Source organism: Corynebacterium sp. BF-R-2 (assembly GCF_024586525.1).
In the GTDB taxonomy this organism is placed as follows: Bacteria; Actinomycetota; Actinomycetes; order Mycobacteriales; family Mycobacteriaceae; genus Corynebacterium; species Corynebacterium singulare.
In genome coordinates this window covers 1-57,671 of record NZ_JAMFTP010000011.1, presented here as the reverse complement: position 1 = coordinate 57,671, position 57,671 = coordinate 1, and the positions used below count along the sequence as shown (strand labels likewise).

Genomic DNA, 57,671 nt, shown 5'->3' with positions numbered 1-57,671 from the left:
CGTAGACAACCTTGCGCTGCTCATTAAGAACCTCATCGTACTTGAGCACGTTCTTACGCATCTCAAAGTTCTGGTTCTCCACCTGCGCCTGGGCGCCCTTGATGGAGTTGGAGACCATCTTGGCCTCAATCGGAACATCGTCCGGCACATTGAGGCGGTTCATCATGTTTTCCATGGACTGACCCACAAAACGCACCATGAGCTCATCACGCATGGACAGGTAGAAGCGGGTTTCACCCGGGTCACCCTGACGGCCAGAACGACCACGCAGCTGGTTATCAATACGGCGCGACTCGTGACGCTCAGTACCCAGCACATAGAGACCACCGGCTTCGCGGACCTGGTCACCCAGCTTCTTAGAGTGCTCCTTCTCCGCGTCAATCTCGGCGTCCCAAGCCTCTTGGTACTTTTCTTCATCCTCGAAAGGATCGAGGCCACGTTCGCGCAGCTTCTCATCCAGGATGACTTCCGGGTTGCCACCCAGCACGATATCGGTACCACGGCCGGCCATGTTGGTGGCCACGGTGACGGCGCCAGGGCGACCAGCACGAGCAACGATCTGGCCTTCTTCCTCGTGGTGCTTTGCGTTCAGCACAGAGTGCTTGATGCCACGCTTGCTCAGAAGCTGCGACAAGTACTCCGAACGCTCCACCGAGGTGGTACCCACCAGGACCGGCTGACCAGACTCAACGTGCTCAGCAATGTCATCCACCACTGCGGCGAACTTAGCTTCCTGAGTCTTGTAAATGCGGTCAGCGCGGTCAGCACGCTGGTTCGGCTTGTTGGTCGGAATCGGCACAACATCCAGGCCGTAGATCGAGTGCAGCTCGGCTGCTTCGGTCTCGGCGGTACCGGTCATGCCGGAAATCTTGTTGTACAGACGGAAGTAGTTCTGGAGGGTAACGGTGGCCAGAGTCTGGTTCTCGTTCTTGATCTCCACCTGCTCCTTGGCCTCGATAGCCTGGTGCATTCCCTCGTTGTAGCGGCGGCCAGCCAGCACACGGCCAGTGAAGCCATCGACGATCATGACCTCGCCGTTGCGGACAATGTAGTCCTTATCGCGGGTGAAAAGTTCTTTAGCCTTGAGAGCATTATTGAGGTAGGACACCAACTGGGAGTGCTCCGGGGCATACAGGTTGTCGATGCCAAGCTGATCCTCGACGAACTCAACACCGTCCTCCAGCACACCAATGGTGCGCTTCTTGTGGTCCACCTCGTAGTGGATGCCTTCACGCATCTTCGGAGCGAGCTGGGAGAAGACGCTGTAGAACTGGGAAGAGCCATCAACCGGGCCGGAAATAATGAGCGGGGTACGGGCCTCATCGATCAGGATGGAGTCCACCTCATCGACGATGCAGTAGTTGTGGCCGCGCTGCACGGTGTCATCGAGCGAGCGGACCATGTTGTCGCGCAGGTAGTCAAAGCCCAGCTCGTTGTTGGTGCCGTAAGTGATATCGCAGTTGTAGGCTTCCTTACGCTCCGCTGGGCGCATCTCAGAAAGGATGACGCCAACGGAGAGACCGAGCCAGCGGTGCACACGACCCATCATTTCGGCGTCACGCTTAGCCAGGTAGTCGTTGACGGTCACGATGTGCACGCCCTTGCCCTCAAGCGCGTTGAGGTAAGCCGGCAGCAGCGAGGTGAGGGTCTTACCCTCACCGGTGCGCATCTCAGCAACGTTGCCGAAGTGCAGAGCAGCACCACCCATGATCTGAACCTTGTAGTGCTTCTGGTCCAGCACACGCCATGCAGCCTCACGCACGGTGGCGAAGGCCTCAAGCAGTATGTCGTTGAGCTTCTCGCCCTTATCCAGGCGCTCCTTAAACTCGTCAGTCTTCGCCTTCAGCTCATCATCCGTGAGCTTGCCAAAGTCCTCTTCGAGGGCAATAACATCATCAGCCATCTTGGCTAGGCGCTTCACGGTGCGTCCCTCACCGGCGCGGAGCAGCTTGGAAAGTCCAAACACGTCTAGATAGTCCTTCTTGTCGCGACAATATAGTTAACTCGTCGCCATTGTACTCACTAGCTTTTAAGCCTCGCTGCAGGGCTAGCCCAAAGTCTCTCTACACTGCCTCACTCCACCGCGAGTTCGACGTTCACTCAGTTCTCCCTGTTAACGATTCCGTGGAGGACAACGATTTCCTTAACAAAGGTGAACGATGTTCATCTTGCTCCTCTCGCTTCGTCCCGAGGAATGTCCACTCCACGCCCTACACGAAAAGGACTAAACCATGAAGCTTTCCAGGTTTGCCGTAGCCGCAGCCACCTCCACCGCCCTGGCGGTCAGCACGCTCACCGCCCCTGCCGCCTTTGCTGCCGAAAACGATGCCCCACAAGGCGGAAGCGCCATGTGGCTCTATAGCACCATTATGACCGGAGCATTAGAAATCGCTACAAGCTCTCACGCCCCTAACACGCATCCAACCGAAAACTTCGGCACGGATTTGCTCATCGTCGCCCCGCTAGCTATCGCGCTGATTCCACTCCAATTCGTGGCCGAGCAAGAAGTCCGCCTATCGAGCCAATTCTCCCTCTAGGAATCCGCCTATCAGTACAGAGTAAGAAGGCCCTCGCCGCACAGTCCACAGTGCAGCGAGGGCCTTTGGCTCTTCGGCGACCAGTATGCGCTTGACTTACGCAACTAGACGGGAAGGCACGAGAGCTTAGCTCTCTTCGTTCTCCTCAGTCAGGGAGATGAGGCCGTAGTCAAAGGCGTGGCGACGGTACACCACGGACGGCTTGTTGTTCTCCTCGTTAACGAAGAGGTAGAAGTCGTGTCCCACCAGCTCCATCTCGCTGAGGGCATCATCGACGGACATCGGGGTGGCCGGGTGCTCCTTGAAGCGCACGATCTGGCCTGGGCGAACATCCTCAACGGTCTCTGCGTAGGGATCGATGTAGCGATCTTCCTTGGCAGCCTTGGAGGCTTCAGCTTCCGCCACCATCTCGGCGGCGAGCTGGCCGGTGCTCTTCGGTGCGCGGTGGCCGGATTTCACGTTCTCACGGCGTACCTTCACCTTGCGCAGGGAGCGCTCCATCTTACCCAACGCCGTCTCGAGGGCGGCGTAGAAGGAATCTTCCTTGGCCTCAGCGCGGGCGATGTGACCCTTGCCGGTAGCGGTGATCTGTAGACGGTTAGCCTGAGATTCGCGGCGGGGGTTAGGCTCGTGCTGCAGCTCCACATGGAAGAACGTCAGAGTCGGATCAAGGCGCTCAATCTTGGCCAGCTTGTCCGCGACGCGCTCCTGGAAGTGTTCCGGAACTTCCACGTTGCGGCCCGTGATGGTGATTTGAGCGTTGGTCTGCTGGGACATGTAAATGCCTCCCTTTACTCGTGGGGACTGAATGACGCACATTCTGCGGACTATCCAAGGCCTGTGATGAAGGCTTCGTGCCCGCTTCCCTGTGACACCCCTCATGCTACCACTGGTCATAACCAACGGATCCACCGGCCCCCTCGGCACGTGCTTGTCGACGCCTCCCCTTACGCATCTGCCAGCACAATCGCGCCGACCACGTCACCCCCGACGGCCCTCACCCGCGCTGCACTCGCGCGTAGGGTGGCACCGGTGGTCACGACATCGTCGACAAGCAGCACCGCACGCCCTCGCAGCTGCTGCGCACAGGGACGCAACAGCACTGCCGATCGCATATTGTCGGCTCGCTCCCCTGCCGTAAGCTCCGACTGGTCTGCGCTTGATTCTGCTGTGGCCAGGGCGACCATCGTCCGCCAACCCGGCAGGCGTGCCTCAGCCGCCTCACACATCGCGGTAACGGGATCTCCCCCTCGCTGACGCGCCGAGGAAGCCCGAGTCGGCGCGGGCACCAACACGGCCGTCTCTGGAATATCGCCACGCGCACGCAGATACTCGATCCCCGCCGCCAGCACCGCACCGACGTGCCTGCGCACCGCCTGATTACCGCGTTCTTTCATCGCAATGATGACGCCACGGCGCGTATCCGAATAGGGCCCCAACGCCCACGCGGGAAAGCCCAGTGGAATCGGCCGTTCCACCCGGCGCGGAACGTGGCGCAGATGCTCCTGGCAAGCACCACAGAGCACCCCTCCCGCTTCAGTCGCTGCGCCGCAGCCGGCACAGGGACGCGGTAGGACGAGTTCCACGAGCGAGGCGGCCAGCTCCCCCATCCCCCAGTTCTTCGGCATAGCGCCTACAGTAGCCGTGACGACGCGACGTTGCTGTGGTGAGACTGCCGAAGCGAAGCTTAACGCGGAACAATCGGTGAGGACCGCACGCCGCGCAAACCATCGACCTCACGCCAGTAGGAGCTCTCCGAGCCACCTGCGGGCATCTGCAAAGTCGCGTGGGCGTCGGTGACATACAGCGTCGACGGCGACGCTGCCACCGCGACCACGGGAGCAGTGATGTTACCCGTCGGCAACGTGGTGGCAGCAGATCCATCCTGCTCCACGCGCCATACCGGCGAGCTCGAGGCTGACGTGCCTACCAGCAGTGAGCCATCAGCTTGCCATTCCAACGAGAGCGCCGAGCCAGTGAGCTCAGGGCCGACCTGGTGGACGTTGACAATGCGCCGCTCTCCCGAGGTCGCACGAGCAACGACGCCGGTGTAGATGCTGCCGTCGATAATCATGGCGATACGCGCCCCCGTAGTGGATAGGCGGATGACGGAGATCTCGCCATTAATGCTATCGAGAGCCGAGGTATCCACCTCAGACGTGCTCAGTTCACCAGTAGCCGGAGACCGCGTCACGCGAACGACATGTTCGCCGTCGATGACGGTCCATGCCACTTGACCGCCCATTTCGAACGTGGGGCGGGCAAGCGTTTTGCCCGTGACGGAATCACCAAGGTTGTGACCGAGCTCGCCCATGAATAGCTGTGACTCGTTCTCGGAACGCTTGCGTACGGCCGCCACTAATCCCTCATCTGAGATGTCGGCGGATTGAATATCGCTGATCTCGCCAGTTGGGCCAGCGAGCTCGGTGGGCCCGTCCGCGGTGATGTCAAGAAGTGAGCCATCATTGACCGCATAGAGCTTGGCCACGGATTGCGCCGCGACTTCCGGGTTAAACTCCGCGAAGTCATCGATGGTCATCTCCTCCATGCCATCAACCATGGGGCTGCCGTCGATGGTGGCTCGCACAGTGCTAGCCACTTCCGCATTGTTGAGCGTCCACACCAACTGAGCTGCGAACTTGAGGCGCTCCTCCTGCGACATTCCTGACATGCCACTGAATTCATACACCCCGTCGTTGATCCCCAGGAAGGTGGCGTCCTTAGGAACCAGCGTGGAAATGGCCGGCGAGATATCGGAGGATGCCCCCTGGAGCAGCAGCGTCACGAGCTCAGCGGCGATGGAATCCTTGCCTGTGTAGAGCCACCGCCTATCAGCGACGAGCACGCGCTGGGTAACGTCATAGAAATACAACGACTGAGGGCGATAACGGTTGCGCAACTCGGTGCGCTCGACAACCGCACCAGTGGGCAGATCCGTAATCCGCCACTGACCATCAAATTGGCTCAGGCGGACGGTGGCCTCAATGCGCGAGTTATCGGGAACATAGGCACCGCCATCGGCGAGGCGGCCGATGATGTTGCCGCGCACCGAATACTCCAACACACCATCGTCCATCTTGGAGGTCACCAGATCGATGGAATCCACGACAAGGACCGTACTCGTGGGATCCCATGTGTCAGCAATGTCGGAGGCCAGGAAGGTGCGTGCGGCGGCGTAGTTGCTAGTAGGGATCGCCGCCGCGGAATAGAAATCACGGATCAAAAGATCCGGGTCACTATCGGTACGCGGTTCGACGACGGCATCCTCGACCCGTTCGTGTGGTTCAAAGGTGCCTATGACCTGGGGGTCGGTGTCATGCGGCAGTGTAGAGCAGCCCACGAGAGTGCTCAGTGAGATACAGCTGAGAACAGCGAGAACACGGCGAGCGGGGGTCATCGCTGGGCCTCCTCGTCGAAATCGGCAACGCGCTCCTGGTTGAAGGGAGTCTCCGAGTCCATAGCGGCAGCAGCTCGGGACTCACGTTCCGAGGGCCACACGATGCCGGCGTCATCCCCGGTGGTCGTGCTCTGTGACGCAGTGGCGCCGCTGTCTCGGAATGCGGCGTCGACGGTAACAGTGCTTCCCACCATTCCCATGCCGTCTACTACGCTCGCTACGCCCACGCTTTCAGCGCTGAAACCGGAGGGCAAGGCAGCTTGCTCATCTGCGTGAATCTGGTCCGGGCTCGGTGCTCCCGGTACCACCAAATCAATAGGCTCGGACTCTATCTTGTGACCTGGAGTGCGCGGAAGGATGAGGCGGAAACGCGAACCCACGCCCAAGTATCCTGTCGCATCCAGAGTGCCGCCATGCAATACGGCATCCTCACGCGCAATAGCCAAGCCCAGGCCAGTACCGCCGGAGTGGCGCTTGCGTGAAGAATCCGCACGCCAAAAACGATTGAACACGAGCTCCTCTTGCCCCTCTTTCAGGCCCACTCCGGAGTCTGTCACGGCGATTCCGACGGCGTCATCAGTCGCGGCGACATCCACCGTGACAGGATTACCCTCAGAGTGGTCGATGGCGTTGGCCAAAAGGTTGCGCAAAATACGCTCAACGCGACGTGAATCGCATTCCACGGTCACAGCCTCTCCTGGGGCGTTGACGCGAACCTCGACTCCCAGTTCTTCCGCAAGGTGCTCAACCTGGCTCATAGCGGAATCGATGCAGGAGCGAATGTCAATGGATGCCGTCGACAAATCTGCAACGCCGGCATCATGGCGCGAGATCTCCAACAGATCCGCCAGGAGTTCCTCAAAACGGTCCAACTCTTTGATGAGAAGCTCGGCCGAGCGCTTGGTATAAGGATTGAAATCATCAGCGTCGGCAGCGATGACGTCCGCAGCCATGCGCACCGTCGTCAGCGGAGTACGCAGCTCGTGCGATACATCGGAAGTGAACTGGCGTTGCAAGTCGCCGTACTCCTCCAGCTGCGCAATCTGTTTAGACAGCTTGTCCGCCATGTCGTTAAAGGAGGAAGCAAGGCGGCCCATTTCATCATCAGAATTCACTACCATGCGCTCACGCAGATGCCCAGCGGCCAGACGCTGTGCAATGCGGGATGCCGACCGAATTGGGGTAATGACCTGCTGGGTAGCCAGCCACGCAATACCTACGAGCAGCACCACAACAACCACCCCGGCTGCGGAAAGCAAACCGCGCATCAGCGCCATTGTGGACTCCTCGGACTCCATCGAGAGCACAAGGTATACCTGCGTGTTGGGGATATCGCACTCGATAGGTGTTCCCACCATGAGCGCGTTATAGGTGGCGCCTGACTGCTGGTCCACGGTGGCGTATTGCTGCACAATCTGCCCGCGGCCGACGAGCTCGCGCATCCCCTCTGGAATGCGGTAGCCCTCTGGGGAGGTTGTGGCAGTCCCGTCGGAGTTGTCGACGACGACAACCGGCTCATAGACCGCCTGCGCATCATTTTGCTGCGCTGACATTTGCCCCAGTGCCGCACGCGCCGAGTTGATGCGAACCTGCGTTGAGTTCGCCGTACCAGTCGCATCAATCTGCTGTTCAACGGCCACGCGGGCACGCTCAAGCTCCTGCAGCGCAGTGTCTTCCTTCTGGCTCACCAGCTGCTGTGTCAGCACGGAGACCAGCGCATACGCCAAGAACAGCATGACCACTGCGGAGGCCACGAGAATCATGCCGATAACGCGGGTCTGCAGGGATGTGCGCCAGCGCTCGACGACGCCGTCCTTGACGCGTCTCAACCCAACAAAAATAACGGCTGTCCTTTACTCGCCGATTTTTCCGGTCTTGTATCCCACGCCGCGCACAGTGAGAACGATGCGTGGATCTTCCGGATCGTGCTCGATCTTGGCGCGCAGACGCTGCACGTGCACATTCACTAGGCGGGTATCAGAAGCATGGCGATAGCCCCACACGGACTCCAACAGTGCCTCACGGGTATGCACCTGTCCGGGCTTGCGAGCCATCTCCAACAGGAGGTCAAATTCCAGCGGCGTCAGGGAAATCTCCTCACCGCCCTTCCGAGTGACGGTGTGCTCGGGGACATCGATAAGCAAGTCCCCCACCTCAATCATTTCGCCGGATGAAGAATCTGTGCGGCGAAGACGCGCACGGATGCGAGCAATAAGCTCCTTGGGCTTGAAAGGCTTAGTGATGTAATCATCGGCACCTGATTCGAGGCCCAGGACAACATCAACGGTGTCCGTCTTCGCTGTGAGCATCACGATGGGTACCGAAGATTCCGTGCGGATGGCGCGGCAGATATCCACACCGTTCATGCCCGGCAGCATGAGGTCCAGCAAGATCAGATCAGGGTCGTGTGCGTGGAAGGCAGGAATGGCCTCATTGCCGTCATTGACAGCGATAGGCTCCAAGCCTTCGGCTTCGAGCACGATGGTAAGCATTTCGGCAATTGCCGGGTCATCATCCACGACCAAGATTTTCGGTGCCACGTTACTGTTCTCCTACAAGGTCCTTGACAGATTGAATAATCATATCGGCATCCGCGGTGGCGATCCACCGCCCTGCCCACTTCTGATCTGCCAATCGCCGGTAGGCAGCGGCCGTACGGGCTTGAAGCCCAGCATCGCGCTCATAGCGGTCACGGGACCGGGTTCCGTCCTCCGCCGCCCGGGTGACCGCGCGCTGACCGGCCACTGCCACGTCCGTATCGAGGAAAATCTGCAGCTGAGGGACAGGCAGGCCGAAACGTTCAAACTCTAGGTCATAAATCCACTGAACGACGGCCTCCTCACCCACTCGGGCAGCCGAATATGCCGCATTGGAGGCCACATAACGATCAAGAATGAGAAGGGACGAGGTGTCCTCAGCTGCGGCAATCAGCTGCTCCTTCGCCCCCAATCGATCCAAGGCAAAAAGCGTGGCCATGCCATAGGCAGAATCGGTGAGGTCTCCCATATTGCCGTACAGCGCCTGCTGCGCGAGCTGTGCATGGATGGAATCCTCATAGCGCGGGAAACTCAGGACCTCAACCGCGCAGTCAAGCTCTTCGCACAGACGCTGGGTAACGGTGTTCTTGCCGGCGCCGTCGATACCTTCAATACTGATCAGCATACTGGTAGAAAACCTCTAAAACTACGACAGCGCCTCGATGAAAGCCTCGAGGTCGTAGTCCTCTTCTACGCTTTCAAGCAACTCCACAGCATGCTCATTGAGGTTCTCGCTACCGGATCCCGCAAGCTCGCGGATGAAGGGATAGTCCTCCACCACGTCACCAGCACTAAACGGGGCGCCAGCCCAAATTGCAGCGATGGTGGCAGCCGCCAGAGCGTTGCGTTGTTCCTCGTCGGTCTGGTCCTCCCCAGAGACCGCAAGCGCACAGGCATCATCCACCGCAGCCACGATATCGTCGTCTTCGAGGTCCGACAGTTCGTCGAGGAAGTCGACGTTAGCCTCGTCAGTGAAGATGTCTTCGTCCCATGAGCTCATTGGTTTTCTCCTTAATACCTAGTGCTTGTTCATACTTGGTGCTTGATGCTGAAATCTGTAACTGTGGGGGTGGTGGGCGACAGCACTCCTCGCCTCGAGGGAGGTCTCTTACCCACGTTTTACCATTCTTTAGACCGTGTCACGCTAGTCTTCACCGTACCGTGTCTAGGGCCACGACACTGGGCCGTGTGGACGATGCCAAACGACCTTTTCCTGGCAAAATCCTGTGCACATGTGAGCGCCGAAAGGGGAACCACCAGCTGCGCGGGTTTTCATGCTATCGTTGTTACCGACTTGTGACCTTCTGCGCGGAAAGGAGACCCCAGCATGACCAGCACCCCACGCCGCGTCCTCGCTTTTGTGGCGGCGGGTCTCCTGTGCGCGGTGGCCATTGGCATTGCGGTCTGGCAGATGAGCGCTCCGGAGTCTGTTTTAACGGAGCCCTCGGCGGCGACCGCTGGGACCAGCGCCTCCGTCACTACGACGACATCCTCGTCCGCGGAGCATTCCTACACGACCACTGCCTCTGCCCCACAACCAAAGTCTTCGCAGGCGCAGATTGCCGCTCCCGCGGATGACCCGTACTTGGCACCCAATGCAGTTTTCAACCGCACGGAGCCGGCCCGCCCGACGGCGGTTTACCGCCCTGACAACGTGTCCGCACTGAACAATCAGCAACCGCAGGATCAGCAAACTGAAGGCAACCACCCGCTAACCCCGCTGCCCGCAGATCAATCCACAGCACCCTCGTCTGCCGCTCCTTCCCCAGAGTCCCCCCAGAAGGTCACCCCGGGTTCGGAGCCCACAGCCCAGCCAGCGCCGCACACCGCCTCCCAGCAGGACGCGCACGAGAATCACCAGGATGACTCCGACTCACGTGATAGCGGGCCGCAGGCCTCCCCTGCTCCGCAGCCGTCCCACGTGCCAGAGCACACTCAGGCGCCGAGCGATGCGGATGCCCCACACCGCGACAACCCAACCCCACAACCTGCAGGATGGACTCCAGAAGCACCAAAGCCCAGGGAAGAGCCACGCGACGGTGCAGGGTTTAACGAACCAACTGACGCGGAGAAGAAGGCACAAGAAGAGGCAGCTCGAAGGGAATCCGAGGAGCTGGCTCAGCTCGCCAACGCCCTCGAGCAGGAAGCTTCTCACACCAACGAGGCCCCGACTCCGGCAGCTCCTACCGACGACAGGCCCGCCGCCGAGGAGCCATCCGTCCAGACTGCCTCTCTTGGCCCATCCCCCAGCCCACGTGACACAACGCCCGAGGACTCCCCGGAGGGTACGACTCCTGTCGAGGAAGACTCTGCGGAAATCCCAGAGATGCCCTCCTCTCCAGCCGAGCTGTCTGGCAGCACCGCTGACGCTCCCTAAAGCACCCAGCACATAAACATGACCACCCAAGCTCCACGAGCTTGGGTGGTCATGTCATCGGCCTACACTCGCGCGACGAACACCTGCGCGCTCTTACCTTCCACAGCGCGGATTGTGGCGGCAGGGTCATGTGCCGGAAGCCACGCAGCATGACCGGCGGTCAGCTCAATGCTGTCGCCCTGCTCGTTGCTGAGAGCTGCCACACCGGATGTGCACAGCACAATAACGGGGCCGTCGAAATCCACGTCCACGGAGTCCTCACCGGAAAGCTCTACGCGGTCGAGGGCAAATTCCTCAATTGGTACCGGGTATGACCACGCCTGGGCGCCGTGAACGTTGTCTTGGCCCGACTTGTCTACCTGCGCCACGCGCGGGTCCTCCGCGGCGGAATAAGTCAGGACCTTCACCAATTCCGGAACATCCACGAACTTCGGGGTGAGGCCGCCTCGGAGCACATTGTCGGAGTTAGCCATAATTTCTACGCCCAAGCCGGAGACGTAGGCGTGCAGCTCACCGGCATTGAGGTAGATCGCTTCACCTGGCTGCAGTACCAAGTGATTGAGCAACAGTGCGCCCAGAACGCCGATATCACCCGGGTACTGCTCGTTGAGCTGAGCCACGGTGTCCATGACCGTGCGCATCCACTCGTCGCCAGCAGCGTGCTCACGAAGGCGCTCACCGGCAGCGACCACGGCGTTAATAAGTTCCTTGCGCTTGGCACCGGGAATGGTGATCCACGTTGTGAACAGGGCGCGGAGGTTATCACTTTCGGCCGCGGGATCGTCCGCCAGCATGCTCACGTAGTGGTCGAGCTCTGGGCAGTCCAGCGCCGCAAAGAGGCGACGAGTCTGTTCCAGTGGACGAAAGCCCGCCATGGCGTAGAACTCCGTGAGCGCCACGATGAGCTCTGGCTTGTGGTTGTCATCCTTGTAGTTGCGGTTGGAGGCGGTCAGGTCAATTCCGGCCTCGTTCTCTCGGGCAAAGCCTTCTTCGGCCTGGACCTTGGACGGGTGTGCCTGCAGTGACAGCGGTTCCGCTGCGGCGAGGATCTTCAGGAGGAAGGGGAGCTTCTCGCCGTAGTCAGCCGTCACTCGCGGGCCTACGTGGCTTTCTGGGTCGGCAGCGATAATGCCGTCGAGCCGTTCGCCATCAATCGTTGAGGGATCCGCGGGGTGTGCGCCGAACCACAGCTCAGCAACAGGGCTCTGAGTCTCTGGTTCGCCTAATAGGTTCGGTATCAGCGTGCGCGAACCCCAGGAGTAATTGCGGGCAGCGCTCTCAAGCAGCTTCATTGACATCCTCTATTTCACGTCATAGGCGGTCGCGGCATAACTCCGCGTAATCAACTGCAGCGCGCGAGCCACATCTCCACAGTCGGGGTCGGCGCTCGCTGCAGCGAAGGAATGGGGCAGGTTCGCCTCTTCCTGGCCCCATAAAACAATTTTCAAGGGTACCAAAGGCTCCTCGTCCTCAAACGGGTCGTAGAAGATATCTGTCGGCGCGTCCTTAAGAAGTGGCCCCACACCTTCCGCATCCACGACGGTGCCGCCGAGGCCATGAACTGACCAGAGTGCGCCTGCCATGCGGGCAACGAGCGCGCCGAGGTCCACGCGGGTGCGTTCGTCCGAGAAACCATAGGGGTCCACCCCGCTGCTGTGAACGACGCGCCCGCCCTCCGCGAACTCACGCAGGGCTCGCCCAGGGTTGGTGGTGGCATCGCGGTGCGGGGACAGCGCGTCAATCTCGCGGTCGATTGCGTCTGCAACGTCGTCGAGACGGCGTGCCACCAGCTCTGGGTCTTCGCTCAGTACTGCCTGCACCGCGTGGAGCGCGGTGATAGCTCGTACTGGGGAGACTCCTTCCGTTGTGGGCAGAGCATCGATCACGATGGTGTCTTCAGGTGGGTCCTCTAGGACGTCGACAAGCACGGTGGTTGCGCCGCGCCGCGCTGCATCATGGAGCGCGCGCTCTGCCCACAGGCTCTCCCCTGCTACAACGACAACATCCAGTGCGCCTGTAAAACGCGGCAAAGACTCACTGACCATGATGGGCACATCCGCTGGCTCGGCTAGGCCCACGGCTACGTGCGCGGCGGCGCGCGAAATCTGGTCTGCGGCAAGGATGACGAGGGACCGCGGGCGCATTCCGCCCAGGACTCGAGCGAGGTCGGGCACTGCGGAGGCCACGACGCGGGCTTGGGCTCCTTCGTGGGCAACGTCGAAGAAGCGCACGGTTTCGGGGTCATAGGAAGTCATGAGCCCGAGCATAGCTAGGATGAGTGGCCATGAGCATTCATCCGGTAGTCCTTGTCGGCGGCGGCCCGGGCGCGTGGGACCTCATCACCGTGCGCGGTATGCAGGCTCTGCAGGCCGCAGACGTTATTGTGGCGGATCATCTCGGCCCTACCGCACAGCTGGATCGGTTGTGTGACATTGACGCCAAGGAGCTTATCGACGTCTCCAAGATCCCCTACCGCAAGCAGGTGGCTCAGGAGCGCATCAACGAGATCCTCATTGAACAGGCTCGAGCAGGCCGCCGCGTGGTGCGCCTCAAGGGCGGGGATCCGTATGTCTTCGGACGCGGCTTTGAGGAGCTCACAGCACTCACGGACGCGGGTATTCCCGTGGAGGTTATCCCCGGCGTCACCTCGGCCGTGGCCGTCCCGGCGTTGGCCGGGACCCCGGTCACGCATCGCGGCATGGTCCATGCTCTCACCGTGGTTTCCGGCCACCTCCCGCCGGGCCATCCGAAGTCACTGGTGGATTGGGCCGCCTTGGCACAGTCGGGAGCAACCCTGTCCGTCATCATGGGGGTGAAGAATGCCGCAGCCATTGCCGCAGCGCTTATCGACGCCTCCCTCCCGCCCCACACCCCCGTGCGCATCATCCAAGAAGGCTCCCTCGCTGAGGAGCGCGTTTTTAGCTGCGAGCTCTCCGCTCTTGGAACCACAATGGAGGAGAATGCGGTGGCCCCGCCGGCCGTCATCGTCATTGGCGAGGTTGCTGGGCTTTAGTCTGCGTTGACACCCACCGGTGCCGTTGATTCGGCAGCTTCTGGCTCTGAAGAAACCACAACTCGGCTACCGCCGCGCGCCGGTGCGTGACGGCCGTCCTGATTCCCCTCACGCTCACGGCGGGTGCGGCGCCTGCTCGCCCACACGGAGAGGCCCACGCCCACGACGAGCGCCGCGATTTGAAGACCAAGGATGGCCGGATGCGGCAGCGCCCAGCCCAGAGCTCTCGGAACGTTGAGCGTGACGATGGCAGTGCCCACAAGCCCGCCCAGCACTATGGGGTTCACGCGCGAGATGAGCCACGCCGCGATTGGCGCGGTGATGGTGCCGCCGATCAGCAGTGCCACAACGGCCGCAGCATTGGCCACGATTTGTTCCCAGAGGCCGATAATGAACCCTGCGGTCGCACCGAAAGTAACAAGAAACTCAGCGGTGTTGACCGTGCCGACGATGCGGCGGGGCTGCTCGCGGCCTACCGCCATGAGCGTCGAGGTGGAGAGTGGGCCCCAACCACCGCCACCGGAGGCATCGACGAAGCCGCCAACCACGCCAAGACCGGCGAGGAAAGGCGTGGAATGCGAGCGGGCTGTCGGGGGCTTCTTCCGACGCGGCTGAGAAAAACGCCACACCAGATTGATGCCCATGATGACGAGGATGGCCGAGGTGACGGGAGCTACCGCTTCGAGCGACAGATTCGACAGTAATGTCGCACCCAGGAAGGCTGAGATTCCTCCGGGAACGCCCAGCTTGAGCACTGTTGGCCAATGCACATTGCCAAAGCGCCAGTGACTGATTCCAGAGACGAGCGTCGTGCCCAGCTCGGAGGTATGCACCACGGCGGAGGCCGTGGCCGGACCCAAGCCCGCGAGCAGCAGCATGGTGGTGGAGGTGACACCGAAGCCCATGCCAATGCCGCCGTCGACAAGCTGCGCCGCAGCCCCCGCGAGAGCGATAAGTATGAGACTACGCATGGGCCACCTCCTGATAGCGCTGGGAGACAATCTCCGCAAGGGCTGTCCCAAGCGGCGGGAGCACCTGACGTTGCGAAGCCGTGGTCAAGCCACCATCAAGGCGGTCAAGCAAGAGTCCAAGGCTAACAAATAAGGGTACGACAACCTCCCCATGCTCGCGCGGTGAAAGGTTCTGTTCGGCGACGGCCTTAGGGCCCGTGGCATAGGCAGCAGAGCATTCACACCCAACAATCTCACCCACGCGGCACGCAAGTCGGGCCACCGCGGCATTGGCACTCGCATCAGAAGAACCCACGGAATACACCATGACCTTGCTGGCTTCCTCGGGAACTCGCGTAGCCAGCAGTTGGGCCATGTCCTCACCGGTACCGAGCCCCCGTGCTCGGTGAAGGATGAGCCCGGTCGACGCGGAGGCGCTGTCGAGCGCGGCGGGAACGTCCACGCGCTGGTGATAGCCCTCGGTGAACAGCAATGGCACGACGACTGCCTCGCGCTCACCGCGCGCAGCCAATCCCTGCGCTGCGGCCTCCAGAGTTGGAGTGTTGAACTCCAGATGCGCTGCCACAGCAGGCACGCCGCTGAGCACCCCCGCAGCGCGGGTCAAGGCCTCCACGCTTGACGCGGCCTCAGGGTGGCGCGAGCCGTGCGACAGGGTAATCAATGCGGTCATGGCGGCCCTCCTTCTTCAGTCTCTAGTCCTTGGGCGCGGTGGAGTGGCCGCGGCGAGCCAAGGAGCGCTTGAGCGCCTCGTTCGCAGAGAGCGCCGGTGCAGGGGCTACCGGGGCATCATCCTGACCGTGGAATCGCAGCGAGAAGATGCGCAAGCACTCCTGGCACTTCCAGGCAAAGTCATCTTCCTCATCCGGGAAGAGATCCGTGCCGGCGCAGTAGGGGCAATGGGCCGGATGATTGCGGTTAGGGTTGGGCTGGCGGCGGAAGTTCACTGCAGATCCTCCTCCTCGGCGCGCAAGACCCAGTGGCGGAACTCTTCGCCGTCTTCGCGCTGCTCCTTGTACTTACTCACCAGCCGGATGACATACTCCGGAACTTCATCAGCAATGACCTTGTGTCCACGCAGCTTGCGGCCCCAGTCCGGGGACAGCCCCAGCGCGCCACCGAGATGCACCTGGAAACCTTCGACTCGGTTGCCGTCGGCATCGGTGACGATCTGGCCCTTGAGGCCGATGTCAGAGACCTGCGAACGGGCGCAGGCGTTCGGGCAGCCGTTGAGGGCAATGGAGATTGGCACATCCAGATCACCCAGGGTGTCTTCGAGAATGTCAACAAGCTCGATAGCGCGGGCCTTGGTGGTCACGTGCGCCAACTTGCAGAACTCCAGGCCGGTGCAAGAAATGACACCGCGGCGGAACTCTGAGGGCTGCGAGTACAACCCGGTGTCATCGAGTGCGCGGGACAGCTCCGGGATGTCTTTTTCCTCCACATCAAGGAAGAGCAGTTCCTTCATCGGAGTGGTGCGAATGCGGGTAATGCCGAACTTTTCGGCCACATCTGCGATGGCAATGAGCTGTTCGCCGGTGGCGTGGCCCACGGTTGGTTTCACGCCGACGTAGAACTTGCCATCCTTCTGGCGATGCACGCCCACGTGATCGCGGTTGCCGGGTGCAACGGGGAGGGGGTGGCCGTCGAGAAGCGGCTCATCCAAGTACTCGTCCTCCAGAACCTTACGGAACTTCTCAATTCCCCACTGCGCCACGAGGAACTTCAGACGCGCACGGTTACGGTTGCGGCGGAAACCATAATCACGGAAGATGCGGGCCACACCGGCCCAGACCTCGGGGACGCGCTCGAGCGGAATCCACGCGCCCAGGGACTGCGACAGCATTGGGTTGGTGGACAGGCCACCTCCCACGAAGCAATCGAAGCCAGGGCCGTGCTCAGGATGATTGGTACCGACGAAAGCAATGTCCTGAATCTCGTGGGTCACGTCTTGACGAGCATTACCGGAAATAGCGGTCTTGAACTTGCGCGGCAGGTTGTGGAACTCTTCGCGCGGAAGGTAATTGTTCTTAATCTCCTCGATAGCCGGGGTGGCATCGATAATCTCGTCAACGGCCACGCCCGCCACGGGGGAACCCAGAATAACGCGGGGCACGTCACCACAGCCCAACAGAGTATCCAGCCCAACGGAGCGTAGCTTCTCCCAGATGGTGGGGACATTCTCGATCTGAATCCAGTGCAGCTGAATATTCTGGCGGTCGGTGAAATCCGCGGTGGAGCGCGCATAATCTCGAGAGATCTCACCCACCGCACGCAGCTTGGCGGGATCCGCTACGCCACCGTCAAAACGCACGCGCATCATGAAGTACTCATCCTGCAACTCTGCGTTGGAGAGCTTCGAGGTCATCTCACCGCCAAGATTCTGGTTGCGCTGGGTGTAAAGACCGAGCCACTTAAAACGCGGAGCGAGATCCTCCGCGGGAATCGAGGAAAATCCTTCCTTGGAGTAGATGTCAATGACGCGCTGACGTACAGCGAGCGCCTCATCGGCCTGCTTAACCTCTTCATCCCCGTTGAGTGGAGAGGTGCCATCAATCTTCCACTGTCCTTCGGGCTTCTTCGCGCGGGCCGGTCGCTTTGTGGCGGTGGTCATAGTCTGCTGCCTTTCGTCGGATAGTGAAAACCTACCGGTCTAGGCAGAATAGACAAAGCAGTCTTTTTTATTTTCGCGGCAATATGCAAAGCACGCTGCGTCTATGCCACAATGTTCTCCGAATGTAATTAGGCACAGTTGCCCTTGAGCAGACAAGCCGGTTCAATAAACCCCACGCTTGTTTAAGACCTAAGCTTTCGTTAGTTAGCACAACACTCCGAAAGGCCATCCATGACCCAGCAGCCCCTGAAAGTAGCCGTCATTGGTGCCGGCCCGGCCGGCATTTACGCCTCCGATATCTTGATTAAGAAGACCGGCGGCAACGTTCAGATCGATCTCATCGAGCAGATGCCAGCACCATTCGGCCTCATCCGCTACGGCGTGGCCCCGGACCACCCGCGCATTAAGGGAATCGTCAATTCTCTGCACCGTGTGCTCGATAGCGAACAGATTCGACTGCTGTCCAACATCACCGTCGGCCGCGATGTCACCGTGGCTGAGCTGGAGGAGTACTACGACGCCATCGTCTTCGCCACCGGCGCCGTCGGCGACCTTGGCATGTCCATCCCTGGCTCTGATCTTGAAGGCGTACACGGCGCCGGTGAGTTCGTTGGCTTCTACGACGGCAACCCTCGCTTTGAGCGTTCCTGGGATCTCTCCGCCAAAGAAGTTGCCGTCATTGGTGTGGGCAACGTGGGCCTTGACGTCGCCCGAATCCTGGCCAAGACCGGTGACGAGCTCAAGGAATCCACCGAGATTTCGGATAACGTCTACGAGTCTCTGGCCAAGAACCAGGCCACCACCGTGCGCGTCTTCGGCCGTCGCGGCCCGGCCCAGGCCAAGTTCACCCCGCTGGAGCTCAAAGAACTCGACCACTCCCCCACCATCAACGTGGTCGTGGACCCAGAGGACATCGACTACGACGAGGCCTCCCTCAAGGCCCGCGAGGAAGCAAAGTCCTGCGACCTCGTGTGCCAGACCCTCGAGGGCTACGCCATCCGTGAGCCCAAGGATGCGCCGCACACCCTGCAGATCCACCTCTTTGAGCAACCGGTGGAGTTCATCGGGGAGAACGGCAAGGTCACGGCCGTGAAGACCGAACGTACCGCGCTCAACGGCGACGGTTCCGTGTCCGGCACCGGCAAGTTCACCGAGTGGCCGGCACAGGCCGTCTACCTGGCGGTGGGCTACCGCTCCGATGCCATCGACGGCGTGCCTTTCAATGCGCAGAAGAACGTCATTAACAACGACGGCGGCCACGTCATTGACCTCGACGGCAGCATCGTGCCAGGCCTTTACACCACCGGCTGGATCAAGCGCGGTCCGGTGGGGCTTATCGGTAACACCAAGTCCGATGCGACGGAGACCATCGGCATGCTGCTTGATGACGCCGAAGCGGGCAACCTCTCCCACTCCCGTGACGAGGACATCGTCGACCTCTTCGAGTCCAAGGGACTCGAACACCTGACCTGGGAAGGCTGGAAGAAGCTCGACGCCGCCGAGCGCGCTTTGGGTGAGGCCGAGGGCCGCGAGCGCAAGAAGTTTGTCGAGTGGGAAGAGATGGTTCTCAACTCGCGCGGCGACTAGGCTGCTGTCTCAAGGATGGGCCCACAGCCCAGCCTCCTTCGCCAGCCCCCTCTCCGCCAACGCTACGGCCGTACCCGAACTAAAACTGCCCTATCTGACGAAACTCTCGCCTCCGCCACAATTGACGCGGAGAAGCTCGTCAGTTAGGGCAGTTCTTGTCTCAAGGACTGCGCGTGAAGGCTCATGCCCTCGCGCTAGGCGCGGATAATGCCCAGTACCTCGTCGACGATGGCCTGAACCTCGTCCTCGGTCTTGGCTTCAACGTTGAGCCGCAGCAGCGGCTCGGTATTGGAAGCACGCACATTGAACCAGGCGTCCGTGCCCTTAAGTTCAACAGTGACGCCATCGAGCTCGTCGACGGACTCAATCTTGTCCGCCAGCTCATCGAGCACGCGCTGTGTCGTTGCCTTCTGGTCATCCACGGTCGAGTTGATCTCACCGGAGGCCTCGTAGCGCGAGTACTGCGCCATGAGCTCGCTCAGCGGCTTATCCTGCTCACCCAGCGCTGCCAGCACGTGCATAGCCGCAAGCATGCCGGAATCCGCATTCCAGAATTCCTGGAAGTAGTAATGAGCCGAGTGCTCACCACCAAAGACCGCCTGGTGCTCAGCCATCTGTGCCTTAATGAAGGAGTGCCCCACGCGAGTGCGCACCGCTGTGCCACCCTTCTCTGCGATGAGTTCCGGAACCGTCTTCGACGTAATGAGATTGTGGATGACCGTGGCGCCGGGGAACTTATCTAGGTAGCGCTCAGCCACCAACGCACAGATTGCAGACGGCGAAACCGGCTGACCCTTCTCATCCACGACAAAGCATCGGTCCGCGTCACCGTCGAAGGCAAGGCCGATATCCGCCTTTTGCTCGACAGTGAACTTCTGCAGATCTACCAAGTTCTTCGGATCCAGCGGATTAGCCTCATGGTTGGGGAAGGTTCCGTCCAGTTCAAAGTAGAGATCCCGAACGTCAAAAGGCAGGCCCTCGAACACTGCCGGGACGGTGTGGCCGCCCATGCCGTTAGCGGCGTCGACAGCCACGACGAGTGGGCGCGAGTTTTCCAACGGGACCAGACCGCGGAGGAAAGCTGCATAGTCACCCAGCACTTCACGCTTGGCAATGGAGCCAGGCTCGCCATCGAAGGCAGGGGTGCCCTCAATCAGCATGTCCTTGATCTGCTCCAAACCAGTCTCCTGGCCCACCGGCACCGCTCCCGCGCGGCACAGCTTGATGCCGTTGTATTTAGCCGGGTTGTGCGAGGCGGTAAACATTGCCCCCGCACAGTTCAGGTCACCAGCTGCAAAGTAGAGCTCATCGGTGGAGGTCAGTCCCAGCATGATGACGTTGACGCCTTGGCCGGCGGCACCCTCAGCGAAGGCAGCAGCCAGCTGTGGGGAGGATGGGCGCATGTCATGGCCCACCGCTACGGTACTCTCACCTTCACCGCGGAGAATCGCAGCATAGGCCGCGCCAGTATCGCGCACGAAAGTTTCGTCGATATCCTCGCCCACAACGCCGCGGACGTCATAGGCTTTAATCACTGCATTGAGCTGTTCACGAGTTCGCATAGCCCACAAGCATACCCGTGCCCCCTGTGCAGTCCGGTTAGTCGGCGTCCGGCACTACCGTGAGGTGTGCGCGGCGGCGCTGACGAGCGTCATGAACACGGCGAGTGCGGAAGACTGGATGGTTGGAGTTACGCGGGTCTGCACCATCAAAGTTGGCGGAGTAATCAATGGGATCTGCGCCAGAGCCGGTCGTGGAATCGTCGACAAGCCCGGTGGTCACACGGCCGGCCTCACGCACGGCCTCAGCCAGTGCGGTGAGATCATCATCCTCGTCGAGCTCAATGCGGTCGACGCGCACCATCTCCCACCCTTGTGGTGCCGTAATGCGCTCACTGTGCTTCTCACACAGGTCCCAGGCATGGGGATCGGTGTCCTCAGAAAGCGGGCCCACGACGGCAGTCTGCTGAGCGTAGGCATAGGTCAACGTCGCCACGGCGGGGCGGCCGCAGCCGGGGCGGGAGCAACGGCGGGAGCTATTCACGGGCCCAAGTCTAAACCCAAACTTGAGATTTAGATAGTCCCACGCGGCGCGCCCATGACGAAGGGATGCCAGTGCGCCTTAAACTAAGCCGCATGACCACGCCTCGCCCCCACATTCGCCCGGCCCGCCACCGCCACGGCCGCGGCGCCCGTGGGCCACTGCTGCCGCATGCAACACCGCGCTATCGCAGCAGCGCCGAGCGCTTCGACATGGCGGTGCTTGAAGCCTATGCCCCCATTCAGAACGCCTTCGCCGAACAGCTCGCGGGCCTAGATCTCGCCGTCGACACTGTGCCTCGCATGCGCCTGTCTGTCGATATGACGGTGATGCCAGATGAGATCATCGCGGATGGCCCCATCCCCTTGGGACGCATTGTGCCGGCTGGCGTTGATTCAGCGGGGCAGCCTACGCGTGCCCGCCTCGTCATTTTCCGTATGCCCGTGGAAGAACGCGTGCGCTCAGCTCAGGAGCGCGAGGAGCTACTCGCTACCGTCCTCACCGCCCTTGTAGCCAACTACCTCAATGTAGACCCGGAGGATATCGATCCGCGCTTCAGCTGGTAAAACACAAACCTCCCCCGACACTCTGCATGAAGCAAAGGTGCCGAGGGAGGTGAAGATGCTGCACTACCAGATCCGCTGCGCTAGCCGACTTCGCGTTTTAATCGGCGGCGCTCGCGGTCTGACAATCCGCCCCAAATTCCAAAGCGCTCATCGTGCTCCAGTGCATATTCAAGGCATTCATCACGCACAGCGCAGGCCTGGCAGATGCGCTTGGCCTCACGCGTCGAGCCTCCCTTTTCCGGGAAGAAGGCTTCCGGATCCGTCTGGGCGCACAGCGCCTGGTCTTGCCACTCCTGCTCGACGGCACCAAAGAGTTCATCGAGCGACATCTCTGCAGCAGCACCGCCACGGAGAATAGCGCTGTTATTCGTTGTATCGTCCACGCCGCTTCCTTTCTCCGAGGTCGTTTCTCTCTCACGTCGTTGGCACCGACCCTACACCGAAACTTTCTTTCGGTGCCGCGCCCGCCGTGCCGTTGATTACACTGATGTCATTTCACACCGGATCACTAAATATCGTCAACCTGTCACGAGTGATTTTTTCGCAATTTCGATAAAAGTGCAGCACGCGATCCTCAACTTTCACACCAGCCACAGCACCCTGACGGCGGGGGTGAACATCGGGGGTACTACATATAGTGGCACCCTCTTGTCCTGTGAACAATTCCAAGGTTTCCACGGCGTGTCGCCACCCATGCGCGCAATTCTCGTGGATCTCACCGGCACCACGAAAACCTTCCGTCACTCCTCGAGCAGACGGCGGTGGTGCCAGAAAAAAGAGGCGCTGGGAGAAACTCTCCCAGCGCCTCGGGCTGTGTTAAGCGTCAGAGCTAAACCGCACGCCCGCATCCGGCAGGTTCACGCCCGGGAAGACACGCATGCCTCCCTGCAGCTCGCAGCGTGCACCAATCGTTGCGCCCTCACCAATAACGCAGTTATCGATGTGCGCATTGGCTCCGATGTGCGCCCCCGACGCGATAATGGAGTTGCTGATGATGGCACCCGGCTCAATAGTCACGCCATCAAAAACAACTGTGCCGTCAAGGCGTGAGCCCGCACCAATCACCGAGCCGCGGCCCACGGCCGTACCGGAGAGCAACAGCACGCCACCGGCAATACCCGCAGACTCATCCACCACGGATTCACCGGTGCGCCCAGCCAACAGCGGCGAGTGCGCGATGCCGCGTACCAAGTCAGAAGAACCGCGTACGAAGTCATCTGGGCGGCCCATGTCGCGCCAGTAGGAGTTGTCCACATGCCCCACCACAAGGCGGCCAGACTCGAGAAGCTGCGGGAAAGTCTCGCGTTCGACGGACACCACACGATTCGCCGGAATGGTCTCAATGACTTCACGCTTAAACACGTAGCAGCCGGCGTTGATCTGGTTTGTCGGCGGGTCCTCGGTCTTCTCCAAGAAAGCCGTCACGCGCCCTTCAGCATCCGTGGGCACACAGCCAAATGCACGAGGATCGGCCACGTTCAGCAGGTGCATCGTCACATCTGCACCCTTGGAATGGTGCGTATCGAGAATGCCATTGAGGTCCATGCCGGAGAGCACATCACCGTTGAACACCATGACCGTGTCGTGGCGCAGCTTGTCGTAGACATTGCGGATACCGCCGCCGGTACCCAGTGCGGTCTCCTCCACCACGTACTCGATCTCTAGGCCCAGCTCGGAGCCGTCACCGAAGTACTCTTCAAAGACCTCCGCCTTAAAGGACGTGGAGAGCACCACATGCTCAATCCCCGCTTCCTTGATGCGGGCCAACAGGTGCTGAAGGAAGGGGTAGTTGGCCGTCGGCAGCATCGGCTTCGGCGTACCAATCGTCAGCGGGCGCAGGCGAGTACCGCGGCCTCCCACCAGAATGACAGCATCCGCCGTCGATCCCCACTGGGGCGCTGATTCAGTCATATCGATCCTTAAACTCTCACAGATAAGTCACCGTTAGTGTATAGGGCGCGTGCCCTAGGAGTTGTCGCGGCACGCGCTCAAAGCCAGCCCGCGTACCCGCAATCCCAGCCACAGCACTGCGCGTAGAGGCGCCTCGAACCACTGCGGGTATCGATCCGCCTGAAAACGGTAGGCGGAATCATGGTGCGCGCGCAGCATCGCGCCGCGGTGAGCCTTCGTCGAATGCCCTTTAGCGTGAGTAATCACCGCCGAGGGGCAAAAGATGTTGTTCCAACCGGCGCGAGTGAAGCGGTCACCCAAATCCACATCCTCCATATACATGAAGTAGCGCTCATCAAAGCCGCCGATTGCGTCGAATGCCTCCCAGCGTACGAGTAAGCATGAACCAGATAGCCAGCCGGCGGGCCGTTCATTGTCCATGTCAGCGTCATCGCGGTAGGCCTTCGACCATGGGTTAGAGGGCCACACGGTTCCGAAGAGAGCGTGACCGATGCCCGTGAAGAGCGTGGGCACCGCGCGGGCGGAGGGATAATTCGTTCCGTCCGGTTCGACGATGCGCGGGCCCACGGCCGCAGCCTCTGGGTGGCGACGCGCACACGCTATGAGCTCGTCGAGGGAGCCCTCACTAAAAGTCACGTCAGGGTTCGCAATAAGGAAAAACTCCTCATCCACTCCGCGCGTGCGGGCAAACCGGGCACCGGCGTTCATCCCAGCGCCATAACCGCTATTTCCTCCGGTGTCGAGGAACTCCACATGCGCATGATCCCGCGCGGCGGCCTCCGGCACGCCGTCGGTCGAGCCGTTATCGGCAAGAACGGTGAGGGTTGGGTGGGACGTCGCCAAGCACAGCGAGTCCAAAAAGTCACTGAGGTAGCGGCCCGGGGAGAATGTCACCGTGACCACAGCCAGGGGTTTGCGTAAATCTTTCACGATGGCATCGAGCGTACCCAACGACGACGCGCGCACGCGCTCGCGACACTGCTTCACGTTTTGACCGCTTGCTCACTTAAACTGTTGCCGTGACTTCCCCGAACTCCCCGCGCGCCGCCCGCCACATCCAGGCCGCGCCGTCGCAGTCCGCACCCGCAACCCAGCGTGGGTCCACGCCGCTCAAGGCCATCGTGGCCTTCCTCTCCGCCGTGGTCCTCGTGCTCTCCGGTGTGGGTTACTTCACCGTGGGCAAACTGGGCAATGACATCTCCTCCGCCTCGAATTTGTCCTTGGGCAACGACGGGGGGTTTAAGGATCAAGGCATCGACGGCGCAGTGGACATCCTGCTCGTGGGCAAGGACTCCCGCACTGATGCCAAGGGAAATCCTCTGTCAGAACAGGAGTTGGCGGATCTCCACGCGGGTGTGGATGAAGGCGAGGAGAATACGGACACCATCATGGTCATCCGCATTCCCAACGATGGCTCGCGCGCCACGGCTGTGTCGATCCCGCGCGATACCTACGTTCACGACAGCGAGTTTGGCAACACCAAAATCAACGCCGTCTTTGCACTGCACAAGTCCGCAGCGATGGAGGAGTTGACGCAGGAGAATGCCGAGGCTGAGGCTGAGGGCAAGAAACCGCCACACACTGAGAAGGAGATGGAGCAGCTCAGCACGGAGGCGGGACGTACGGGATTGATTTCCATGGTGCGCACCCTCACGGACGTCAGCGTGGATCACTACGCCGAGGTGGGCCTTCTGGGCTTCGTGCTGCTTACCGACGCCGTCGGGGGCGTCGACGTCTGCCTCAACGACGATGTGGACGACCCGATGTCAGGCGCCAAGTTCCCGGCTGGGCGCCAGACCTTGCACGGCGCAGAGGGCCTGTCCTTCGTACGCCAGCGTTACGACCTCCCGCGCGGTGATCTGGACCGTATCGTGCGCCAGCAGGCCTATATGGCATCGTTGACCTCGAAGGTGCTGGATTCCGGCACGCTCACGTCCCCAGGCAAACTCAACAAGATTGCGGATGCGGTGGAGCGCTCCGTGGTCATCGATGATGACTGGGACATCATGGGTTTTGTCACGCAGCTGGCAGGCCTCGCCGGCGGCAATGTCACCTTTACGACAATCCCGGTGACTTCCATTACCGGCGTCGGTGACTATGGCGAGTCCGTCGTCACCATCGACGCCGCCGAGGTACATCGCTTCATGGACGACCTGGCCAAGTCCCAGGAAGCTGCGGAAGACGACAAGAAGGCTGAGGAAGAAGCCTCGGACGAGGCTGCTGACGACGGCGACAAACCCGTGGCTGAGGGCCTCAACCTCCACGTGCTCAATGCCGGAACCGTCGACGGCATGGCCGGCGGTATCGGCACGTGGCTGAAAAACGTAGGCTACACAGTCGAACGCACCGCCAACGCGCAATCAGGCCTCTACACCGAGTCCCAAATTGTCGCTGCTGATGCCACCGACGAACGTGCCCTCGCTCTGGCCGAGCAGCTCGGTGGCCTGCCGGTTACCGCGAACGAGAACCTGGAGCCAGACACTTTCATTGTTGTGGCTACCGACGACTACGCCGGTCCAAAGGATGACACCGCCATGGAGCAAGAAGCTGAAGCGGAATCGAACCAGGTGGCCGAAGACCAGCAGGTGGGCACCCCGGGCGATGACTTCGGCACAGCCGAGGTGGCACCTGAAATTGATGCCGGCGGCGATGGCCCGCGCTGCGTGAACTAAAGATCCCGTGGCGGGCTTCGTGCTCGCCACCTACGATGGGCGGACATGGAACTCCTACAGCATCTCCTGTCCGCCGATGCCTCCGCTCCCCGCCTCAGTGTTTATAACGAAACTGACGGCACCCGCATGGACTTCTCGGCGCAAACACTGGAGAACTGGACCTCCAAGATTGCCAACATGTTGCTCGAGGAGCTCGACCTTGAGCCCGGCGCTGAGTCCCGTATCCTCATTGACTTGCCCGTGTCCTGGCAGTCAGCGGTCATCGCGCTCGGCGCGCTAGCCGCCGATATCCCCTTCGATGTGACCGATGGCGCATCTCCGGTTGGGGCTGTCGAATCTGTCGCGGTGCTTTTCACCTCCCCCGAAGCCTGTGCTCAGGGCTCCACAGTGCCCGGGGCAGACACCGTGCTGGTTACTCAAGATCCTTTTGGACGCGGCGTAACCGAAACCGGCGGTAAGCTCCCCACCGGCACCATCGATTTTGGCCCAACCGTCCGTTTCTACGGCGATCACTTCGTCGGGGAAACCACGCCTCTCCCGCAGCTCTTCCCCACCGAAGGGGGCGCTGAACGCGTGCTCTCCCAAGGCTGGACAGACACCGTCTCCTTCGAGCGCGCAGTACTCCAACCACTCGCCGCGGGCGGCTCCGCCGTCATTGTGGCGGGCCTGTGCTCGGCGGACCGTTTGAAGGAGATCGCGGACAACGAGAAGGTCACCGTCCGCGCCTAGGCGGCGCCGTGAGATAGTAGAGCAATGTTCAGCTGGCTCTACATCTTCATCGGCGTGCTCATCCTCGTGGGCACAATCTGCCAGGGAACCATCGGATTTGGGCTGGGCACCATCGCCACCCCTATCTTGGCGCTGATTAAGCCAGAGCTGGTTCCCACTCTCATCCTCCTGCTGGCCTTTGTCATCTCAACCACGACGATGCTCAAGGCTCGCACAGCGGTGTCCTGGGACATCGTGGCTATTTCCTCCATCGCGCGCATCCCCGGCTCACTCGCGGGTGCGTGGGCGATTGCCTCCCTGTCTCACCGTGGGCTGTCCATTTTCATCGGTTGCGCCGTCATCTTCGCCATGACCTTGTCGAGCCTCGGCTGGTCCCCCAAGCGCACCACGACCAACCTTACGGTGGCCGGCGTTGCTTCCGGATTCCTGGGCACATCCACCTCCATCGGTGGCCCGCCCATGGCACTAGTGCTGAAAGGCTATGACCCCGCCCGTGTGCGCGGCACCCTGTCGGGCACGTTCATCATCGGATGCACCATCTCACTAGCCATCTTGGGCTTAAGCGGGCAAATCACCAGCCTGCAGCTCACCGCCGCCGCGGCCTACCTGCCGGTAGCCATCGTGGGCCTCATCGCCGCCAGCTACCTCAACCGCTTCATCAACGCCAAGGTACTCAACCGCATCGTGCTCGTGGTGGCCATCAGCGCGGCCTTGGCGCTCATTGTTGAAGGGCTGCTGGCTTAGGGCGCCTGACTGACGCAAAGTCCGGCCGCGCAAGGGCCGGACTTGAAGAAGCACCTCTCCATTCACTGAAGTGTAGGTCTACCTTGCAGCTATCTTTCCCCTCCCGGAGTTTGGGTTGGGACCTTGATTTCTTCTTCAATAAGGGCGGACAAAAGCATTAATAAAAGTGCACATAGTACTGAGATAAGTAATGAAGAAATGATCAGTCGGAAGACTAATGAACTAATTATTAGCTCTGCCAAGAATCCTATGTACAAGGCATAGGGCCGAGTTCTAGAGAATATGGAAGATTGGGCGCGAGCGTACTTTCCGAACATCTCAGCTATCCACAATAAGAATGCAGTAGCTACCAAAAGGAAGCACCATTCGAAAAACGAGCTGAGTGAGTAGTTGAGCTCAACGCCAGGAAGTATTCGGGCTGCTGCAACTGGCAGGGCGAGCGGCAGAATATAAGCAAGCAAGATAATAAAGGCCGCTACTAGAGCGGCCGATATTTTACTGAACATGAAACTGTTTCTTTTAGATTGGAGCGAAGATGAATACTGCCCAGTAGGCAAAGTCATACGCTACATCAGGTGGCACTCCCTGAGACACAAGGGCTTGAGTGATTGCACCAACTTCCCAAGCTTCTGCGAAATCTAGAGCAGCAATGATTTTATCGGCCCACGGAACCACCCTTTTAGGGAGCCGATCCTTCTGATGCTTGAGTACGTAGACAACTCCCTTACGGATCCAGGAGCCGATTCCGTAAGTGGTGGTTTCCGGTCCGCTACCGTTGTTAGTAGTTGCGTTCTTTTGAACGTTTTTGAAATCTTCTTGGATTTCGTTTCGGTCCTGTTGAGTGAAGACCTCGTCACCGATCTGAATTGATTCGGCGTTGGCAATCTCCTCTGAACTGTGTCCATGGGGCTGGAGGACATGGGGGTGAGTTTCTCCTACCGCGTAAGCAGGCTGCGTCGCACCAAAAGCCATTGCCGCTGCTAGCGGTAGGGCTAATTTTTTAAACTTTGACATCTTTCACCTTTCCTGTGGTGTGTAATTACGTGACGGGTGTCACATTAACAGTATTGTGAAAGATTGTCAATACCATTCATTCCTTGAATCTGAACTAGACAGGTACCCCAGCAACTAGAGGACACCGTCTCAGCATTCAGACACTCTCTCTCACCGCAGCGATCCCTCAACAAATCTGCGAAACCGCCGGGCAATCTGCTCAATGTCCCGCCCCGCAAAGTGCCCCGGTGACCAGGCCGCTACCAGCGGCACCCCGCCCAGCGTATGTTCACCATCAACAACGTCAAAGCCCACCAGTCGAGCTGGCTGCAGCTCCGTCATGATTGCAACCGCGCGCCCGGCCCGCGCCAAAGCACACAGCGTCGCTGTGTCATCGCACTCCACGTGCGAGCCGAGTGCGTAGCCCGCCGCTCCCACGAAGGAGTCCACCACCCCGCGGGAGACACTGCGCCGCGAAGGCAAGGCCACTTTTTCCTGCAGCAAACGTTGGACGTCCACGCTAGTCGAGCCCGTACACTCCAATGCCAGCGGATGCGTCGGCGGCATCCAGGCACGCACGGGAATCGTGCCCAGCGCTAAGGAGGCGACGTCGTCGCCCGGCGGGATGGTCGCAATCACCACGTCCGCGGATCCTTCCAGTGCGTCGAAGACGTCATAATGAGAAACCGGGGTGGTGGAAAGCAGAGGAATCGAGGAACCCGCGGCCTCTATAAAGGGGGCAAGAAGCGTCGAGATCGTCGTCGGCGTGGCCGCCACGCGCAGCGCTGGGACGGTGCCCGCGCGCAGCGCCTCCACCGCCTGCCCAGCACGCGCGGATTCGGCGAGGAGACGGCGGCAGGTCGGGATGAGGGCGTGCGCTGCATCGCTGAGCACCAGCGCAGACCCGGCCCGCACGAAAAGTTCGAGGCCCAGTTCCTTTTCAAAACGGCGCAGCTGCCGACTCAACGCCGGTTGGGTAATACCGAGGCGTGCCGCAGCAGCAGTGACGGTGCCAGACTCGGCAACCGCAAGGAAATATTTAGCCTTCACTGTGTCCATTACTTTACCTCTACCACTACCAATGCACTACAGGTATGGATTTCCAGCTTTTTAGACATTAGACAACATAAAATTAAGTGAGAATAATGAGACCATCGCCACATCAACCTACGGGAGGTTTTCTATGTCACACGTCGGCACCGCTATTGCCGAATCCCTCGCAGCACACAATGTCAGCCGCGCGTTCCTTGTCCCCGGCGAAAGCTTCCTGCCCGTCCTCGACGGTCTCTACGATTCCCCTGTCGAGGCCATCGTCACTCGTCAAGAAGGCGGAGCGGCCTATATGGCGGAAGCCCACGGCAAGGCGACGGGCCAGCCAGGTGTGGCTATGGTGACTCGCGGCCCCGGCGCGGCCAATGCCTTCGTGGGTATCCACACTGCGTGGCAGGACGCCACCCCGCTCGTGCTATTCGTGGGACTCATCCCCATCTCGGACCGTGACCGCGAGTCCTTTCAGGAGTTTGACCCGAAGGCCTGGTTTGGAACCCAGGCCAAGCAGGTCTTCGTTCTTGACGATCCGCAGCGCGCCTCCCGTGTCGTAGCAGAGGCCTTTTTCCAGGCCCAACAAGGCCGCCCCGGCCCCGTGATCGTGGGCTTGCCCGAGGACATCCTCCACCGCGAGTTCACCGGCACTATTCACCCTCCCATCCAGGTTGCTGACGGCGCTCTTTCCGACGCCGACCTCAACCATCTCAGCCGCGAACTCACGCAGGCACAGCGCCCGCTCATATTCGCCGGCGGACCGCGGTGGACCCCGGAGTCCGCCGCAGCCATTACCCAGTTTGCCGAGGACAACCACATCCCCATCATCCAGGACTTCCGCGCCGCTGACCGTGTGCCTTTCGAGTCCCCGGCCAACGCCGGGTGGCTGGGCTACGGCCGCGATCCACGCGCAGCACAACTGCTGGAGGAAGCCTCCCTCGTGCTCGAGGTAGGCGCAGTACTGGGTGATGTCCCTACTGACGGCTATACCCTGCGCCAGTCCACCGATGCCCGAAACATCGTCATCAGCCCCGATACCAGCTTGCGCGGCCACTCCGTCGCCCTAGAGCGCCATATCGTGGCCAGCCCTGTCGCCTTCACCAGCGGGCTGGAGCGCCTCAACGTCGGGGGCGCGGAGGCGCGTGAGGAGTGGTTCAACACTGCTCATGCGAACCACCTAGACTTCGCAACCCTACCTGAGCCTGCCCAGTACCGCGCAGGCAGGGAGGGCACGGCCCACATGGAAACCGTCTTTGCGGCCCTCCACAAGCAACTGCCCAAAGACTCTCTCTACACCTTCGGCGCCGGCAACCATTGCATCTGGGCCCAACGGTTCCTTCGTTCGACGGTCTACCCCTCGCAGTTCAGCGTGCGCAACGGTTCCATGGGTTATTCCGTCCCCGCCGCTGTAGCCACCAAGCTGCAGTTCCCGGAACGCACAGTGGTCACCATCGCCGGCGACGGCGAGTACCTCATGAACGGCCAAGAGCTCGCCACCGCCCTGCAGTATGGTGCGCCGTTCCTCATCATCGTCATGTCCAACGGTGAGTTCGGCACTATCCGCGACCACCAGAAGAAGCACTTCCCCGACCGCGTCTCCGGCACCCAACTGGTGAACCCGGATTTCGCGGCGGTCGCCCGCGGCTTCGGTGCACACGGCGAACTCGTCACCGAAGACTCTCAAGTCCCCGATGCCGTCGCCCGCGCCCTAGCTGCCATCAACAACGACGGCGTACCCGCGCTCATCAACGTCATCACCGACCAAGACCTTTCCTTGCCCATCGACTAAAGGAGGCTCACCATGAGCACCACGCATAATCCCTCAGCGGCATCCTCCGTGCCCGCCAGTGAGCTGAAAAAAGGTGAGCACCGCGTCGGTGATGATGTCGTGGCCAAGCAGCGCCCCGCCGCCTCCACCGCCTCATGGATCATCACGCTCTTCGGCACCGCCGTGGGCGCCGGAATCCTCTTCCTGCCGCTCAACGCTGGCGGTTTCGGATTCTGGCCGCTCGTCTTCGCCACCGTCTTCATCCTGCCGCTGGTGTACTTCTCACACCGCACCTACGCGCGCATCGTGGCCGGTGCCCCACAGGAAGATCATGGCAAGGACATCCTTGAGCTCGTTACCCAATACTTGGGCAAGGGCTCGGGTGTCGTCTTCGCCCTGCTGTATTGGATTACGGTCTTTTCCACCGTGCTGATCTACGGCGTCTCCATCACCAACGCGGTGGACAGCTTCATTGTCAATCAGCTCGGCGGCCCTTCGCTGAACCGCTGGCTGCTTGCCACCATCTGCGTCGGAGTCATGACCGGTGGATTTGCCATCGGCCGCAAGCCCATGATCTGGCTGGCCCAGGTACTGGTCTACCCGCTCATCATCGCGCTGGCGGTGACCTCCATCTACCTCATTCCTCGCTGGGATCTTCAGAGCTTCATCCACTTCGATGACGGTGCTGATGGCTGGGGCCAGATGCTTAAAGGCATTTTCCTCATCCTGCCGGTCCTGGTCTTTTCTTTCTCCCACATGGCAGCGCTCTCGCAGTTCGCCATCGATATGCAGCCGCAGTACGGTGAGAAGACCGAGAAGCGCGTCTCCCGCACGGAGCTCTACACCGCCATCCTCCTCGTGGTGTTCACCATGTTCTTCGTGTGGTCCTGCGTCCTTGCCTTGGGCGCGGATGGCATGAATGAGGCCCTTGAGCAAAACATCCCGGTGCTCTCCTACTTCGCCAACGTCACCGGTACTCCCTTCATGGCCTACATGGCTCCCATCGTCGTCATCTGCGCCATTGTGTCCTCCTACTTCGGACACATGCTCGGCACCGAGGAAGGCACCGAATACTTGATCAAGACAGCCGCCCCGAAGCTGGCAGAGAAGGTCTCACACCGCACCGTTCTTAACATCATTTGTCTCATTGCCTTTGTCGGCACCACGCTCGTGGCAGTGTTCAACCCGTCGATCATTTCCATGATTTCCGTGGTCTCCGGTGTATTCGTGGCGTTCATCGTCTACATCGTGCCGGTGTACATGTTCAAGAAACTCGACGTCTACAAGAAATTCCGTAACGACCCGTGGAACTACTTCGTCTTCGGTATGGGCGTGCTCATTATGGCCGTCACCATCTGGGACCTGCTTTAGAAAGGAACGTGAATGCTTCGCAGCGATCTCTCCAGCTTCCCTGAATACAAGGTGGGCAAGGACTACCCTGATGCCCTCAAGCTCTCCTCCAACGAGGTTGCCTTCTCCCCGTCGGAGAACATCATCGCCGCGGCTGCCGACGCCGCCCGCACCACCAACCGTTATCAGCAACCCGGCTCCCCGGAGCTCACCAATGCTCTGTGCAACTACCTGGACGTACCCGCGGACAATATTTTCGTCTCTGCTGGTTCGACACCGATTCTGCAGGCCACCATCCTCGCATGCTGCCAAACGGGTGATGAGGTCATCGTGCCGTGGCGCAGCTTTGAGGCTTACCCCCTCTACGTACGCATGGCCGGTGCGACCCCGGTACTCACCCCATTGACGGACGACTACCGCGTGGATCTCAACGCAGCCCTTGCCGCCCTCAGCGACAAGACCAAGCTCATCATCTTGTGCAATCCCAACAACCCGACGGGCACGGTCATTACCCGGACCGAGTTCCGTGATTTCATGGACCGCGTGCCTAAGGACGTCGTCGTTCTACTCGACGAAGCCTACTGGGAATACAACGATGCCCCCGATACCCCGGACTCCACCGAAGAATACCTGCGTTATCCCAACTTGCTCGGCGTGCGCACTTTCTCCAAGGCCTGGGGTCTCGCGGGCATGCGCGTGGGCTACGCAGTAGCCGGCCCCGAGATCATCAACGCCCTGCGTCTACTCTCCCTGCCCCTAACGGTCACCGCCATGGCAGAGATGGCCGCTGTAGAGGTGCTCAAGCACCAGGACGAGCTTCTCGACGCCGTCGCTACGACCAAAGCCCAACGTGACCGAGTCGCGGAAGCCCTCGGGGCCGAGAAATCCTATGGCAACTTCGTGTGGCTTCCCCGCGGCGACGCTGCCGAAGTTGAGAAGAAGATCCTCGACGAAGGTGTAGTCATCCGTCGCTATCTCGACGAAGGTGTGCGCGTGTCCATTACCAATGAGCAGGAGGCGACGCAGTTCCTTGAGGCGTGGGAGCGGGCGGGCATTACACCACCAAAACCGTAAGCTGAGACAACCGTCATAATCTAGATTTTCATTGGCACAACTCACAAGTCTGGGTCATAATGGGCCTTACACCCGTCCGCAAACCAACTACTGGAGGAAGACACCATGTCCGGAATTCGTGTAGAAAACCCCGCTACCGGCGAGGTACTCGAGACCTTTGAGCACATCACCGAGCAGGAAGCGCTAGCTGCCGTTGACACCGCTCATGAGGCATTCCTCACTTGGCGCGAAACGCCTATCGAAGAGCGCGCCAAGGTCGTCACCCGCGTCGCCGAACTTTTTGAGGAGCGCAAGGACGAGCTCGCTGACATCATTGCTACCGAAATGGGCAAGCCGATCTCTGAAGGCGTAGAGGAAGCCGAATTCTGCAGCGCCATCTTTTCCTACTACGCCGACAACGGCCCGAAGTTCGCCGCCGACGAAGAAATTCCAGTGGAGATGGACGGCACCGCCTACATCCAGCGCCGCCCCATCGGCGTCCTGCTCGGCATCATGCCGTGGAACTTCCCGTACTACCAGGTTGCCCGCTTTGCAGCTCCTAACCTGATGCTCGGCAACACCATCATCCTCAAGCATGCCGAAATCTGCCCTCGCTCCGCGCTCGCCATCCAGAAGATCATGGATGATGCCGGAGTACCGAAGGGCGTGTACACCAACGTCTTCGTGACCCACGACCAGGTAGAGAAGATTATCGAGCACAAGGAGCTACGCGGAGTATCCCTCACCGGTTCCGAGCGTGCAGGCGCCGCCGTCGGTGCTATTGCGGCAAAGAACCTCAAGAAGGCAGTCCTGGAGCTTGGTGGTTCTGACCCGTACATCGTCCTCGATACCGCAGACGTCAAGCAGGCAGCCAAAGACGCGTGGGAGACTCGCCTCTACAACACCGGCCAGGCATGCAACTCCAACAAGCGCCTCATCATCATGGAGGATATCTACGACGAGTTTGTCGCCGAGCTGGTGGAACTAGCCAAGGCCATGAAGCCAGGAAAGCCAGAGGAAGCATCTGAGACTGTCTACACCCCACTGTCCTCGCGCGGTGCCGCCGAAAAACTGAAGGAGCAGCTCGGCGCTGCCGTAGCTGCCGGTGCCACTCTGCACGTCGGCGGTGAGCTGGTGGATGACAAGTCCTCCTACCTGAGCCCCGCCGTCCTGACCGACGTCCCAGTAGGCTCCGATGTCTACTATGAGGAGCTCTTTGGCCCAGTGGCCACGGTGTACAAAGTCAGCAGCGATGAAGAGGCCCTTGAGTTGGCTAATAACACCCAGTATGGCCTTGGCGGCTGCGTTTTCTCCCAGGACGTAGAGCGCGCGAAGAAGATCGGCCAGAAACTCGAGGTGGGTATGTCCAACGTCAACACCTATGCCGCTGAGGGTGCCGAGGTTCCGTTTGGTGGCGTCAAGAACTCTGGTTATGGCCGCGAGCTTGGCCCATACGGCATGGATGAGTTCGTCAACAAGTGCACCTACTTCGTAGCAAACTAGGGAGACATCATGAGTTCACTGGGACAGTTTGTTCTCGACGTTCACACGGCGCTTTTCGACGGACACGATACCTCCGTCTTGGATAAGCACTTCGCTGACAACTTCATTGAGCATTCACCGCTCATCGCCAACGATGCCGAAGGCTTGAAGAAGTTCGTGGATGACCTTGGCGATGGTCTGAAGTACACCAATGCCCGCGTCATCGCGGATGAGGCTAACAGCCTAGTCGCATTACACGGCCGGTTCGACGGCATAGAAGAGGAACCTTTTGTAGGATTCGATATCTACCGCGTCGACGGTGACAAGATTGTCGAGCACTGGGACAACTTGGTCCCCAAGGCGGAACCAAATGAAAGCGGCCGCACGCAGCTCGATGGCCCCACCGATCCGGGCGACGAAAGCCTCACTGAGCAGAACCGAAAGCTCGTCACCGAGTTCTTCGAGCGCTCTCTTATCGGAGGCGATTACTCCGGATTCATTGAGTACACAGACGACGACCAGTTTGCCCAGCACTCTCCTGACATCGCGGATGGAGCGCAGAACTGCGTTGACTTCCTCACCAAGTTGCGGGAAGACGGCGAAGGTCTAGAGTACGAGCGTATTCACCGTACTATTGCTCAAGGCCAGTTCGTTCTTACCCACTCTGAGGGCAGCATTGCGGGTGCTCGCCACTCCTATTGCGAGTTGTGGCGCGTTGAAGACGGCAAGATTGCTGAACTATGGGATGCCATTGCGGAAGTTCCCTCTGATAATGAGGCACTACACAAGCACGGTATCTTCTAGCTCTCACATATAAAGGCTGGTGCTCAACCTTCGCGGTTGAGCACCAGCCTTTTATCGTGAATCCTGCGTGGTTGTAGGCCTAGATGACTAAGCCCACCCCGCCGGAACCAATCCCACGATGGAAATGATCGAGTATACGAATGCCAGGATGTACACCACGATAATGGTTCCCTGGATAACCGGATTGGCCAAGTGACCAACGGTCCAGCCCGGTTCACGGTCACCTCTCTTGCGGGAAGCGTGCAAGAGCATGACGGGGATAACGGACATGATTGCCCCGGCGAAGCCTCCGGCATAGGACAGCGCGGCAACGAATCCTCCCAACCCTGCAATGGAGATTGCTAGCGGGGGAAGAACGGTAAGCGCCACAGCCATGGTGCGCTGGCCGCCGTTTCCTTCCCAGTGGAAAATATCCAGCACGTTGCGCATGGTGGTGAAGCCGATAGCCAAGAAAGAAGTCAGCATAGCAGCAAGCGCAAAGATATTAGCCAAGTAGTACGCAACTGGCCCGAGAGCTTCTCCCCACGCAATGGTCACAACTTCCGTGACGTCCATGCCTAGTAGACCAAGGGCCGCGAAAGGAACCAGTGCCAGTGTGAAACCAGTAATCACCATGCCAACGACAATGGCGCGTGCGGTTTCACGAGGCTTTGCTGGGTCCATGCCCTGAACCAGCTCAGGCACTACATACTGGGCCAGGAATGAAAAGACTGCCAGGTTCAGGATAGGAACAATAAAGAAGGGGTGAAGGACCAGCAGGTTCTCAACCTCAATTCCTGGGCCCAAGATTGTCCATCCGCACAGGACCGCGATAATGATGGCCATACCAGCCGTAATAGCACCTTCGGTCGCGCCTGTGGTGTGTAGACCGCGGTACATCACCCATGCGCCGAAGCCAAAGAAGATCAAGGTTCCTACCAGTGGCGGAAGGCCAAAAATGTTGTTGATCAAGTCACCGGAGCCAGAAGCATAAGCAATAAGAGCACCGACACCGTTGACAATGATGGCAACGAACACCAACCAGCGTCCCCACTGGCCAAGGTAATGCTCGGCCAAACCAGAGACCTGCAGGGTTGCCTTCGTTCGCATCGCAGCTTCAGCCACATACAGCATGGAAATGGTGGTCAACGTACCCGCAACCAACAAAGCAATAACAAGAGCCAGAAAGCCGCCGTTTCGCGCGGCGTAAGGAATCGACAGGACGCCAGCGCCGATGTTGGTGCCAAAAATCAGAGCGATACCCTGAACAAACGACAGCGCAGGTTTGAACTCAGCAGTAGTTTCTCTGCTCTGCGCGGTGGGGTTATTAACAGTCACAATTGCCTCCGGTTTGTATTAAAAATATGAACTCTTGCGAGCTTTTTATCTGAGAGGTTGTAAAAAGGACCTCGAGAATCTTGTTTTTAAATGAAAAATCAGCCGAGGAGGTCCGCGAAAGTGCCACGGCAAATGGTGGTTTTCCTCGGCTGATATCGTCCAGTGTGTTTCCCTGGCCGAACTGGGAAGCCGCTTACTTGTATTCGTTAAACTGCTTCACCACTACCTGCAACGCCTCGCGCCACAGGTCCTCCGGAATGGCGAGTGACGGCAGGAAGCGGATGACGTTGTGGTCAAGGCCGCAGGTAAGAATAAGTACGCCTTCAGCCTTGGCGGCGTCAGCAATCTTGTGGACCAGCTCGGAATCAGGCTCACCGTCAGCGGTGACGAACTCGAGGGCCAGCATTGCGCCGCGACCGCGGAACTCAGCAACGCGGTCGTCGCTTAGGATTGGCTCCAGCTCCTCACGGGCAACCTTCTCCAGGTTCTGTGCGCGGGCGCCGAAGTCCTTCTCTTCGAATTCCTTGAAGGTGGCCAACGCTGCAGCACACGCAACCGGGTTACCGGTGTAGGTGCCGCCCAGGCCGCCTGGCTGTGGGGCGTCCATAATTTCAGCGCGGCCGGTGACAGCAGAGAGCGGCATACCGGAGGCAATACCCTTCGCAATGGTGACCATGTCTGGGACGATGCCCTCGTGGTCGGAGGCGAACCAGGTGCCTGTACGCATCATGCCGGCCTGAATCTCATCGACGATGAAGACGACATCGTTATCGTTGCACCACTTCTGGATGGCAGCCAGGTAGCCCTCGGCAGGAACGACGAAGCCGCCCTCACCCTGAATCGGCTCGGTGACCACGCAGGCAAGGTTGGCAGCGCCAACCTCCTGCTCAATCATGGTGATGGTCTTCTTCGCCGCTTCAGCACCCGTCAGACCATCACGCAGCGGGTAAGACATCGGGGCACGGTAGATTTCCGGGGCAAAGGGACCGAATCCGTTCTTGTACGGCGACTGCTTGGCGGTCATGCCCATGGTGAGGTTAGTGCGGCCATGGAAAGCGCGGTCCATGACCACGACACCGCGCTTGCCGGTGTAGTTGCGGGCAATCTTGACGGCATTCTCCACAGCCTCCGCACCAGAATTGAAAAGTGCGGTCTTCTTCGGGTGATCGCCCGGGGTGACCTCGTTGAGCTTTTCCGCCACCGCCACATAGGACTCGTACGGGGAGATGGTGAAGGAGGTGTGGGTAAAGTGCGCCACGGCTTCCTGCACGGCGGCAACGACTGCCGGGTTGGAGGCACCGGCGGAGGTCACGGCAATGCCGGAAGCAAGGTCGATGAAACGGTTGCCGTCGGCATCGGCAAGAATGCCGCCGTCAGCGTCGACGACGTAGCCCGGAAGGGACGGAGCCATGCCTGCGGGCAGGGCGTTCTTGCGGCGCTCGTCCAGCGCGGAGCTCTTCGGGCCGGGGACCTGCTGGCCCAGGTGACGGGACTGTTCGATGTGGTACTCAAGTTCCTGCATGGTGTTCCTTTGTTCGGCGGGTAACTGGGATGCACATAGTGTGTCTCATGCCACCCCGGCCGCTCTATGGACATTACGTACAAATTTCGAGCTCTTGACTGTGTAGTCTGTCCACTATGCGCGAGATCTCCTTCCGCTGGCTCAGCAACCAGCGCTCCCTCAACCTGCGAACCGTAGTGGATGGGCCCGAGCATTTCGACACCATCCACGCCTCCGAGTTGGCTGACCCCACCGAGTTCACCTCACCCGGCGAGCTCCTACTCACTTTGGGCTTGGCCTTCGAGAAAAACCCGGAGGGATTCGAGCGCTACGCTGCGAGGCTAGCCTCGGCGGGCGTACGCGGTATTGGCTTCGGCACCGGGCTGGCGTTCACACAGGTGCCCGCCGAGCTTATCGCCGCCTGCCGCCACCACAATGTCGCCCTGCTTGAGGTTCCGCGCGCCACACGATTCATCGCTATCATGTCCGCTGTATCGCAGGAACAGGCTCGCCTCAACAACAACGCACAATTCGCACTGCACCGCCAACAGGAACGCCTCAACAAAGCCGCCACTAACGGCATCGGCGCGCTCATCAGCCAAGCTAGTAAGGAACTCGGCGCTGCTGTGGCCGTTGCCAGCGCCTCCGGAACAGTCATCAGTCACCGCGACCGTGGGCAACTCAGCGCCGCGTCTTCCGCAGTGGCCGCAGCGGAGCAGACGGCGCGCGGCGCAGGGACGTCGACAAGCACTGGTGCCACCATTAGCAGTGTTTTTGGCACGACGGGGCGCCGTTTTGCCCTTGCCGTCACCCGCGTGGAGAAGTTCGATTCCTACTCACGTGCATTGATTCGCCACCTTGCAGGTCTGGCCAGTTTGCTCCTAGACCATCCAGATATGACTGCACACACCATTCTTGGTGCTTTAACTCTCGATGCCCACCTCGCAGGCGTGTCAAGCCCCGCCCTACAAGCGGCCTTCCACATGGTGGATAACCACGGGGTCGTGGATCTGCTGTACGTCACCGCCCCCTCCCCTTCGCGCTTGGCACGTGCGTTGGGAGAACTCACCAAAGCAGAGCCAGAAAGTTTTGTTCGTCCGGAACATGATGCGGCACTTATCGTGCTTCCGCCCGGCGCTGCTCAAAGTAATTTATGGGAAAAACATGCACGCTACCTGCGCATAGCAGTCATACACCACACCGCGTGGCAGACAGTGACCCCCTCCCTTGTCGCATCCCTCAGCGCACATGCGCGCAGCTTGCCACTGGGCACCATGTCTCCCTTCGACTCTGCGGCCCCCTCCTGGCTGGCCGAGCCTGGGGTGCCTGAGGCGCTATCCACTCGCCGCGCAGCGACCATCGACAAGCTTGCTGCTCACGATTCCCGTCACGGCACCGAACTTGCTGCGACGCTTCGCGCTTTCCTCGTGGGCAACGCGAACCTAGCCGCTGCCTCCGCGGAACTGGGGGTCCATCGCCATACGGTCCGCGCGCGGCTCGACAAGGTAGAGGAGCTGTGCCAGGTTGACCTCAACAATCCGGTGACACGGGCAGAGCTTTTGCTACTCAGTATTGATTCGTCACGCTGATGCCTAGAATGAGCAGCTCGGCTGCCACAAGTGGATCCTTGAGGTCCACTTCGAGGAGGTCCTCCAAATCGGCGATGCGCTTGCGCACCGTGTGGCGGTGGGCATGGAGTTCTTCAGCTGTACGGCTAACGTGTCCACCGGCACGAAGGTAGACCTCGAGAGTATCGGCAAGATCGGTCGAGTACTCGGCGTCATAAGCACGAACCTTGCCCCACGTCTCTCTGGCTCGAGTATCAACTGCACCTTTAACTCGCGGATCCTTAGCCCAGCTCAGAGTGCGGGATTCTGGACCAGCCAACATTCCCGGCTGAAGCCCGAATGCAATGGACTCCAGCTCGCGCACGATCCCCACCCCCAACTCGGACCACGGCATGGGCTGACCCACCACAATGCGTTTATTACCACGAATATCGCGCAGCAAGTCCTGCAGATTCTTCATACTGCGGTTGCCGCGAAACAAAAACAAACTAGATGACTCATCCACCGTGAGCTCGAAAAGCAAACGGCCATGGTCCTGGAGCCGGGCATCAAGCGCCTGCGTAAAGCGCTGATGAGCACGCTCACCTTCCGATTTCACCAGAACAGGGCGGACGCGCCCTTGAGCATCACCGACCATGTGAAAGATGCGCCGCATGGGATCCTCTGGCTGATCCATGCCGAGTTGGATTGCCATGGCCATCGAATTGAGCTGATTTTGCGTTTGGCGCAGCTCCTGCGGGCGCTTCACGTTCAGCTCTGCCAAACCTGCGGCTTGTTTCAGCAAGGCACGTTCGTTCACCCCAAAGCTTTCACGGGATGCCGCTAACAGGCCGAAAGAGCGCGAACCATGGTCCGCTAAGCGCTGTGCCAGCACATTCCACTGCCCCACATGGCGGGCGGCATGAAAGTTTTGAGAACGGGCGTCAGCAATAACGGGATTCCAGTCCACCGGTGGCAGCGTCGGCGCTGAAGCCTGGGCGAACACCCGACCATCTTTGTCTACGAGGCAGACATGAGCCCCTAACAGTTCCGTGGTCTTCTCCACCAACTCGTCGAGACCTGCCACGGCGGCGTCGTTCAGCGCGCCCTGCTGAGCAATGAAGCGCTCGAGGCCTTCTTCGCGCTGACGCTGCAGCTCTGCATGCACACAAGCCAAGACAGACACAAAAGGAACGCGCAAGGCCACGGTGAATAGCGATACATCACACTCACGAGCAGCGTCGACCATAGCGGGCGGAACTTCATCAAAAGCGATGCCAACGCCAAATCCCACCCCCGAAACCCCACCTGATGCCACCCCTCGGACGTACTCCGCCAGCTGATCTGGGTGCCCCTCAAAGGCAATACCAGTGAGCAAAATGACCGCGCCTGATCCCACAAATTCACGTGGATCTCGCAGTTCACAGGGGTGCAAGACGGAGAAATCGCGCCCTGAATCATGGAGAATCTCAATCCCCAGATCGGGTTGGCCAGCCAGCCAGCGCAGAGAAACCTGCCCTTCTTCAAGTCCGAACGCTACCCCCGTATCCACTGTGGACAAATCTTCACCTTTCTTTCGCCGGTTTGTCTATGGCCTCAACCTCATCCTAACCGCAACAATGACGTACATCATAAAAAGTGAAGCATCAACCCGATGCACACCGCCGAGCATCACAAGGAGACAACAAACATGCAGGATCTCACCCACCGCCTCCCTCAGGAGCGGAACGTCACCACTGCAATTCCTGGCCCGCGCAGCCAAGAGCTCAACGCCGCCCGCGAATCCGAAATCGCGGCCGGCGTCATCCCGGGCTACCCGTCCTACATCACGGACGGTGACGGCGGCGTGCTTCTCGATGTCGACGGCAACACCCTCATCGACTTTGCCTCCGGCATTGCCGTCACCAGCGTGGGTGCGTCCAACCAGCGCGTAGCCAAAGCCGTGGCCGAGGCCGCCAGCCACCTCACCCACACGTGCTTCCTCAATGCACCGTACGAAGGCTTCATCAAGGTGGCACAGAAGCTCAACGAGCTGACCCCGGGTACCCACGACAAGAAGACCGTACTCTTCTCCACCGGTGCGGAGGCTGTCGAGAATGCCGTAAAGATTGCCCGTAACTACACCGGCAAGAACCGCGTCGTCGTTTTTGACGGTGCCTTCCACGGCCGCACCAACCTCACCATGACCATGACCGCCAAGAACAAGCCGTACAAGTCGGGCTTCGGCACCCTCGCGGCCGATATTTACCGCGCTCCCATGTCCTACCCGCTGCGCGATGGCCTCGATGGCAAGCAGGCCGCCGAGCGTACCCTGCGCTACATCGAGCAGTACGTCGGCACCGAAGAGCTTGCCGCCGTCATCATCGAGCCCGTCCAGGGCGAGGGCGGTTTCGTCGAGCCGGCCAAGGGTTTCCTCCCGGCACTGCAAGAGTGGTGCACCGACAACGGAGTCGTCTTCGTCGCCGACGAAATTCAGGCTGGCATCTGCCGCACCGGCTCCTGGTTCGCCAGCGAGGACGAGGGCATCATCCCAGACCTCATCACCACTGCCAAGGGCGTCGGCGGCGGCATGCCGCTGTCTGCTGTGACCGGCCGTGCGGAAATCATGGACTCCCCCGGTCCTGGTTCCCTCGGTGGCACTTATGCCGGTAACCCGGTGGCCTGTGCCGCATCCCTCGCCGCTTTCGAGGAGATGGAAGAGCTTGATCTCAACTCCCGCGCTCGCGAGATTGAGGCGATCATCCGCGAGGAGCTGGAGCCGCTGCTCGAACTCACCACCGTGGCCGAGGTTCGTGGCCGTGGCGCCATGATCGCCCTCGAGCTCGTCGATGACAACAACCAGCCCAACGCCGATCTCACCGCCAAGGTAGCGAAGACCTGCCGCGAGCAGGGCGTCATCGTCCTTACGTGTGGTCTGGACGGCAACGTCATCCGCCTGCTCCCGCCGCTGGTCATCAACGAGTCCACCCTCCGCGACGGCCTGGGCGTGCTTGCCGACGCCATCCGCGCCAACTAATCCTCCCCAACTACTCACTGCTATCCATCACTACTCACTAAGGAGTCACACACCATGAAGATTTACGATTGCATCATCCTCGGCACCGGCTACGGCGGACTGGGCATGGGCGCTCAACTGGTCAAGGACAATGAGAAGGACTTCCTCATCCTCGAGGCGGCCGACGAGGTCGGCGGTGTCTGGCGCGACAACACCTACCCAGGTGCTGCCTGCGATACCCAGGCGCTGATCTACTGCTACTCCTACTTCCTCAACCTCGGTGTCTCCCGCATGTTTGCCGGCCAGGTCGAGATGCAGGGCTATCTCAAGGCTCTGGCGGAGGAATTCGGCCTCTACGACCACATCAAGTTCAACCACCGCATCACCCGTGCCGAATGGAAGGAAGACCTCAAGGCCTGGGAGATCGAGGCCGCAGGTGAAACCTACTACGGCCGCGTCTTCGTTGGCGCCTGGGGCCAGCTCTCCAAGCCGAAGATCCCGAACTTCCCCAACCGCGAGGCTTTCCAGGGCGTGCAGTTCCACTCCGCCGAGTGGAACCACGATGTGGATTTGAACGGCAAGAAGGTCGCGGTGGTGGGCAATGCGGCGTCGGCAGTCCAGCTCGTACCCGAGGTAGCCAAGGAGGCCGCGAAGCTCTCCGTCTTCCAGCGTTCCGCTAACTACATCCTCCCACGCAACCAGGTCATCTTCACCGAGGAGGAGACCAAGGAGTTCAAGGAGAACCCGGATTCCTACCGCGCTATCCGCCAGGAGATCCACGAGGTTCGTGAGGAAGGCTTCGACCGCACCCGCAAGGGCACCGACTCCGCTGCCGAAGGCGTGGAGCAGGCCATGGAGCACCTGCGCTCCCAGGTCAATGACCCAGAACTCGTGGAGAAGCTCACCCCGACCTTCGCCTTCGGCTGCAAGCGCATCCTGCGCTCCGATGATTTCTACCCCACCTTCAACCGCGACAACGTGGAGCTCATCACCGCGGGCATCGAAAAGTTCACCGAGACCGGCATCCGCACCGATGACGGTGAGGAGCACGAGTTCGACGTCGTCATCTACGCCACCGGCTTCCACTCCCAGGAGTTCCAGGGTGACCTGCCGATTGCCGGCCGTGACGGCATCGACCTGCGCGAGCGCTGGGGCAACTCCCCGGAGGCTTACCTGGGCATGTCCGTGGATGGTTTCCCCAACTTCTTCATGCTCTACGGCCCGAACACCAACCTCAACCACCACTCGGTGGTGGCCATGCTCGAGGCACAGGACCGCTACATTTCCCAGGCTGTTGCCTACCTGCGTGATAACCCGGAGGCTGCGCTTGACGTGAAGAAGGACGTCATCGACGAGTTCAACACCCGCATCCAAAAGGAGCTCGAGGCTTCCGCCTTCTCCGCGGACTGCTCCTCTTGGTACAAGAACGAAGAAGGCCGCGTCATCAACAACTGGTCCGGCAACGTCGCCGAGTACTACGAGCTCACTGACGAGCTCAAGCTCGACGATTACCAGCTGGCTTAGGAGGCGAACATGCATACGCTGCACGATGACTACTCCGGGCGCCCCGTCGCCGAGGATGCATGGAAGGCGCTGAAGCCGTTCCGCGACAACGGCGCAAAGTCCTTCGACAACTTCCCCATCCCGCAGGTGCGTGAGAACTACGTGGCTTCCGCGAAGGCTAACCCACTTCACGAAGACACCGAGCCGGCCACCACCGACTTCCAGGTCGATGAGTTCCAGGTTCGCCTCTACGACCCCCGCCCGGAATCGGAGCGCGGCCAGGAGACTCCCGCAGTGCTTTACATGCACGGCGGTGGGTGGCTCATGGGCAACCTGGAGACCCATAACTCTTCGGTGCGCCGCCTAGCAGTGCTTACCGACCTTCCCGTCGTGGCGGTGGATTACCGCTTGGCTCCGGAGCACACTTACCCGGCGGCTATCGATGATTGCCGCTCGGCCTACCGCTGGCTGTCCAACCCGGAAGCCGAACACGGCCTCACCGTCACCTCCATTGCGGTGGCCGGTGACTCCGCCGGTGGACAGCTTGCTGCCACGCTGGCCAATGAGTTCACGGGGAGTGAAGACACCGCCAAGCTCAGCGCCCAGGTCCTCCTCTACCCCATCACAGACTGCTCACGTGAGCGCACCGAGAACGGCGCCTCCTATAAGCGTCTGGAAGAGGGCTTCCCGCTGACTGCGAACACGATGCGCTGGTTCATCGATACCTTCGTCACGGAGGAATCGCAGCGCACGGCCACGGATTTGTCGCCACTGCTTCTCGACGAACTCCCCGAAGGTCTTCCCCCAGCACTCGTCATCACCGTGGATAACGATCCGCTCGCGGACGAGGGCATCGAGTACGCCGGCAAGCTGGCCAAAGCTGGTGTCGACGTCACGCACAAGCACCTCGTGGGCTACCACCACGGCTTGTTTACCTCCGCGGCCATCATTGACCGCGGCGAGGAAGAACTCGCACAGGTTGCCCAGTTCATCACGGCGGCGACGAGCTAACTAATCCTGTCGCTACGTCGCGGGGCAGGCTCCCTCACATCAGGCAGCCTGCCCCGTTCGCATAACCACACGTTTCTATCCTCTAACAGTTAGGTTCATCATGCTCAAGCGTTCATTTGGTATCGCGATGGCATTCATCGGCGTGCTCGCAGGCGCATCCTTCGCCTCCGGCCGTGAGGCCCTTCAATACTTCGTTGCTTTCGGCAACATGGGTATTGTCGGCGCCGTCGTCACCGCCCTTGCCATGACCATCTCCGGTATCACCATTCTTCAGCTGGGTTCTTATCACCGCGCCAAGGAGCACACCTCCGTCTTCGACGCGGTCTCAACGCCCATCGTGTCCAAAATCCTCGATATCGCCACGCTCACCTGTTTGTTCTGCATCGGCTTCGCCATGTTTGCTGGTGCCGGCACCAACCTCAACCAACAGTGGGGCTGGCCGGTCTGGATCGGCGCGATCCTCATGCTCGTGCTCACTCTCCTCACCGGCTTGCTGGACGTGGACAAGGTGACCATCGCCATTGGCCTCATCACCCCGTTCATCATCGTCCTGCTGACCATCGGAACCGTCTACACCGTGTTCACGGCAAACCCCGACTGGTCGCACCTCAACGAGCAGGCACAACAGATCCCCACGACGCTGCCGAACTGGTGGGTTTCTGCCTTCAATAACCTCGGCCTCAACGTCATCGTGGTGGTCTCCATGATGATCGTCATCGGCGGTAACTTCCTGGATGCCAAGGAAGTGGGATACGGCGGCATTCTCGGCGGCCTATCCTTCCTGTTCCTGCTCGCCGTCCTGGTCGGTGGCCTCTACGTGTCCGTGGGCCCCATCACTGAGGCTGAAATGCCCACGTTGGCCATGATTGAGCAGATTCACCCGGCCCTGGGCGTGGCCATGGCGATTGCCATCTACGGCATGATTTATAACACCGCCATCGGCATGTTCTATGCCTTTGCCAAGCGCCTGACCCGCGGCAAGCCGCAGCACTTCTACAAGGTTTACGTCATCTCCGTGCTCGTCGGCTTCGTGCTCTCCTTCATCGGCTTCTCCAACCTCATCGGCTGGGTCTATCCCATCCTGGGCTACATGGGCATCGCCATCATGTTCATCATCGGCTATGCCTGGCTCAAGAACCGCAAGGAACTGCAATCTGAGGCGGACCTGCGCCGGCGTGCGCGCGAGCTGCTCCAGCACCGCTTTGAGAATGACAACCACCTGTCCGACGAAGAAATGCGCGAACTCACCGCCATTGCCCGCAACTCCTCCATCCCGGAGTCTGACTTCATCCGCGAGATTATGACCGAGGTCGATTCCGACGATGTCCCAGACGATATGAAGATTGGTGACGGTAAGCTCCATGCCCTGATTACGGGCAAGCCTATCCCGCGCGCCAAGAAGAAAGCCTAGGCCTAATATGCTGTAGGCATGTCCCTCCTCGGCTCCATCCTCTCCCACCTCGCTAGCGGCACGCCCATCCCAGATGGGGTGCGGGAGCAGTTGACGGCCGAGGAGCTTGGTGCGCTTCGGGGTCTTGAAGAAACCATGCGCGCCAACCAGACTTGGCGTGTGATGTCGACCAAGCTTCTCGATGTCTCCCAGATGCTCAACGCCGGCCGTGAGTCCACCGATATTCTCCAGGCCATCGTGCGGCACGCGCGCACCACCATTGGCACCGACGTCGGATACCTCAGCCTCAACGATGAGGATTCCGGCTTCACCAATGTTTTGGCCACCAGCGGCGTGGTGACCGAGGAGTTTCGCACCATCAATATGCCGATGGGCTCCGGCGTCCTCGGCATCGTGGCGGCGACGAACCGCCCAGCATGGACCTACGATCATTCCGCGGACCCCGACGTCACGCACGTGGATTACGTTGATCATGCGGTCCAGGCCGAAGGCATTCGAGGCATTCTCGGCGCACCGATCCGCATCGGCGGCAAGACGATCGGCGCGCTGCTCGTGGGCGATCGCCACCCACGTCACTACACGCACGAGGAAATCGCAGCATTAGAGGTGCTTGGCTCCATCACCTCGGTAGCGCTAGAGAATGCCCAGGTCATCGAGAGCCAAGGCGAATCCGTCGAAGAGCTCACGCGGTCCCAGATTGCGTTGAGCCGCCACGTTCAGGAATTGCAGTGGCTTAATGATGTCGACACGCAGCTCCTTCACGTCTTGATGACCAACGCCAGCTTTGAGGAGCTGGAACGAGTTTTGGCCACGAGCCTTGATGCCCCGGTGAGTCTTTGGACATCTGAAGACTCCCCCATCGACGGGCCTCATAGCACGTTCTCGGTGGAGTTTAATGGCCGTGTGCTGGGCACCATTGGCGTGGACAAGGAGCTCAGCGATACGGAATTGCGCGTCATCAGCCATGCGTCGGCAGCGTTTACATCCATTGCACTTTTCGCAGAGGCGCTTGTCGACGCCACCGCGCGCAAAGTCGACGACCTCGTCTATGCCGTCGCTCTAGGCAACGCCGGGCGCGAAGAAATTGCTCGCCTGCGCCACCTCACCGGAATTAATCTAACCTCCTCCGCACAGTTGTATTTCTTGGGAATAAGCTCTGGCAAGGGCTTACCTACCCGCCCCCAGCTGGAAAATCTCTTGCCGGGCCACGCGGCGATTACGCACCACGATCACCACGTCTGCGTGCTTTATCACCCAGAAAGAGACGTGAGTAAGGCGCTCACCCCCTTGCTCACCGCCCATCCAGATTTGACTGTGTCCGCTATCGGCTTTAGCGGTGTGGCTGCCGCGCGCAGCGCACATGATTCCGCTATGGCCTATCTCGACTCTGCCATTGCACTTGGACTGCACGGACAGCTCGTCACGGAAGACACACTTGGCACAGTGGGCCTCATCATGGGAGCTGACCCACATGCTTTGGAACTGCTGTCCACACGCACCATTGCCCCGCTGGTGCGCTATGACGAAGAGAATTCCACCGAACTTGTGGCCACAGCTCACCAGTATCTTCTATCCGGCCACAGCATTCCCCAGACTGCGCGAGCGATGTTCATTCACCCCAACACGGTACGCCAGCGCTTAGACCGCATTGTGGCGCTCATGGGTAAGGAATGGAGTGTTGGTCAGCGCGGCCTAGACGTCTTCCTCGCCCTACGCGCCCACACGATTCGAGGGTAGATAAAACAACATCCCACTATCATTTGCGTGTATTTTTCCACACCTCATTCTGCTCCTCCCGGCGCGCTGCTCGCGTAGATTTCAATGCATCAGCTCATCCCACGTCTGGAGGTAACCATGTCTGACACTCTCACCATTCGCGGCGCCGTTCTGGAGCGCTCTGGCGACGAGCGCCCGTACGCCGATTCCAAGCCCATTACCATCAGCGAGCTCGAGCTCACGGGTCCGGGCGAAGGCGAAATCTTGGTCAAGATCACCGCTGCTGGCCTGTGCCACTCGGATCTTTCCGTGGTCAACAACAACCGCCCGCGCCCACTTCCCATGCTCCTGGGCCACGAGTCCGCTGGTGTTGTCGAGGAAATCGGCCCGGGCGTGAGCAACGTAAAGGTGGGCGACCACGTCGTCATGACCTTCCTGCCTCGCTGTGGCGAGTGCGCCGGCTGCAAGACTGACGGCAAGATGCCCTGTGAGGTTGGTTCCAAGACCAACAACGAGGGCACCCTGATTCGTGGCACCCGCCACCTCACCCGTGACGGCGAAACCATCCAGCACCACCTCGGTGTCTCCGGCTTCGCCACCCACGCCGTGGTGTCCGAGCTTTCTGTCGTCCCGGTTGGTGCCGATGTTCCGGCCGACATCGCAGCCATCCTCGGTTGCGCTATCCTCACCGGCGGCGGCGCCATCCTCAACGAGATTGACCCGAAGCCAGAAGACAGCATCGCCGTTGTCGGCCTCGGTGGCGTGGGCATGGCCGCCATCATCACCGCCGCTGCTCTCGGTGTGAAGGAGATCGTGGGCATCGACATGCAGAAGGATAAGTGCGACAAGGCCATCGAAATCGGCGCCACCTCTGCCATGACCCCGCAGGAGGCCGAGGAGTCCGGCAAGAAATTCACCGCAGTCGTGGAGGCCGCTGGCCACCCGAAGGCCCTCGAGACCGCCTACAAGGTCACCGCCCCCGGTGGTTTGACCGTGACCGTGGGCCTGCCGGCGCCAGGTTCGACGATCACTATTGACCCGCTCGTCATGACTGCTGAGGCACGTCGCGTTCACGGCTGCTACCTGGGTTCCTCCGTCCCAGCAAAGGACATCCCGAAGTACGAGCAGCTGTGGCGCGAGGGCAAACTCAATGCTGAGGCTCTCATCTCGGACCACATCAAGCTCGAGGACATCAACACCGCCATGGACCGCCTGTCTGACGGTGTAGCACTGCGCCAGATTATCGAATTCGACTAAGCACTCACCACCTCTCCCCCACCAAGCCCTGCGCTTTATAGCGCGTGGGGCTTGGTTCCGTTTAGAAAGGACACTGTCATGGCTGAAACCACTGATGCCGAGAACCACGGCATCGGCTCTCCTTCGCCTCATTGGAAGATGGGGCCCTTTGACGTTCGCTTACCGTTCGTGCACTACCGCATGGAGTGGCCGGATTTCGCCCAAGGCTTGTTTATGTGCGTCGTCGACCTCGGCGCGATCCCGCTGATGACTGAAGCCCTGGGCATGCCCTATGAGGCAGCCTTGGCAGTCGTCATGCTCAACGGCCTGCTTTACCTCACGCACCACGTGCTCGGTGATCCGGTCGTTCCCGGTTGGATTACCCCGGCCATCCCGCTGCTCACCGTTTACATCCAGACCTTCCCGGAAGGCGATCAGCGGGTATGGGCGCTCATCAGCTTCCAGCTCATGCTGGGAATATTCTCGCTCACCTTGGGTATAACGGGATGGGCTTCGAAGGTGGTGCGGCTTATCCCGTCGGGTTTGCGTGCCGGAATCGTTTTGGGCGCTGGTATTGCCGCCATCATTTCAGTGTTCCAAGAGGACGGGCGCTTCCATTCCTTCCCTGTCACCATCACCATCGCGGTAGCCGTCGCATTTTTCCTCATGTATTCTCGCGGCTTCGCCTCCCTGCGCCAAAAGGCTGCCGGGTGGCGCTTCTTGGCATCACTCGGCATCCTGCCGGCCATCCTCATCGCGGTTTTCGTCGCACCGCTTGCCGGCGAGGCTCCCTGGCCTGATGTCGAGTGGGGCTTCTCTAAGCCTGATTTCATTACGTTGTGGTCTGAGTACACTGTCTTCGGTGTCGGCCTGCCACCGGCACACATGTTCCTCACTGCTATCCCGACGGTTCTCGCAGCCTATATCGTCGTGTTTGGTGACGTCCTGCAGGCCAACGCAGTTCTCAAGGAGGCTGACCACGTCCGCACCGACGAGGCTGTGGTGTACAGCCCATCCCGCGCCCACCTCCTCTTCGGCGGACGCAACATGCTGATGTCCATCATCGGCCCCGATATCGCGATGTGTGGTCCCCTGTGGGCCGCCATGCACGTCGTGATCGTGGAACGCTACAAGCAGGGCAAGCGCGCCATGCGCACCATTTTCGGCGGTGCCGGCTCTTTCCGATGGGGCACCAACGTAGGCCTCATCCTTCTCCCCATCACCTCCTTCGTCGAGCCCATCCTGCCCGTGGGCCTGGCACTGACCCTGATTATTCAAGGCTTCGTCTCGGTGCGCGTGGGCATCATGGAAGCCAAGAACCAAAAAGACCTGGGCATCGCCGGTGTTACCGCCGGCGTACTTGCCACACAAGGCGCAGCCTGGGGCTTTGCAGCGGGCATCATCATGGTGCTTGTCATCTACGGCAAGGACCTGTTCAAAGACGAGCGCGATGGCACCATCCGCAACTTCGACGAGATCGATCCGGACGAAGGCTTCGCTGACGCCCAAGCTGACTTCACCGAGCTTGCTGTGCTCAATGACCTCGATGCAAACGGCCGCCCGATCCCACCAAAGATTCAACCTTCTAACAACAAAAAGGGTTCATTCGACTAGATTTCCTCGCCCGCAAGGAACCTTTCCAGTAGCGTTCCCAGTCCCGTCTCGAACGAAGCATTCGCTCGAAGGCGGGACTGTTCGGTTTTATCGGACGACTTGTCGCTGAATTGGCCCAAGTAGATGTTATTCATTTTTCGCAAGGGACTGTCGGGGGCACCGGGGGCCTCAAAAATGTCCAGTGGTGCATGCACGTCATAGGCAGAGCCGAATACAAAAGACTCGAGCGCGACAAGCCTCGTGATTACGGCATTTTCCGGCACTCCAGCGAGTGCGATTACCTGAACAAGCAATTCGTACATTGCAGTGGTTTGCGGTGACCCCTGAAGCGGAAGCTCGGTAATCACGCGAATCAAAGGAATGTTGGCGGCCAAGATGTCCCGATAAGACCATGCCCAGTGGCGTAGCCCTTCATATGGCCCAATTTCCCCTTCAAGGGCCAATTCCAAAGCAGAGAGATCTACCTTAGCGATAAGATCGTCTTGAACCAGAGCCAAGAGCTCCTCCTTATTCGAGATGTGGTTATACAACGCGGCGGTACTCACCCGCATTGACCGCGCAACCGCTGACATCGACAGTGATTCAAGCCCCTTCCGCTCTACAATTTTTAACGCAGCAGACGCAATTTTGTCGCGGGTGACCAGCACTTTCATCGGACGCCCTTTGGAACGCGAAACTTTTTCCACTGTGATCCCTACAATTCTCTACAAAACTTTGTTACGATGGTCACACACTTAAATTAAACCCTTTAATTTAAGGCTGTAGCTCCGTCACCCACACGACGGTCTCACTCATCGCACACATATTGCACGCGAAGGAGCCCATTCCAATGGCAACGCCCACTAATGTTAATCCCAGCGCTGAAGAGCGCACAGTAGATGTCGTCGTTATCGGCGCCGGCGCCTCCGGCCTCATGGCCGCTCGCACGCTCAAAAAAGCAGGAAAGTCCGTCTGCGTTCTCGAAGCACGCAATCGCGTCGGCGGCCGCACCTGGAATGGAAAGGTTCTCGATTCACAGGGCACCGAGCACTTCATCGAGATCGGCGGACAGTGGATATCCCCCGACCAAACCCGCCTCACCGAGCTCGTAGACGAACTTGGGCTCGAAACCTTCCAGCGTTACCGCGAAGGAAAATCCGTGTACGTTTCACCTGACGGCACCCGCCATGAATTTGAAGGGGATACCTTCCCCACTTCGGAAGAAACCATCAGCGAAATGAATCGCCTTATCTCTGAGCTCAATCAATTGGCCGTGGAAGTTGACGCAAACGCCCCATGGGAGCATCCACGTGCAAAGGAACTTGATAGCCTTTCGTTCCGCGACTGGCTAGAGGGCCTCTCCGACGACGCCGAGGCTATCAACAACATTTCACTTTATATTTCCTCTGGAATGCTAACCAAGCCTTCACGCACTTTCTCAGTACTCCAGGCTGCATTGATGGCATCATCCGCGGGATCATTCGACAACCTGGTTGATGAAGACTTCTTGCTCGACAAGCGTGTGACCGGCGGCATGCAATCCGTCTCCATCACGATGGCAGAGGAACTCGGCGACGATGTCATCCTCGACTCACCTGTCCTCACCCTCCAGTGGGCAACCCCAGATCCCGACACCGCGGATGCACCAAACAAAATTAACGCTGACGTCCGCAACGGAGTCGCCAACAACGGCGGCCCAGGAACCGTCACGGCATACTCCGACCATGCCACCGTCCATGCCCAGTATGCGATTCTCGCTATTCCGCCAAACCTCTATAACCGCATTTCCTATGTTCCTCCCCTGCCTCGCGAGCAGCATGTTGCCCACCAACACATTTCAATGGGACTCGTCATCAAGGTACATGCAGTCTATGAAACTCCATTCTGGCGCGAAGAAGGCTTATCCGGTACGGCATTCGGTGGAGATCGTCTGGTCGCAGAAATTTACGATAACACCAACTACGGCAGGAACTTTACCGGCGGCGAAGACGGAAAGGAGGATTCATTCGGCACACTAGTCGGCTTCGTCTCTGACGTTTACGCGGAAGAAATGTGGGCTCTTCCAGCAGAAGAGCGCAAGGAACGCATTCTGGAGGCCATGGCCATCTATCTTGGCGACAAGGTGAAGGAACCCATTGCCTTCTTCCTGTCCGATATGGCCGCTGAAGAGTGGACCCGCGGAGCGTATGCAACCTCCTATGATTTGGGCGGGCTATCACGTTGGGGACATTTGCAGAATCAGCCAACCGGCCCCATTTACTACTCGTCTTCCGACATCGCTGGCGCGGGATACCAACACGTCGACGGTGCAGTACGCATGGGTGAGATCGTCGCCAAGCAAATTCTCGGGCAGGGTTAGGCGGTGGATTTCAATGAATTCACCCGACGATTTCCCCCGACGTAAAGTTAGCGGCTCACTGCTGGTGGCCTATGTGGACACCGGCGACGGTCATGATGCTCTACAACTCGGAATCGCCCTCGCTCGTGAGCGAAAAGTCACTCTAAGACTTGTCTCCGTGGTTCCTCCTCGAACTCCCCAAGGCTTTGGAGTTCAGACTCAGGACACTGGGTACAACACAATTGTGAAAGAGCAGACCAAGCAGCGGTTACTTAAAGCCATCGACACCGTGCCGAAGGACATATCTGCCACGTACCACGTAGTCGAAGGAGCCGAACCCGCTGTAGCTCTCACCAATGCGGCAGAGACCTTCAACTGCGATCTCATCATTGTCGGGGCTCGCGAGGGCGGACTCCTGAATCGCTTCCGCATTGGTGCTGTGTCTAGTTCCTTGTTGTACACATCCCGCATTCCGGTGGCCTTAGCACCCCAAAGCTATACATTCGGCGGTCCCATCACTCGTATCTCCGCCCTCGTCGGTCCCCGTCCAGGCCGGTCGGATGTCGCAGCAATCGGCCTAGATCGCGCTCACCGCCGCGCTGTCCCATTGCGTGTCATTACCTTGAGAATATCTGGTGAAGACACGGAAACCGATTTCGAACCTCAGCTTTCAAAAGCCTTGGATAAAGCCCTACACAGTGGACAGGCTTCCGCCGTCACCACGTCTGGGACCAACGTGCACGCAGCGCTGAGCAATCTGAGTTGGGAGGAAGGCGAAGTAGCTGTCCTTGGCTCAGCACGTATAGCTCGTGAAGGGCGACTTTTCTTAGGCGCTACCGCACACCGAATCCTCAAACATTTACCTGTCCCCACCATCGTTGTGCCTTCGGGCTACATGTCAGCAGAAGGAGGTGATCTCTCTTGAACGAAAATCCAGAAGTATCAGGCAAGGGTTTGGCAGCCGGAAAAGTCGGATTAATGGGTGCCGTCGTGATCGGCATCAGTTGCTTGGCACCGACGTACACCCTCACCTCTGGCATCGGGCCTGCAATTTCAGCAGTCGGGGTCTTTGTCCCAGCAGTCCTCATCTTGGGATTTATCCCAATGCTGCTCGTCGCCTTCGCCTACCGCGAACTAAACAACCGCGCTCCTGATTCCGGAACTACCTTCACATGGGCAACGAAAGCATTCGGCCCTTGGGTCGGATGGATGGGGGGATGGGGCTTAATCGCCGCAACCATTTTGGTACTTTCCAACCTCGCAGCGGTGGCAGTTGACTTCTTTTATCTTCTCGTTGCACAAATAGCAGGCAAACCCGAACTCGCTGATCTCACGCGTAACCTGTGGGTAAACATTCCCACAACGCTCGTGTTCTTGATCGCCGCTGCCTGGGTTGCCTACCGCGGCATGGATACGACACAAAAGATGCAGTACATCCTCGTTGCTATTCAGATCGTTGCCATTTTGGCTTTCGACGTTGCAGCACTGTGGCGTGCTTACAACGGCGATGGCTTCGATTTTACTCCCGTTGAATTCAGCTGGTTCAATCCGTTTGAGATGAAGGATTTCTCCGTCATCGCAGCTGGTATCTCTCTGTCCATCTTTATGTTCTGGGGCTGGGATGTCACCCTCACCATGAATGAAGAAACAAAGAATCCCGAGAAGACACCGGGCCGAGCGGCCACAGTCGTCATTGTCGTAACCATCATCCTTTATGTCCTTACTGCTGTAGCAGTTATGGCATGGGCAGGAATAGGCGAGACCGGACTTGGTGCGGGAAATCCCGACAACCAAGAATCAATCTTCGCTGTTCTTTCTTATCCCGTAATGGGGCCGTTCGCCATCCTTATATATATTTCAGTTCTAGCGAGTTCTTTTGCATCCCTGCAGTCGACCCTTGTGAGTCCAGCACGAACAATTCTGGCAATGAGCTACTACAAGGCACTACCCCCTCAGCTTGCGAAAATTAGCCCTCGTTTCCAGACCCCCACCGTGGCAACCATTGTCGCCACGGTAGTGTCCGGAGCTTTCTACGCCATCACACGAGTGCTCTCAGAGAATGCGCTGTGGGACACCATCGCCGCGCTCGGCCTGATGATCTGCTTCTATTACGGCATCACTGCGGTGGCCTGCTTGTGGTACTTCCGCACTGAACTTTTCACGTCAGTGAGCAATTTCTTCTTTAAGTTTCTTTTCCCGCTTCTGGGAGGTGGCTTTCTGCTCATCATGTTCTTCATCACGGCATATGACTCCATGGATCCAAGCTTTGGATCTGGGTCGTCGATCGGCGGCGTCGGAACAGTCTTCGTCTTGGGAGCCAGCATCTTGACTATAGGGCTGATACTTATGTTCTTCACTCGCCTACGCCACCCCGAATTTTTCACCGGTTCTGTCATCAGCCGCAGTGATTCCCGCACAGATAACACCCCAACCTTGTCCTAGGAGGAAAAATGTCTCAGTACCGAGTCCAGAATCCAGTAACCGACACCGTCCTTGAAACGTTTGAGACTCTAGAGGATGCTGCGGTTGACCCCATCATCGCCGCATCATCCGATGCATTCGACGAATGGTCAGCAACCCCTGTGGCCAAACGCGCCGAGATTGTTGCCAAGGCCGCCGCTCTTTTCGAGGAGCGCAAGGACAAACTTGCTGCAATCATCGCGGAAGAAATGGGCAAACCTCTGCCCGAGGGCATTGAAGAAGCCGAGTTTTCTTCCACCATCATCCAGTACTACGCAGACAACGCTGAAAAGTTCCTCGCAGACCAAGAAATTCCCACTGAAGCTGACGGACGTGCTTTCATCCGCCGACGCCCCTTCGGGCCGTTGCTAGGGATTATGCCGTGGAACTTCCCGTACTACCAGGTGGCACGCTTTGCAGGTCCTAATCTAGTCGCCGGCAACACCATCATTCTGAAACATGCCGAAATTTGTCCCCGGTCCGCTCTCGCCATTGAAAACATTTTCCTCGACGCTGGTCTCCCGAAGGGGGTTTATACCAACATCTTTGCCAGCCACGATCAAATCTCCACTATCATCGCAGATCCCCGAATCCAGGGCATTTCACTAACCGGTTCTGAACGTGCTGGGTCGATCATCGGTGCACAAGCAGGCCAGCACCTGAAAAAGGCAGTTCTCGAGCTTGGAGGGTCGGACCCATACGTTATCCTCGACACCGATGACGTAAAAGCTTCAGCTGAGCTAGCGTGGGGCACCCGCATGTACAACACTGGACAAGCGTGCAATTCCAACAAGCGCCTCATAGTAGCTGCTGACATTTATGACGAATTTGTTAAGGAGCTCGTCACCTTGGCAAATGAC

Annotated in this window: 50 protein-coding genes (1 of these 50 running past the window's edge); 25 read left to right on the top strand and 25 right to left on the bottom strand. The window is 59.6% G+C overall.

Translation table 11 applies throughout. The features are described 5' to 3' along the window. Positions 1–1,966, bottom strand: partial view of a preprotein translocase subunit SecA gene (secA, locus tag M5J09_RS09110; protein WP_257157648.1) — the 5' portion only. 620 nt of this gene lie to the left of the window's left edge; the window shows 1,966 of its 2,586 coding nt (coding positions 1–1,966); its start codon is at positions 1,964–1,966; its stop codon lies off the left edge, out of view. Between the two features lie 265 nt (positions 1,967–2,231). Between secA and M5J09_RS09105 the strand changes: the two genes are divergently transcribed. After that, the gene (locus M5J09_RS09105; RefSeq protein ID WP_257157647.1) at positions 2,232–2,537 is read left to right on the top strand and encodes a hypothetical protein; all 306 of its coding nucleotides are present in this window, start codon (positions 2,232–2,234) and stop codon (positions 2,535–2,537) included. Between the two features lie 126 nt (positions 2,538–2,663). On the opposite strand, the gene hpf is transcribed toward M5J09_RS09105, so the two are convergent. The 7 genes from hpf to M5J09_RS09070 all read right to left on the bottom strand — a co-directional run bounded on the left by hpf (position 2,664) and on the right by M5J09_RS09070 (position 9,471). After that, positions 2,664–3,314, bottom strand: coding sequence for a ribosome hibernation-promoting factor, HPF/YfiA family (gene hpf / locus M5J09_RS09100; RefSeq protein ID WP_042529795.1), 651 nt, complete (start codon positions 3,312–3,314; stop codon positions 2,664–2,666). 170 nt (positions 3,315–3,484) lie between these two features. Beyond that, positions 3,485–4,165, bottom strand: a complete 681-nt coding sequence (locus M5J09_RS09095; RefSeq protein WP_257157646.1) for a ComF family protein — start codon at positions 4,163–4,165, stop codon at positions 3,485–3,487. Between the two features lie 59 nt (positions 4,166–4,224). Beyond that, the gene (gene lpqB / locus M5J09_RS09090; RefSeq protein WP_257157645.1) at positions 4,225–5,934 is read right to left on the bottom strand and encodes an MtrAB system accessory lipoprotein LpqB; all 1,710 of its coding nucleotides are present in this window, start codon (positions 5,932–5,934) and stop codon (positions 4,225–4,227) included. After that, the gene (gene mtrB / locus M5J09_RS09085) at positions 5,931–7,697 is read right to left on the bottom strand and encodes an MtrAB system histidine kinase MtrB (RefSeq protein ID WP_374982119.1); all 1,767 of its coding nucleotides are present in this window, start codon (positions 7,695–7,697) and stop codon (positions 5,931–5,933) included. Before mtrB ends, lpqB begins: the two co-directional genes overlap by 4 nt. A gap of 90 nt (positions 7,698–7,787) precedes the next feature. Then, positions 7,788–8,474, bottom strand: a complete 687-nt coding sequence (mtrA, locus tag M5J09_RS09080) for an MtrAB system response regulator MtrA (RefSeq protein WP_042529791.1) — start codon at positions 8,472–8,474, stop codon at positions 7,788–7,790. A 1-nt stretch (position 8,475) separates the two neighbouring features. After that, complete coding sequence (locus tag M5J09_RS09075) at positions 8,476–9,096, bottom strand: dTMP kinase (RefSeq protein ID WP_042529789.1); 621 nt, start codon at positions 9,094–9,096, stop codon at positions 8,476–8,478. 21 nt (positions 9,097–9,117) lie between these two features. After that, on the bottom strand, positions 9,118–9,471 hold the full coding sequence (locus M5J09_RS09070) for a DUF4259 domain-containing protein (protein ID WP_042529787.1): 354 nt from the start codon (positions 9,469–9,471) through the stop codon (positions 9,118–9,120). A 327-nt stretch (positions 9,472–9,798) separates the two neighbouring features. Here M5J09_RS09070 and M5J09_RS09065 point away from each other — a divergent pair, with 327 nt between their 5' ends. Then, on the top strand, positions 9,799–10,848 hold the full coding sequence (locus M5J09_RS09065; RefSeq protein WP_257157643.1) for a DNA-directed RNA polymerase II: 1,050 nt from the start codon (positions 9,799–9,801) through the stop codon (positions 10,846–10,848). Positions 10,849–10,910: 62 nt separating this feature from the next. On the opposite strand, the gene manA is transcribed toward M5J09_RS09065, so the two are convergent. Together manA and M5J09_RS09055 are read right to left on the bottom strand one after the other, a co-directional pair. Further along, complete coding sequence (manA, locus tag M5J09_RS09060) at positions 10,911–12,140, bottom strand: mannose-6-phosphate isomerase, class I (RefSeq protein ID WP_239180550.1); 1,230 nt, start codon at positions 12,138–12,140, stop codon at positions 10,911–10,913. Between the two features lie 9 nt (positions 12,141–12,149). Beyond that, entirely contained in the window at positions 12,150–13,103 is a 954-nt protein-coding gene (locus tag M5J09_RS09055) for an exopolyphosphatase (RefSeq protein WP_239180552.1), read from the bottom strand. A 29-nt stretch (positions 13,104–13,132) separates the two neighbouring features. Between M5J09_RS09055 and cobA the strand changes: the two genes are divergently transcribed. Continuing rightward, positions 13,133–13,861, top strand: a complete 729-nt coding sequence (gene cobA / locus M5J09_RS09050) for a uroporphyrinogen-III C-methyltransferase (RefSeq protein ID WP_257157642.1) — start codon at positions 13,133–13,135, stop codon at positions 13,859–13,861. Here cobA and M5J09_RS09045 read toward each other — a convergent pair. The 4 genes from M5J09_RS09045 to M5J09_RS09030 are packed head-to-tail and all read right to left on the bottom strand — an operon-like array spanning position 13,858 to position 17,443. Then, on the bottom strand, positions 13,858–14,832 hold the full coding sequence (locus M5J09_RS09045; RefSeq protein WP_257157641.1) for a sulfite exporter TauE/SafE family protein: 975 nt from the start codon (positions 14,830–14,832) through the stop codon (positions 13,858–13,860). The genes cobA and M5J09_RS09045 overlap by 4 nt on opposite strands. Next, positions 14,825–15,502 carry a sirohydrochlorin chelatase gene (locus M5J09_RS09040; RefSeq protein WP_257157640.1) on the bottom strand — a complete coding sequence of 226 codons (678 nt, stop codon included), beginning with the start codon at positions 15,500–15,502 and terminating at the stop codon, positions 14,825–14,827. The genes M5J09_RS09045 and M5J09_RS09040 overlap by 8 nt, the downstream gene beginning before the upstream one ends. Before the next feature lie 22 nt (positions 15,503–15,524). Next, positions 15,525–15,776, bottom strand: a complete 252-nt coding sequence (locus M5J09_RS09035; protein WP_070536223.1) for a hypothetical protein — start codon at positions 15,774–15,776, stop codon at positions 15,525–15,527. Next, complete coding sequence (locus tag M5J09_RS09030) at positions 15,773–17,443, bottom strand: nitrite/sulfite reductase (RefSeq protein ID WP_257157639.1); 1,671 nt, start codon at positions 17,441–17,443, stop codon at positions 15,773–15,775. The genes M5J09_RS09035 and M5J09_RS09030 overlap by 4 nt, the downstream gene beginning before the upstream one ends. A gap of 231 nt (positions 17,444–17,674) precedes the next feature. On the opposite strand from M5J09_RS09030, the gene M5J09_RS09025 reads away from it, so the two are divergent. Further along, a complete protein-coding gene (locus M5J09_RS09025; RefSeq protein WP_239180562.1) occupies positions 17,675–19,030 on the top strand; it encodes an FAD-dependent oxidoreductase in 1,356 nt (451 codons plus the stop codon). A gap of 194 nt (positions 19,031–19,224) precedes the next feature. Here the strand turns inward: M5J09_RS09025 and M5J09_RS09020 are convergent, their stop codons facing one another. Both M5J09_RS09020 and M5J09_RS09015 read right to left on the bottom strand, forming a co-directional pair. Continuing rightward, positions 19,225–20,592, bottom strand: coding sequence for a phosphomannomutase/phosphoglucomutase (locus tag M5J09_RS09020; protein ID WP_070536226.1), 1,368 nt, complete (start codon positions 20,590–20,592; stop codon positions 19,225–19,227). Positions 20,593–20,629: 37 nt separating this feature from the next. Then, positions 20,630–21,073, bottom strand: a complete 444-nt coding sequence (locus M5J09_RS09015) for a DUF3499 domain-containing protein (protein ID WP_083280742.1) — start codon at positions 21,071–21,073, stop codon at positions 20,630–20,632. 92 nt (positions 21,074–21,165) lie between these two features. Between M5J09_RS09015 and M5J09_RS09010 the strand changes: the two genes are divergently transcribed. Beyond that, positions 21,166–21,636, top strand: coding sequence for a metallopeptidase family protein (locus M5J09_RS09010; protein ID WP_042529768.1), 471 nt, complete (start codon positions 21,166–21,168; stop codon positions 21,634–21,636). Positions 21,637–21,716: 80 nt separating this feature from the next. On the opposite strand, the gene M5J09_RS09005 is transcribed toward M5J09_RS09010, so the two are convergent. From M5J09_RS09005 to M5J09_RS08995, 3 genes are all read right to left on the bottom strand, one after another. Then, on the bottom strand, positions 21,717–22,019 hold the full coding sequence (locus M5J09_RS09005) for a WhiB family transcriptional regulator (protein ID WP_042529766.1): 303 nt from the start codon (positions 22,017–22,019) through the stop codon (positions 21,717–21,719). Positions 22,020–22,452: 433 nt separating this feature from the next. Further along, positions 22,453–23,547 carry an NDP-sugar synthase gene (locus tag M5J09_RS09000; protein ID WP_257157638.1) on the bottom strand — a complete coding sequence of 365 codons (1,095 nt, stop codon included), beginning with the start codon at positions 23,545–23,547 and terminating at the stop codon, positions 22,453–22,455. A gap of 54 nt (positions 23,548–23,601) precedes the next feature. After that, positions 23,602–24,498, bottom strand: a complete 897-nt coding sequence (locus M5J09_RS08995) for a glycosyltransferase family 2 protein (RefSeq protein ID WP_306558214.1) — start codon at positions 24,496–24,498, stop codon at positions 23,602–23,604. Between the two features lie 68 nt (positions 24,499–24,566). Here M5J09_RS08995 and M5J09_RS08990 point away from each other — a divergent pair, with 68 nt between their 5' ends. Genes M5J09_RS08990 through M5J09_RS08980 form a run of 3 tightly spaced genes read left to right on the top strand, consistent with a single transcriptional unit; the run spans position 24,567 to position 27,692 of the window. Then, complete coding sequence (locus M5J09_RS08990; protein WP_257157637.1) at positions 24,567–26,219, top strand: LCP family protein; 1,653 nt, start codon at positions 24,567–24,569, stop codon at positions 26,217–26,219. A gap of 45 nt (positions 26,220–26,264) precedes the next feature. Then, the gene (locus M5J09_RS08985) at positions 26,265–26,948 is read left to right on the top strand and encodes a TIGR03089 family protein (RefSeq protein WP_257157636.1); all 684 of its coding nucleotides are present in this window, start codon (positions 26,265–26,267) and stop codon (positions 26,946–26,948) included. Between the two features lie 24 nt (positions 26,949–26,972). After that, entirely contained in the window at positions 26,973–27,692 is a 720-nt protein-coding gene (locus M5J09_RS08980; protein WP_257157635.1) for a sulfite exporter TauE/SafE family protein, read from the top strand. 519 nt (positions 27,693–28,211) lie between these two features. Here M5J09_RS08980 and M5J09_RS08975 read toward each other — a convergent pair. After that, on the bottom strand, positions 28,212–28,706 hold the full coding sequence (locus M5J09_RS08975) for a hypothetical protein (RefSeq protein ID WP_144793544.1): 495 nt from the start codon (positions 28,704–28,706) through the stop codon (positions 28,212–28,214). Positions 28,707–28,856: 150 nt separating this feature from the next. Then, the gene (locus M5J09_RS08970; protein WP_257157634.1) at positions 28,857–29,744 is read right to left on the bottom strand and encodes a LysR family transcriptional regulator; all 888 of its coding nucleotides are present in this window, start codon (positions 29,742–29,744) and stop codon (positions 28,857–28,859) included. Between the two features lie 124 nt (positions 29,745–29,868). Here M5J09_RS08970 and M5J09_RS08965 point away from each other — a divergent pair, with 124 nt between their 5' ends. The 5 genes from M5J09_RS08965 (at position 29,869) to M5J09_RS08945 (ending at position 36,183) form a co-directional block, all read left to right on the top strand. Continuing rightward, complete coding sequence (locus M5J09_RS08965; RefSeq protein ID WP_257157633.1) at positions 29,869–31,515, top strand: thiamine pyrophosphate-dependent enzyme; 1,647 nt, start codon at positions 29,869–29,871, stop codon at positions 31,513–31,515. 12 nt (positions 31,516–31,527) lie between these two features. Then, complete coding sequence (locus M5J09_RS08960; protein ID WP_257157632.1) at positions 31,528–32,865, top strand: amino acid permease; 1,338 nt, start codon at positions 31,528–31,530, stop codon at positions 32,863–32,865. A gap of 12 nt (positions 32,866–32,877) precedes the next feature. Continuing rightward, on the top strand, positions 32,878–33,918 hold the full coding sequence (locus tag M5J09_RS08955) for a histidinol-phosphate transaminase (RefSeq protein ID WP_257157631.1): 1,041 nt from the start codon (positions 32,878–32,880) through the stop codon (positions 33,916–33,918). 105 nt (positions 33,919–34,023) lie between these two features. Continuing rightward, positions 34,024–35,400: an NAD-dependent succinate-semialdehyde dehydrogenase gene (locus tag M5J09_RS08950; protein WP_239180578.1), complete on the top strand. Its 1,377-nt coding sequence runs from the start codon at positions 34,024–34,026 to the stop codon at positions 35,398–35,400. 9 nt (positions 35,401–35,409) lie between these two features. Beyond that, a complete protein-coding gene (locus M5J09_RS08945; RefSeq protein WP_257157630.1) occupies positions 35,410–36,183 on the top strand; it encodes a nuclear transport factor 2 family protein in 774 nt (257 codons plus the stop codon). A gap of 87 nt (positions 36,184–36,270) precedes the next feature. On the opposite strand, the gene M5J09_RS08940 is transcribed toward M5J09_RS08945, so the two are convergent. Then, positions 36,271–37,500 (bottom strand): aromatic amino acid transport family protein, encoded by a 1,230-nt coding sequence (locus M5J09_RS08940; protein ID WP_374982117.1) that lies wholly within the window; start codon positions 37,498–37,500, stop codon positions 36,271–36,273. 193 nt (positions 37,501–37,693) lie between these two features. Next, positions 37,694–39,022, bottom strand: a complete 1,329-nt coding sequence (gabT, locus tag M5J09_RS08935; RefSeq protein ID WP_257157629.1) for a 4-aminobutyrate--2-oxoglutarate transaminase — start codon at positions 39,020–39,022, stop codon at positions 37,694–37,696. Between the two features lie 116 nt (positions 39,023–39,138). On the opposite strand from gabT (M5J09_RS08935), the gene M5J09_RS08930 reads away from it, so the two are divergent. Next, positions 39,139–40,590 (top strand): PucR family transcriptional regulator, encoded by a 1,452-nt coding sequence (locus M5J09_RS08930; protein WP_257157628.1) that lies wholly within the window; start codon positions 39,139–39,141, stop codon positions 40,588–40,590. On the opposite strand, the gene M5J09_RS08925 is transcribed toward M5J09_RS08930, so the two are convergent. Continuing rightward, positions 40,568–42,100, bottom strand: a complete 1,533-nt coding sequence (locus M5J09_RS08925) for a PucR family transcriptional regulator (protein ID WP_257157681.1) — start codon at positions 42,098–42,100, stop codon at positions 40,568–40,570. The genes M5J09_RS08930 and M5J09_RS08925 overlap by 23 nt on opposite strands. 138 nt (positions 42,101–42,238) lie before the next feature. Here M5J09_RS08925 and gabT (M5J09_RS08920) point away from each other — a divergent pair, with 138 nt between their 5' ends. From gabT (M5J09_RS08920) to M5J09_RS08890, 7 genes are all read left to right on the top strand, one after another. Further along, the gene (gene gabT, locus M5J09_RS08920; RefSeq protein ID WP_070536254.1) at positions 42,239–43,564 is read left to right on the top strand and encodes a 4-aminobutyrate--2-oxoglutarate transaminase; all 1,326 of its coding nucleotides are present in this window, start codon (positions 42,239–42,241) and stop codon (positions 43,562–43,564) included. Positions 43,565–43,618: 54 nt separating this feature from the next. Beyond that, a complete protein-coding gene (locus M5J09_RS08915; RefSeq protein ID WP_257157627.1) occupies positions 43,619–45,067 on the top strand; it encodes an NAD(P)/FAD-dependent oxidoreductase in 1,449 nt (482 codons plus the stop codon). Positions 45,068–45,076: 9 nt separating this feature from the next. Then, positions 45,077–46,057 (top strand): alpha/beta hydrolase, encoded by a 981-nt coding sequence (locus M5J09_RS08910; RefSeq protein ID WP_257157626.1) that lies wholly within the window; start codon positions 45,077–45,079, stop codon positions 46,055–46,057. 100 nt (positions 46,058–46,157) lie between these two features. Next, positions 46,158–47,468: a hypothetical protein gene (locus M5J09_RS08905; protein ID WP_257157625.1), complete on the top strand. Its 1,311-nt coding sequence runs from the start codon at positions 46,158–46,160 to the stop codon at positions 47,466–47,468. Between the two features lie 18 nt (positions 47,469–47,486). Beyond that, positions 47,487–49,205 carry a GAF domain-containing protein gene (locus M5J09_RS08900; RefSeq protein WP_257157624.1) on the top strand — a complete coding sequence of 573 codons (1,719 nt, stop codon included), beginning with the start codon at positions 47,487–47,489 and terminating at the stop codon, positions 49,203–49,205. 117 nt (positions 49,206–49,322) lie between these two features. Then, entirely contained in the window at positions 49,323–50,441 is a 1,119-nt protein-coding gene (locus tag M5J09_RS08895; protein WP_042529719.1) for an alcohol dehydrogenase catalytic domain-containing protein, read from the top strand. Positions 50,442–50,519: 78 nt separating this feature from the next. Continuing rightward, complete coding sequence (locus M5J09_RS08890) at positions 50,520–52,034, top strand: putative sulfate/molybdate transporter (RefSeq protein ID WP_257157623.1); 1,515 nt, start codon at positions 50,520–50,522, stop codon at positions 52,032–52,034. On the opposite strand, the gene M5J09_RS08885 is transcribed toward M5J09_RS08890, so the two are convergent. Then, a complete protein-coding gene (locus M5J09_RS08885) occupies positions 52,031–52,720 on the bottom strand; it encodes a TetR/AcrR family transcriptional regulator (RefSeq protein WP_257157622.1) in 690 nt (229 codons plus the stop codon). The two genes, M5J09_RS08890 and M5J09_RS08885, sit on opposite strands and share 4 nt — an antisense overlap. Before the next feature lie 143 nt (positions 52,721–52,863). On the opposite strand from M5J09_RS08885, the gene M5J09_RS08880 reads away from it, so the two are divergent. From M5J09_RS08880 to M5J09_RS08865, 4 genes are all read left to right on the top strand, one after another. Next, the gene (locus tag M5J09_RS08880; RefSeq protein WP_257157621.1) at positions 52,864–54,372 is read left to right on the top strand and encodes an NAD(P)/FAD-dependent oxidoreductase; all 1,509 of its coding nucleotides are present in this window, start codon (positions 52,864–52,866) and stop codon (positions 54,370–54,372) included. A gap of 13 nt (positions 54,373–54,385) precedes the next feature. Continuing rightward, positions 54,386–55,276: a universal stress protein gene (locus M5J09_RS08875; protein WP_257157620.1), complete on the top strand. Its 891-nt coding sequence runs from the start codon at positions 54,386–54,388 to the stop codon at positions 55,274–55,276. A gap of 53 nt (positions 55,277–55,329) precedes the next feature. After that, positions 55,330–56,793: an APC family permease gene (locus tag M5J09_RS08870; protein WP_257157680.1), complete on the top strand. Its 1,464-nt coding sequence runs from the start codon at positions 55,330–55,332 to the stop codon at positions 56,791–56,793. 8 nt (positions 56,794–56,801) lie between these two features. Next, positions 56,802–57,671, top strand: an 870-nt coding sequence (locus tag M5J09_RS08865; protein ID WP_257157619.1) for an aldehyde dehydrogenase family protein, incomplete at its 3' end; no start/stop codon positions are given.

Bases quoted from the DNA above. Each gene is read 5' to 3' on its own strand.
- M5J09_RS09105 (WP_257157647.1), top strand. From the start codon at position 2,232: ATGAAGCTTTCCAGGTTTGCCGTAGCCGCAGCCACCTCCACCGCCCTG.
- hpf (WP_042529795.1), bottom strand. From the start codon at position 3,314: ATGTCCCAGCAGACCAACGCTCAAATCACCATCACGGGCCGCAACGTG.
- M5J09_RS09095 (WP_257157646.1), bottom strand. From the start codon at position 4,165: ATGCCGAAGAACTGGGGGATGGGGGAGCTGGCCGCCTCGCTCGTGGAA.
- lpqB (WP_257157645.1), bottom strand. From the start codon at position 5,934: ATGACCCCCGCTCGCCGTGTTCTCGCTGTTCTCAGCTGTATCTCACTG.
- mtrB (WP_374982119.1), bottom strand. From the start codon at position 7,697: ATGATTCTCGTGGCCTCCGCAGTGGTCATGCTGTTCTTGGCGTATGCG.
- M5J09_RS09075 (WP_042529789.1), bottom strand. From the start codon at position 9,096: ATGCTGATCAGTATTGAAGGTATCGACGGCGCCGGCAAGAACACCGTT.
- M5J09_RS09070 (WP_042529787.1), bottom strand. From the start codon at position 9,471: ATGAGCTCATGGGACGAAGACATCTTCACTGACGAGGCTAACGTCGAC.
- M5J09_RS09065 (WP_257157643.1), top strand. From the start codon at position 9,799: ATGACCAGCACCCCACGCCGCGTCCTCGCTTTTGTGGCGGCGGGTCTC.
- manA (WP_239180550.1), bottom strand. From the start codon at position 12,140: ATGAAGCTGCTTGAGAGCGCTGCCCGCAATTACTCCTGGGGTTCGCGC.
- M5J09_RS09055 (WP_239180552.1), bottom strand. From the start codon at position 13,103: ATGACTTCCTATGACCCCGAAACCGTGCGCTTCTTCGACGTTGCCCAC.
- cobA (WP_257157642.1), top strand. From the start codon at position 13,133: ATGAGCATTCATCCGGTAGTCCTTGTCGGCGGCGGCCCGGGCGCGTGG.
- M5J09_RS09045 (WP_257157641.1), bottom strand. From the start codon at position 14,832: ATGCGTAGTCTCATACTTATCGCTCTCGCGGGGGCTGCGGCGCAGCTT.
- M5J09_RS09040 (WP_257157640.1), bottom strand. From the start codon at position 15,502: ATGACCGCATTGATTACCCTGTCGCACGGCTCGCGCCACCCTGAGGCC.
- M5J09_RS09030 (WP_257157639.1), bottom strand. From the start codon at position 17,443: ATGACCACCGCCACAAAGCGACCGGCCCGCGCGAAGAAGCCCGAAGGA.
- M5J09_RS09025 (WP_239180562.1), top strand. From the start codon at position 17,675: ATGACCCAGCAGCCCCTGAAAGTAGCCGTCATTGGTGCCGGCCCGGCC.
- M5J09_RS09020 (WP_070536226.1), bottom strand. From the start codon at position 20,592: ATGCGAACTCGTGAACAGCTCAATGCAGTGATTAAAGCCTATGACGTC.
- M5J09_RS09010 (WP_042529768.1), top strand. From the start codon at position 21,166: ATGACCACGCCTCGCCCCCACATTCGCCCGGCCCGCCACCGCCACGGC.
- M5J09_RS09000 (WP_257157638.1), bottom strand. From the start codon at position 23,547: ATGACTGAATCAGCGCCCCAGTGGGGATCGACGGCGGATGCTGTCATT.
- M5J09_RS08985 (WP_257157636.1), top strand. From the start codon at position 26,265: ATGGAACTCCTACAGCATCTCCTGTCCGCCGATGCCTCCGCTCCCCGC.
- M5J09_RS08980 (WP_257157635.1), top strand. From the start codon at position 26,973: ATGTTCAGCTGGCTCTACATCTTCATCGGCGTGCTCATCCTCGTGGGC.
- M5J09_RS08975 (WP_144793544.1), bottom strand. From the start codon at position 28,706: ATGTCAAAGTTTAAAAAATTAGCCCTACCGCTAGCAGCGGCAATGGCT.
- M5J09_RS08970 (WP_257157634.1), bottom strand. From the start codon at position 29,744: ATGGACACAGTGAAGGCTAAATATTTCCTTGCGGTTGCCGAGTCTGGC.
- M5J09_RS08965 (WP_257157633.1), top strand. From the start codon at position 29,869: ATGTCACACGTCGGCACCGCTATTGCCGAATCCCTCGCAGCACACAAT.
- M5J09_RS08960 (WP_257157632.1), top strand. From the start codon at position 31,528: ATGAGCACCACGCATAATCCCTCAGCGGCATCCTCCGTGCCCGCCAGT.
- M5J09_RS08955 (WP_257157631.1), top strand. From the start codon at position 32,878: ATGCTTCGCAGCGATCTCTCCAGCTTCCCTGAATACAAGGTGGGCAAG.
- M5J09_RS08950 (WP_239180578.1), top strand. From the start codon at position 34,024: ATGTCCGGAATTCGTGTAGAAAACCCCGCTACCGGCGAGGTACTCGAG.
- M5J09_RS08945 (WP_257157630.1), top strand. From the start codon at position 35,410: ATGAGTTCACTGGGACAGTTTGTTCTCGACGTTCACACGGCGCTTTTC.
- gabT (WP_257157629.1), bottom strand. From the start codon at position 39,022: ATGCAGGAACTTGAGTACCACATCGAACAGTCCCGTCACCTGGGCCAG.
- M5J09_RS08930 (WP_257157628.1), top strand. From the start codon at position 39,139: ATGCGCGAGATCTCCTTCCGCTGGCTCAGCAACCAGCGCTCCCTCAAC.
- gabT (WP_070536254.1), top strand. From the start codon at position 42,239: ATGCAGGATCTCACCCACCGCCTCCCTCAGGAGCGGAACGTCACCACT.
- M5J09_RS08915 (WP_257157627.1), top strand. From the start codon at position 43,619: ATGAAGATTTACGATTGCATCATCCTCGGCACCGGCTACGGCGGACTG.
- M5J09_RS08910 (WP_257157626.1), top strand. From the start codon at position 45,077: ATGCATACGCTGCACGATGACTACTCCGGGCGCCCCGTCGCCGAGGAT.
- M5J09_RS08905 (WP_257157625.1), top strand. From the start codon at position 46,158: ATGCTCAAGCGTTCATTTGGTATCGCGATGGCATTCATCGGCGTGCTC.
- M5J09_RS08900 (WP_257157624.1), top strand. From the start codon at position 47,487: ATGTCCCTCCTCGGCTCCATCCTCTCCCACCTCGCTAGCGGCACGCCC.
- M5J09_RS08895 (WP_042529719.1), top strand. From the start codon at position 49,323: ATGTCTGACACTCTCACCATTCGCGGCGCCGTTCTGGAGCGCTCTGGC.
- M5J09_RS08890 (WP_257157623.1), top strand. From the start codon at position 50,520: ATGGCTGAAACCACTGATGCCGAGAACCACGGCATCGGCTCTCCTTCG.
- M5J09_RS08880 (WP_257157621.1), top strand. From the start codon at position 52,864: ATGGCAACGCCCACTAATGTTAATCCCAGCGCTGAAGAGCGCACAGTA.
- M5J09_RS08875 (WP_257157620.1), top strand. From the start codon at position 54,386: ATGAATTCACCCGACGATTTCCCCCGACGTAAAGTTAGCGGCTCACTG.
- M5J09_RS08870 (WP_257157680.1), top strand. From the start codon at position 55,330: ATGGGTGCCGTCGTGATCGGCATCAGTTGCTTGGCACCGACGTACACC.